The organism is Streptomyces sp. NPDC057697 (assembly GCF_042799335.1).
In the GTDB taxonomy this organism is placed as follows: domain Bacteria; phylum Actinomycetota; class Actinomycetes; order Streptomycetales; family Streptomycetaceae; genus Streptomyces.
The window spans coordinates 171,706-227,646 of record NZ_JBHVJA010000010.1 but is presented as its reverse complement, the minus strand read 5'-3'; the positions used below and the strand labels follow the sequence as shown (position 1 = coordinate 227,646).

Here is a 55,941-nt window from a genome sequence, read left to right as displayed (position 1 = left end):
GATCTCCTCGGCCGGTGCCGGGTTCGTCGCCGAGTACAGCTATCTCGCCGGGTTCCTCGGCGAGGCGGCGATGACGCTGTTCTGCGCCGTCGTCGTCTTCATGAAGGTGCCCGAGTCGCGGCCGGAGAGGCCGGAGAGGCCGGTGGTGTCCGGGCGCGCGGCCGCCGACGGTACGGACGAGGTCCGGCTCTCCACCGTGCTGCGCGACGGGCGGTTCATGAGCGTCGTCGGGCTCTCCTTCGTCATCGCCCTGATCTTCCAGCAGGGGTACGTGGGGCTGCCGGTGGCCATGGGGGCGGACGGGTTCTCCAGCTCCGACTTCGGCACGGCCGTCGCCGTCAACGGGGTGCTGATCGTGGTGCTCCAGATCCCCGTCACCCGCTTCATCCAGCACCGCGACCCGCGCCGGCTGCTCCTCGTGTCGTCGCTGCTGGCGGGGTACGGATTCGGGCTGACCGCGTTCGCCGGGTCGGTCGCGGTCTACGCGCTGACCATCTGCGTCTGGACGGTCGCCGAGATCGTCAACTCGCCGATCCAGAGCAGCCTGGTCGTCCGGCTGTCGCCCGTCCGGGGCCGGGGCCGGTACCAGGGCATGTACACGATGTCCTGGTCCGCGGCCGCGCTGATCGCGCCGCTGATGTCGGGCCTGGTGATCGACCGGTTCGGGGCGCAGTGGCTGTGGGGCGCGTGCGCCGTCCTGGGGACCGCGGCCGCGCTGGGGTACTGGCTGCTGATGCGCAACCTTCCGGGGGCGGTCGGCTCGGCGGCGTCCGAGGGCGGCCGGGTGGCGGAGAGCGGCGGGGGAGAGCCCGCTTCCGGGACCGCTCCCGGGGTCGCTTCCGGGGCCGTCTCCCAGCCCGTCCCCGGGGCCGGCGCCGAGCCCGCACCCGCTCCGGGGGCCGGTGCCGCTGCCGAGCCCGGGGCCGTTCCTGCCGTCGTGTCCGGGGCCGATGCCGGTCCCGGCGCCGGGACCGCTGTGGAGCGGGCGGTCTGAGGGGCGCGCGGCCGCACGGCGTCCGCACACGGTGGCGCCCGGCACGGCGTCCGCACACGGCGGCGCCCCGCGCGGAGGATCGTCTCCGCGCGGGGCGCACCGAGCATTCCGGCGCGGCCGGTCAGCCGCAGCAGCCACCGCACTGGCACGGGGCCCCGGACTGGCAGCCGCAGCCGCAGCCCGAGCCGCAGCCGCAGGCGCCGAGCAGGATCAGGCGCCCCACCTCGGCGGGCGCCTCCTGCTGGGGGTCGGTCGTGGGGGAATCGGCCATGGTTCCTCCTCAAGGCGTACGACAGAGCCGTACGCCACGGTGACGCGCGTACGACCGGGGCGTACGGACAAGGCGTGCCGCCCCACCCCATTGCATGCCCACCCCGGCGGGCGCATCAACGGCGCATGTGCGCAGAGACACATGTGCGACCCGATGCGCCCATGTGCGCCCGCGCGCCCCTCACCGGCGGGCGGCTACGCGCCCTCCACCGGAGTCTGCTGCTGGATCTCGTCGGCGTGCTCGCCCGTCACCAGGTAGACGACCCGCTTGGCGACCGACACCGCGTGGTCCGCGAAGCGCTCGTAGTACCGGCCGAGCAGGGTCACGTCGACGGCGGTCTCGATGCCGTGCTTCCAGCGGTCGTCCATCAGGTGCTGGAACAGCGTGCGGTGCAGCAAGTCCATCTCGTCGTCGTCCTGCTCCAGCTGGAGCGCCAGGTCGACGTCCTTGGTGATGATCACCTCGGCGGCCTTGGCCATCAGGCGCTGCGCCAGCTGCCCCATCTCCAGGATGGTGGCGTGCAGGTCGTGCGGGACCGCCGACTGCGGGAACCGCAGCCGGGTCAGCTTGGCGACGTGCTGGGCCAGGTCGCCCGAGCGCTCCAGGTCGGCGCTCATCCGCAGGGAGGTGACCACGATGCGCAGATCCGTCGCCACCGGCTGCTGACGCGCGAGCAGAGCGATGGCCCGCGCCTCCAGGTCGTGCTGAAGGTCGTCGACCTTCTGGTCCGCGGCGATCACGCTCTCCGCGAGCTTGAGATCGGCATCGAGCATGGACGTCGTCGCCCGGCCGATCGCCGACCCGACGAGACGGGCCATCTCGACCAGCCCCTCGCCGATCGAGTCGAGTTCCTCGTGGTACGCGTCACGCATGGAAGTCCCTCTCCAGTCCTCTGTGTAAGGCCGGGGCACGGTTCGAACCCCACGCTGCCACCCTGGGCGGCGTACGCGTCGGCTTCCGGCCGCCCAAGTGAACCAACCCTTGCTCCTCGGTGAACTCTGGGCGACGAGTGTTCGGATAGGCACTCGGATGGCTGGGAGACTCCTCCCGGACCCGCATAACCTTGACGTATGGACGTGAACGCGGCAGTCGCCGCAGCTGCGGCGATCGGCGGTGCGTGTACCGGCGTGATCGCCATGCTTGCGTTCCGCTGGAGCGAGCGCGACCAGAAGAAGCCGACGCGCACCTCCCTGCGGCCCGACAGCAACGCACCCCTGCCGCCCGGGGTGGACACGGTCCTGTCCGTGCTCAGCTCCTCGGCGGTCGTGCTCGACGAGAGCGACAGCGTGGTCAAGGCCAGCTCCGCCGCCTACGCCCTGGGACTGGTCAGGGGCGGACGGCTCGCCGTCGAGGCGATGCTGAACATGGCCAGGGACACCCGCCGGGACGGCGAGATACGCCAGGTCGAGCTGGACCTCCCCCGGCGCGGCACCGGCCGGGGCGAGGCCCTCGCGGTCTCCGCCCGGGTCGCCCCGCTCGGTTCCCGGCTGGTGCTCCTGCTGGTCGAGGACCTCACCGAGGCCCGCCGGATAGAGGCGGTGCGGCGTGACTTCGTCGCCAACGTCAGCCATGAGCTCAAGACCCCGGTCGGCGCGCTCTCGCTGCTCTCCGAGGCGGTGATGGACGCGTCCGACGACCCCGAGGCGGTGGAACGCTTCGCGGGCCGGATGCAGATAGAGGCGACCCGGCTGACCAACCTCGTACAGGAGATCATCGACCTCTCCCGGGTGCAGAACGACGACCCGCTGGAGGACGCCGAGCCGGTCCGGGTGGACGAGCTGGTGGCCGAGGCCATCGACCGCTGCCGCCAGCAGGCCGGCTCGAAGCAGATCACCATGGCCGCGGGCGGCACGGCGGAGCTCCGTATCTGGGGCAACCGCGGCCAGCTCGCCGCGGCGCTCGGCAATCTCGTCGAGAACGCCGTCAACTACAGCCCCGCCCGCACCCGAGTGGGCATCGCCGCCAGGCGACTGTCCGTGCCCGGCGGGGACCAGATCGAGATAGCGGTGACCGACCAGGGCATCGGCATCTCGGAGAAGGACCGCGAGCGGGTCTTCGAACGCTTCTACCGCGTCGACCCGGCCCGCTCACGGGCCACCGGTGGCACCGGCCTCGGCCTCGCCATCGTCAAGCACGTGGCCGCCTCGCACGGCGGGGAGGTCAGCGTCTGGAGCTCGGAGGGCCAGGGCTCCACCTTCACCCTGCGGCTGCCCGAAGCGGGCTCCGTACGGGACCGCGACCGCAGCTCGGGCGGACCGCCCGTCGTCAACGGCGACGAGGGCCCCGATGGATCCGCTCACCCCGACACCCTTGAACCATTCCCTGCCCCGGAGGTCCTTCCGTGACCCGAGTGCTCGTCGTCGAGGATGAGGAATCCTTCAGCGACGCCCTGTCCTACATGCTCCGCAAGGAGGGCTTCGAGGTCGCCATCGCGGCCACGGGCCCGGACGGGCTTGACGAGTTCGAGCGCAACGGCGCCGACCTCGTGCTGCTCGACCTGATGCTGCCGGGCCTGCCCGGCACGGAGGTCTGCCGTCAGCTGCGCAGCAAGTCCAATGTCCCCGTGATCATGGTCACGGCGAAGGACAGCGAGATCGACAAGGTCGTCGGCCTGGAAATAGGAGCCGACGACTACGTGACCAAGCCGTTCTCCTCGCGGGAGCTGGTCGCCCGCATCCGCGCGGTGCTGCGCCGCCGCGGCGAGCCGGAGGAGGTCACGCCGGCCGCCCTGGAGGCGGGCCCGGTCCGGATGGACGTGGACCGGCACGTCGTCACCGTCGCCGGTGGCAAGGTCGACCTCCCGCTCAAGGAGTTCGACCTGCTGGAGATGCTGCTGCGCAACGCGGGCCGGGTGCTGACCCGCATGCAGCTGATCGACCGGGTGTGGGGCGCGGACTACGTCGGCGACACCAAGACCCTGGACGTCCACGTCAAGCGGCTGCGCGCCAAGATCGAGCCCGACCCGGGCGCCCCCCGCTTCCTGGTGACGGTGCGGGGCCTGGGGTACAAGTTCGAGCCGTAGACCGCCAGGTACGCCGACGGCGGAGGGCGCTTCCCTTTCGGGAGGCGCCCTCCGCCGTCGGCGTGTCCGCGTGCTGCTGTCCGCCCGCGGCCGGCGGGTGCGTCAGCCGGTCTGCGTCGAGGCGGACGCGTCGTCGCCCGGGGTGGTGTCGCCGGAGGCGGTGTCGCCCGGCGCCCCGCCGGTGGAGGCCGTCTCGCTCGGGGAGGCGCCCGGCGTCTTCTTCGGCGCCACCGGCAGCGTGCTCGGGCCGAAGCCTGTGAAGTAGCTCCTCGCCGGTACGACGAACGCGCCGAGCGGGATCTCACCGGTCGAGCTGAACTTGAAGACGACGGGCTGGACGTTGCCCGCCCGAGCGGCCTCGCTGCTGTTCCCGATCACGGCGGAGGCGTTGCCCTTGCCGCCGAGGACGACCCGGCCGCCGGCCGGGACCACGACCGGTCCGGCGCCCTTGGCGGCGTGCAGCTGCACCGAGGCGCTCGAACCCGGCAGCGTCACGGCTTCCAGGGTCTGCGGCTTCGTGCCGCTGTTGAACAGCGTCGCGGAGACGACGGCCGGGCCCTCGGCGGAGTGCTCGGGCTGGGTGATGACGTTCGCGTTCTGGACGCTGATGTCACCGACGGTGGTGGCGGCGGTGTCCGGCCTGACCTTGAGCGTCGCTGCGTCATTGCCCGCACCGCACGCGGTGAGCGAGGCGATCGAGAACACGATGGCGGTGGCGGCGAGGGCGCCGTGTCGAAGGCTGCGGCTCACGGCGGCGGCAACTCCTTGAACGTGTCGGACTGCGGACGGATGGGGGCGACGTAAAGCCGCCCTAAGGGTGTGTCAGCGGCCTTAGGCTACCGAGCCGCCCCGCCCGCCCCGCACCCGACCCGCCCCTTGGGCATCTCGTTTGGATCGGGCCCGCCCTCCGGACGGGCAAAGGCATGCGGGTCCGCACGGGCCGAAACGGGTCGACACATGCCGTTCACATATCGCGGGTGATCAATTCATCGGGCCTGGCGCATTCCATGCGTATAAGCGCTCGCGCGGAGTTGTTGATCAATTTCATTGATCTGCGGCACTTACCTCCGTACGGATGATCGATCTCCGAACGGAGTACGGAAAGTTCGGCATCCAGAATCCGGCAAAACGGGACGTTCGACCCCTCCGGAGGGTGGTCCGGTTGTGTGTGACGTGTGTGTTTCGCCCAGCCCGCAGAACGGCTCCGACCTGCGAATACCGTCCCCCGCGAGCCTTCCGCAGCACGTGCGTGTTGCTGTTGTCAAGCCCCGAGATATGCCCTGACCTGCGAAAACGCCATTCAGGAGAAGCAGTTCTCGTGTTACTCTTGATAGCCACGGAAGGGGTACCTGTCACATGACGTTCAAGGTTGGCGACACCGTGGTCTATCCCCATCACGGGGCCGCGCTGATCGAGGCTATCGAAACTCGCCAGATCAAAGGCGTGGACAAGACCTACTTGGTGCTCAAGGTCGCCCAGGGCGACTTGACGGTTCGTGTGCCGGCGGACAATGCGGAGTTCGTGGGTGTGCGCGACGTGGTCGGGCAGGAGGGGCTGGACCGGGTCTTCGAGGTGCTTCGCGCACCGTACGCCGAAGAGCCGACGAACTGGTCCCGGCGCTACAAGGCAAATCTCGAGAAGCTCGCCTCCGGCGATGTCATCAAGGTCGCCGAAGTGGTTCGCGACCTGTGGCGTCGTGAGCGCGAGCGAGGACTCTCCGCAGGTGAGAAGCGCATGCTCGCCAAGGCTCGCCAGATCCTGGTGAGCGAGCTCGCTCTCGCGGAGAACACGAACGAAGACAAGGCCGAGGCTCTGCTCGACGAGGTTCTCGCGTCCTGAACCGGTTCGCGCCGGTCGTCATCAATGTGCCGCAGTGCCCGTTGACAGCCGTATTCACGGTGGGTCGTCGGGCGCTGCGGCATGTCTGTTTCACAGAGGGTGGTCGGGCGCCGCGGCATGTCTGTATGCCGCGGCATGCCTGTATCAGGCTGCGGCCTGTCTCGATTTCCACGCAGCCTGTCCGAAATGCGTCCCGACGCACCGATGCGTTGGCTTCATCGGTGATACCCCCGATACGTTGCTCGCGATCTTGTGCAGCCGACCCCGAGCGGCCGGTACGGCTTGTCCGACGTCGACCGGGTGTCACGGAAAGGGCCCGGTCGATTCGGGGCGTGGCGCCCGGCTCGCTTGTGGCCATACCCATGTCGGCCGTGGAAACAAACATGCCGAAGCTTCGGAGTGCAATCGATGTCTGATCAATCGCGCCCGCACCGCACCGCCGCCGTGATTCCGGCGGCCGGCCGCGGTGTACGGCTCGGTCCGGGCGCCCCCAAGGCGCTCCGCGCCCTGGGTGGGACGCCCATGCTCATCCATGCGGTCCGGGCCATGGCGGCGTCCCGTTCCGTCGGCCTGGTGGTCGTCGTCGCGCCGCCGGACGGCGCCCCCGAGGTGAAGAACCTGCTCGACGAGCACGCCCTTCCGGAGCGTACGGACTACCTCGTCGTGCCCGGCGGCGACACCCGCCAGGAGTCGGTGCGGCTCGGTCTCGACGCGCTGCCCGAGGACGTCTCCGTCGTCCTCGTCCATGACGCGGCCCGCCCGCTGGTGCCGGTCGACACCGTGGACGCCGTGATCGAGGCGGTACGGGACGGGGCGCCCGCCGTGGTCCCCGCGCTGCCGCTCGCGGACACCGTCAAGGAGGTCGAGCCCGGTGCGCCGGGGGAGCCGGAGCCGGTGCTCGGGACGCCCGCGCGGGCCAGGCTGCGCGCGGTGCAGACCCCGCAGGGCTTCGACCGCGAGACGCTCGTGCGCGCCCATGGCGCCGTCGCCGTGGACGGCGAGGGCGCGACGGACGACGCGGGCATGGTGGAGCAGCTCGGGGCGCCGGTGGTGGTCGTCCCGGGGCACGAAGAGGCGTTCAAGGTGACCCGGCCGCTGGATCTGGTGCTGGCCGAGGCGGTACTCGCGCGCAGGAGGGCCAACGATGGCTTCTGAGGAACGGACCGGACCGGTGGTCCCGCAGGTCGGGATCGGCACCGACATCCACGCCTTCGAGGAGGGCCGCGAGCTGTGGTGCGCGGGGCTGCTGTGGGAGGGCGAGGGGCCCGGCCTGGCCGGGCACTCGGACGCCGATGTCGTCGCGCACGCCGCGTGCAACGCGCTCTTCTCGGCCGCCGGGCTCGGTGACCTCGGGCAGCACTTCGGCACCGGGCGGCCCGAGTGGTCCGGCGCCGCCGGGGTGACCTTGCTGGCCGAGGCGGCGCGGATCGTGCGGGCCGAGGGCTTCGGGATTGGCAATGTCGCCGTCCAGGTCGTCGGCGTACGGCCGAAGATCGGCAAGCGGCGCGAGGAGGCGCAGAAGGTGCTTTCGGCCGCCGTGGGGGCGCCCGTCTCGCTCTCCGCCGCCACCTCCGACGGGCTCGGCTTCACCGGGCGCGGCGAGGGCATCGCCGGGATCGCGACCGCGCTGGTCTACCGCACCGGCTGACCCGGCACGGCCCTGACCTGCCGTTACTCCAGGGCCACGGCCTTGTTGCACATCGCTTGCACGTACGCTGGTGCGGCAAGCGATGTGTCGTACGAGGACGGTGGGCCCGCCCATGAGCACGATGACCCCGGCCGCGGTGGTGGCCGGAGGCGACCGGTACGTACTGCGCACCGCCACCCCCGCCGACCTCGGCGGTGCGCGGGCCGTGATGCTCGACACCGTCTACCGCGACCTGAAGTCCGGCTACGTACCGCGCTGGCACGCCGACATCATCGATCCCGACGCCGCCTATCTGCGCCCGGAGCGCTGCACCCTGCTGGTCGTCGAGTGCGACGGGGAGATCGTGGCCACCGGCGCGGTGCGCGACCGCGGGCCCCAGGCGCCGCCCAACCCGCAGTGGGTCGCGGACCGCTTCCCGTCCGGCACCACCGCCCAGCTCTGCCGGATCTACGTCGCCCCCGGGCACCGCAGGAACGGCCTGGCCCGGCGGCTGGTGCGCGAGCTGTGCGACTTCGTCGCGGCGGCCGGCGGGTACGAGTCGATCTACCTGCACACGGACCCGGCCGTGCCCGGTGCCGAGCCGTTCTGGCGGTCGCTGGCCGACGAGGTGTGCGACGAGCGCACATCGGCGGACGGCGGCCAGGGCATCGTCCACTTCGCGCTGCCGATGCCGGCGCCCGCCACCCCCGCCCATTAGATGACAATCGTTTTCATATAAGGTCGCTGTCATGTCCCTCCCCCGACGCCGTCGCCCCGTGCCGCCCCTGGCGCTCTGCGCGACCGCACTCCTGGTCCCGCTCGCCACCGCCTGCTCCTTTGGCGGTACGGGCGATTCCGCGGACGGGCAACGGCTCCGGGTCGTCATGGCCTTCCCGCCCGCCCAGGCCATGTCCCCCTACGGCGACGACGCCGTCACCCTCAGCCGCCTCGCCGTGATCGAGGGCCTCACCACCCTCGACGGGAACGGTGCGGCCAAGCCCGCGCTCGCCACCTCCTGGAAGCGCGACGACGACCGCACCTGGACCTTCACCCTGCGCGACGCCACCTTCCAGGACGGCGCGAAGCTCACCTCCGCCGACGCCGTGCGCTCGCTGCGCGCCGCCGAGACCGCCTCGCCCAAGCCGCGCGTCCTCAGCGACACCCGCCTCACCGCCACGGCGCCGGACGCGCGGACCGTACGGATATCCACCGCCGCCCCCGACCCGCTGCTTCCCCAGCGCCTGGCCAACCCGTCCCTCACCATCCTCTCGGAGGGCGCGTACAAGGGCGGCCGGGTGAACCCCGCCGGGCACGCCACCGGACCCTTCACCCTGAGCCGGGTCGACGGCGCCGTCAGCGCCACCCTCCGGCGCAACGACACCTACTGGGGCGCCAAGGCCAAGGCCCCCGGCGTCGACGTGAAGTTCGTCGCCGACGGCACCGCCCGCGCCAACGCGCTGCGCACCGGCTCCGTCGACGTCGCCGAGTACGTACCGATCTCGCAGGCCTCCCTCCTCGGCGAGAAGCTCGTCCACGCCTTCCCCTCCGCCCGCACCAACGGCCTCTCCCTCAACACCCGGCACGGGGTCTTCGCCGACCCCGCGATGCGCGCCGCCGCCCGCGAGGCCATCGACTCCGGCGCCCTGGTCAAGGGTGTCTACGAAGGCCGCGCCGACACCGCGAAGGGCCTCCTCGGCCCCGGCGTCCCCTGGGCCGCCGCCGACCGCACCGCCCCCACGGGCCGGGCGAAGGCGGCCGGCAAGGCCGAGGTGGCGAAGACGAAGCAGATCGTCCTCGCCACGTACACCAACCGGCCCGAGCTGCCCGAGGTCGCCACCGTCGTCCAGCAGCAGCTCACCGCGCGCGGATTCACCGTCAAGCAGGTCGTCCGCGACTACGCCCAGCTGGAGGCCGACGCGCTGGCCGGGAAGTTCGACGCGTTCATCCAGGCCCGCAACACCCTCCTGGACACCGCCGACCCGGTCTCCTACCTCGCGTCCGACTTCACCTGCGACGGCAGCTTCAACATCTCCCAGCTCTGCGACAAGCGCGTCGACTCCGCCGTGGACAAGGCCGCCGGACTCGCCGGCACCGAAGAGCGCCACCGCGCCGAGATGGCCGCCGAGGCCGACATCCTCGGCACCGACGCCCTCGTACCGCTGCTCCACGAACGCTTCGTCCAGGGCTACGACGACAGCCGCGTCCACGGCGTCTCGCTCGACCCGATGGAACGCACCCTGATCACCGCCGACACCCGCGTCGGGTGACCGCGTGAAGCACCTGGCGGGGCGGCTCGGCACGCTCCTCGCGGTCGTCGCCGTCATCGGGCTGCTGCCCCGGCTGACCCGGACCGACCCGGCGCTCACGATCCTGCACGCCCGGTACGCCGACCGGCCGCCCACCCCGGAGACCCTCGACGCGATCCGCGCCGAGACCGGGCTCGACGGCGGGGCCGTCCACGTCCTCGGCGGCTGGCTCGGCGGCCTCCTCCACGGCGACCTCGGCACCTCCTGGGTCTCCGGACAGCCCGTCGCCCCCGACGTGACGGCCGCGCTCGGCGTCTCGCTGACCCTGATGGGCGCCTCGCTCGCCGTCGCCCTGCTGCTGGCCGCCGCGCTCTGCGCGGGCACGCTCCGGCGCGGGGCCCGGCGGCGGATCGTCCGCGCACGGGCCGGAACGGGCGCCGCCGTCCTCGCCGCACTGCCGGAGTTCCTGCTCGCCGCCGTCCTGGCCACCGTCGTCGCCGTGCAGCTCGGCTGGCTCCCCGCGCTCGGCTGGGGCGCGCCCGAGCAGCTGGTACTGCCCGCACTCGCCATGGGCGTCCCGGCGGGCGCACTGCTCGGCCGGCTGCTGGACGACGCGCTGCCCGCCGCGTTCGCCGAACCCTGGGCGCGGGCCGCCGCCGCGGGCGGACTGCCCGGCCGCCGCATCGCACGGCACGCGCTGCGCCGCACCCTGCCCGGACTGCTGCCCCAGCTCGGCCTGGTCGTCGTCGGCCTCACCGGCGGCGCCGTCGCCGTCGAGACGCTGTACGCCATCCCCGGCCTCGGCGGTACGGCGCTGGCCGCGGCCCTCGCCCAGGACCTCCCGGTCCTCCAGGCCTGCGTCCTGCTCCTGCTGCTCCTGGGCTCGATCGCGGGCGCCGCGGCCCGCCTCGCCGCCCGCACCCTGCTCGGGCCCGCCCTGCGCGACGGGGCCCTCCCGGCGCTGGTCCCCCCGGCCCTGCCCGCCCGGCGGCTGCTCACCACCGGCGCGGTGGCGCTCGCCGTGCTCCTCGCCGCCACGACCCTCGCCGGGCTGCTGCGCGACCCGCTGCACGTCGACGCCGTGGCCCGCCTCGCCGGACCGTCCGCCGCACACCCCCTGGGCACCGACTCCCTCGGCCGCGACGTGCTGGCCCGGCTCGGCCACGGAGCGGCCCGTACGGTCCTGACCGCGCTCGCCGTCTGTGCCGTGACGCTCCTGCTCGGCCTGCTCCTCGGAGCGGTACGGGCCGGGGCGCTCACCGAGAGCGCCAACGCCCTGCCGGCCGTCCTCGGCGGCCTGGTCGTCGCGGGTGTCGCGGGCCCCGGCCCCTGGGGCGCCGCCGTCGCCGTCGCGGCCCTCGCCTGGGCGCCGCTCGCCGCCCACACCTCGGCCCTGTACGCACAGGAACGGGCCGCCCCGCACCTCGCGGCCGCCCGCGCGGCGGGCGCCGGACGGCTGCACCTGGCCCGGCGCCACCTGCTGCCCGCCGTGGTGCCCCCGGTGCTGCGCCACGCGGTCCTGCGCGTCCCGGCCGTCGCCCTGGCCCTCGCCTCCCTCGGCTTCCTCGGCCTGGGCACCCGCCCCCCGGCACCGGAGTGGGGCCGGATGCTGTCCGAGAACATGCCGTACGCGGAACGGGCCCCCTGGTCCGTCCTCGCCCCCGCCGCCGCGCTCGCCGCCCTGGGCGCGCTGGCCGTCCTCGCCGCGGCGGCGGTACGGGGGCGGGCCCGCACCAGGACAAGCACGGCATGAACGGACCTGCCAGAACGGCCTCGAACGGGCATACCGGGACGCAATCGCACACCGGGACGGAACCACGCACCAGAACGGAACCACGCACCGGGACGGAGCCACGCACCAGAACGGAATCACACACCGGGACGGGCTCCTTCGGGCATGGCCCCGGGCACGGCCCCGGGCACGGGGGCCCCACCACCCCCGTACGCCCGAGGACGCACGACGGCCCGGTCCGGGGCCGTGCAGGGGAGTCCCCGCAGGACGACGAACGGATACCCGGGTCCTCCCGCGTACCCGCGGAACGTTCGTCGTTCGAGGAGACGCCCCGGAGGGGCCCCGGACCACCCCGCCCGAAACCCGGCGACGGAGTGACCCCATGACCCCCGCCCCCGCCCTCCTGGCCGCGACCAGGACCACGCCCTACCTCCGCCTCCTCACCGCCACCCAGTTCGCCTTCAACACCGGCTTCTACGCCGTACTGCCCTACCTCGCCACCCACCTCGGCACCGGCCTCGGCATGGCCGGGTGGCTCGTCGGGCTCGTCCTCGGCCTGCGTACGTTCAGCCAGCAGGGGCTCTTCGTCGTCGGCGGCGCCCTCACCGACCGGTACGGGCCCCGGCCCGTCGTCCTGGCCGGCTGCGCCCTGCGGATCGCCGGATTCGGCTGGCTGGCCTTCGCCGGTTCCACCGCGACCGTCGTCGCGGCGGTGGTCCTCATCGGGTTCGCCGCCGCGCTGTTCTCGCCCGCCGTGGAGTCCGAGACCGCCCGCGAGTCCGTCCGGTACGAGCGGGACACCGGAACGCCGCGCGCCCAGGTGCTCGCCGGATTCTCCGCCGCCGGGCAGGCCGGGGCCTTCATCGGCCCGCTGCTCGGTTCGCTGCTCCTGCTGCTCGGCGGCGGATTCCGGGCGGCCTGCCTCGCCGGTGCCCTGGTCTTCGTCGGAGTCCTCGCCGGACACGCCCGGCTGATGCCGCGCCGGGCGCCCGTCACCCGGACGGCCGAGTCGCGCGGCTTTGTCCGCGAGGTGTTCGGCAACCGGCCCTTCCTCGTCCTCTGCCTCGCGTACAGCGCCTATCTGATCGCCTACAACCAGCTCTACCTCGCGCTGCCCGCCGAGGTGGAGCGGGCCACCGGCACGCAGACCGCACTCGGCTGGCTGTTCGCGCTCTCCTCGCTCCTGGTCGTCCTCGCCCAGCTGCCCCTGACCCGCTGGGCCGCCCACCGCCTCGCCCCGCGCACCGCGCTCGTCGCCGGGCTGGGGACCGTCGCGGCGGGGTTCGCCGCCGTGCCGCTCACCCCCGGCGGCCCCGCCGGACTGCTGCCCGGCGCCACGCTCGTCGTGCTGCTCACCCTCGGCCAGATGCTGCTGGTCCCGGCCGCGCGGGGACTCGTACCGGAACTCGTCGACGACCGGCGGCTCGGGCTGGCCACCGGGGCGCTCTCGTCCGTCTCCGGGCTCGCCGTGCTCGCGGGCAGCGCCGCCACCGGGGCGCTGCTCCAGGTGCCCGGCCCGGTCCGGTGGGCGGTGCTCGCCGCCGTGCCGTTCGCGGGCGCCGCGCTCGCGCTGCGCCTTCCGGCGGGCGCGGACGGGAAGCGGGAGCGGCGAGAAGAGGTTGGGGTAGAGGTGGAGGCACCACCGATCCCGCCAGGAGGACGTACGTCATGACCGCCGCACTCCCCGCCGAGCTCAAAGCGCTTCTCGACACCCCCGTCTTCGTCACCGTCGTCACCATCCAGCCCGACGGCAGCCCCCAGGCATCCCCGGTCTGGGCCAAGCGCGACGGCGACGACCTGCTGATCTCGACGTCGGTGGGCACCCGCAAGGAACGGAACCTGAGCCGCGACCCGCGGGTCTCCGTCGTCGTGCAGCCCTTCGACGCCCCGTACACCTACGCCGAGATCCGCGGCACCACCACCCTGTCCACCGAGGGCGCCGACGCGCTCGTGGACGAGCTGTCCGTGAAGTACACCGGCAAGAAGTTCGCGGAGTTCAACCCCGCGGCCGCCGCCGACGGCGGCGAGCGGGTGATCGTCCGGATCACCCCGCGCAAGGTCGTCGGACGCGTCTGAGACCTCCCGCGCCGCGAACTCGCCCCGCGATCCGCCAAGGGGTCGCGGGGCACTGGTGCGCGCCCACTACCCTTGAGGCGTGACTATTCGCCTGTACGACACCAGCGCCCGGCAGATCCGTGACTTCGTACCGCTCACAGCGGGCTGTGTCTCGATCTACCTCTGTGGCGCGACCGTCCAGGCCGCCCCGCACATCGGGCACATCCGGTCCGGGCTGAACTTCGACATCATGCGCCGCTGGTTCGCGTACCGCGGCTACGACGTCACGTTCATCCGCAACGTCACCGACATCGACGACAAGATCATCACGAAGTCCGCCGAGCAGGGCCGCCCCTGGTGGGCCATCGGGTACGAGAACGAGCGGGCGTTCAACGCCGGCTACGACGCGCTCGGCTGCCTCCCGGTCACCTACGAGCCCCGGGCCACCGGCCACGTCCCCGAGATGATCGAGATGATGCGCGGGCTGATCGAGCGCGGTCACGCCTACGCCGCCGACGGCAACGTCTACTTCGACGTGCGCTCGTTCCCCGGCTATCTGGAGCTCTCCAACCAGGACCTGGACGATCTGCGCCAGCCCTCCGGCGACGGCGAGACCGGCAAGCGCGACCAGCGCGACTTCGCGATGTGGAAGGCGACCAAGCCGGGCGAGCCCAGCTGGGAGACCCCCTGGGGCCGCGGCCGCCCCGGCTGGCACCTGGAGTGCTCCGCCATGGCGCACAAGTACCTCGGCACCGCCTTCGACATCCACGGCGGCGGCATCGACCTGATCTTCCCGCACCACGAGAACGAGATCGCCCAGGCCAAGGCGTACGGCGACGAGTTCGCGAAGTACTGGGTGCACAACGGCTGGGTCACCATGTCCGGCGAGAAGATGTCGAAGTCGCTGGGCAACTCCGTGCTGGTCAGCGAGATGGTCAAGACCTGGCGCCCGATCGTGCTGCGCTACTACCTCGGCACCCCGCACTACCGGTCGATGATCGAGTACAGCGAGGACGCCCTGCGCGAGGCCGAGTCCGCGTTCGCGCGGATCGAGGGCTTCGTCCAGCGCGTCACCGAGAAGGCGGGCGAGACGGTCGAGCCCGCCGCCGAGGTGCCGCCCGCCTTCGCCGAGGCGATGGACGACGACCTGGGCGTCCCGCAGGCGCTCGCGATCGTCCACACCACGGTCCGCCAGGGCAACTCCGCGCTGGCCGCCGACGACAAGGAGGCGGCGGTCGCCCGGCTCGCGGAGGTCCGCGCGATGCTCGGCGTCCTCGGCCTCGACCCGCTCGACGAGCACTGGGCGGGCGAGAGCGACCGCGGCGACGATCTGCACGGCGTCGTCGACACCCTCGTACGCCTCGTCCTCGACCAGCGCCAGTCGGCCCGCGAGCGCAAGGACTGGGCCGCCGCCGACGCCATCCGCGACCAGCTCAACCAGTCCGGACTCGTCATCGAGGACAGCCCCACCGGACCGCGGTGGACACTCGGCCCGCGCCAGTAGTCCCCACCGTGTGCCGCCCGGCGTTCCGGGCGGCACACTTCACTTACGTACGCATGTCTGAGAAGCAACGAAACAGGTAGGTCATGGCCGGGAACAGCCAGCGCAGGAACCGCCGCACGTCCAACAAGAAGGGCGCGCAGGTCGGCAGCGGTGGCCAGCGACGCCGTGGCCTCGAAGGAAAGGGCCCGACGCCGCCCGCCTCCGCCCGCAAGGGACACAAGAAGAACCGGCTCGCCAACGCCCAGGCCAAGCAGGCCGCGGCCCGCCGCCCCGCCCCCCGGCGCGGCGGAGTCAAGGGCACGTCCGAGATGGTCGTCGGCCGCAACCCGGTCTACGAGGCCCTGCGCGACGGCGTCCCCGCGACGACCCTGTACGTCCAGCAGTACATCGACAACGACGAGCGGGTCCGCGAGGCGCTCCAGCTCGCCGGCGCGCGCGGCAACATCAACCTGATGGAGGCCCCGCGCCCCGAGCTGGACCGGATGACCAACGGCCTGAACCACCAGGGCCTCGTCCTCCAGGTCCCGCCGTACGAGTACGCGCACCCCGAGGACCTCACCGCCGCCGCGTACGACAACGGCGAGGACCCCCTCATCGTCGCCCTCGACGGCGTCACCGACCCGCGCAACCTCGGCGCGATCGTCCGCTCCGTCTCCGCGTTCGGCGGCCACGGCGTGGTCGTGCCCGAGCGGCGCGCGGCCGGGATGACGGCGGGCGCCTGGAAGTCCTCGGCCGGCACGGCGGCCCGTACGCCGGTCTCCCGGGTCACCAACCTGACCCGCGCCCTGGAGGGCTACCAGAAGGCCGGTCTCACGGTCGTCGGCCTCGCCGCCGACGGCGAGCACACCGTCGAGGACCTGCCGGAGCTCGCGGGCCCCGTCGTCATCGTCATCGGCAGCGAGGGCAAGGGCCTCGGCCGCCTCGTCGGCGAGACCTGCGACTACCGGGTCCGCATCTCGATGCCGGGCGGCGCGGAGTCCCTGAACGCGGGCGTCGCGGCCGGGATCGTCCTGTACGAGGTCGCCCGGCGCCGGGCCTGAGGTCCACCCGGCCGGGGGGCGGCCGACCGGCGGCGCCCCCGGCCGGACACCATTGACGGGCCTCGGACACATCGGGCCCGTCAAGGCAGTGTCCTAACCACACATCACTCGGTTAGATGAGTGTGGACACCAGAACGCCTCGGTTCGACGAACAACCCGCCCTGAGCATGGCCAAGGTGGACTGCGACCCTGCGCAGGTCATCGTCAACCACGCCAGCTTCCGGGTGCAGCTCGCCCCCGGCCAGCGCCCGCGGCTGCGCGGTCTGGCCCCCGCCGGCGCGCCCAGGATTCCCGCCATGAGCGGTGCAGGAGCGGCCCGCGGCAGGCGCTCGCCCGTCGTGTGGAGCGGCAGGTCGGCCCCCGGCGACCCCGGAGCCACCGGGCTCCTCCAGGCCGTGCGGAACTCCACCGCGGGCCCCCCGGCCGCCGGGTACGACTCCTACGACCCCTACGCGGCCCCGGAGCTCGGCGGCGGGCACGGCACGGGCAGCACCCAGCTCATCGACCTCCTCGAAGAGACCCAGCCCAACCCCGTCATCAGCGCCCCCCACCAGCCGGGCCGCTACGGCAACGGGCCGCTGCTGCCGCCCATGCGCCGGGGAGACGGCGCCTACGACCCCGCGGACAGCGGGCCGTACCCCCGGGAGGAGTACGACGAGGACGGGTTCGACGAGGAGACCGAGGACCGCGGGCGCCAGAACAGCGACACCCTGCGCCATGCGTACTACCCCGGCCGCCGGATGAACCTCGGCGTGGTGCTGCTGCCCCTGCGCGTCTTCCTCGGCTTCATCTCCATCTACGCGGGCATGGGCAAGCTCTGCGACCCCGTCTTCTTCGACGGCGGCGAGCGCGGCTCCATGGTCAAGTGGCTGACCTCGCTGCACCCCTGGGCGCTGGCCGAGCCACTGCGCGACTTCGCGCTCTCCCACCCGGTCGGCGCCGGACTCAGCGTCGCCTTCCTCCAGGTCGTCGTCGGCGTGCTCACCGTCCTCGGCCTCTGGCAGCGGGTCGCCGCCTCGGTCGGCGCACTGCTCTCCGCCGCCCTGCTGGTCACCGTGAGCTGGCGCAGCGTCGCCGCCTACGACGCGCCCGACATCATCTACCTCGCCGCCTGGAGCCCGCTGATCATCGCGGGCGCTCCGGTCTACTCCCTCGACGGACGGCTCGCCGGTGAGGCCTGGCGCAGGCTCGGCCCGCGCTCGGCCATCTGGGACCTGCGCCGCCGGGTGCTGCGCCGGGGCGCCGTCGTCGCCGCCGTCGTCGTCGGTCTGACCCTGCTCGTGGGCTCGGTGCTCGGCGGCGCGGTGCGCTCCTCCGAGGTCGTCACCGTGCCCGGCCCGAACGGCGACCCGACCAACCAGCTCCCCGGCTCCCCGCTCCCGGAGGAGTCCCGCGGCGGCCGGGCCTCGCAGACGCCGGAGGGCCACCGCCCCGCGCCGTCCCGCAGCAGCGTCGCCACGACGCCCTCCACCGCACCGTCCACGCCGGCCGCGGGCACCGTCCGCGAGTCCGGCCAGGCGGCCGGTGCCGGACAGCCCAGCCAGACCCAGGGCACCGGCCAGCAGGTCCCGCAGCAGACGGCACCGCAGCAGCCCCCGTCCAGCAGCTCGGGCCCGTCGTCCTCCGGCACCACCGGCACGGGCGGCGGCTCCACCGGCGGCTCGGACGGCGACGACTCCACGGGCGGCACCTCCGGCGGCGGGCAGAACCCCATCGGCGGCCTGCTCGGCTAGCGCGTACACGCCCGAGGCCGCCGGGCGGCCTCCGGCCGACGACGCGGGGGCGGCCACCGGATCCGTACCGGTGGCCGCCCCCGCGTCATGTGTGGGGTCCCGCTACTGTCCGTCGAGTTCCTTGGCGGCCTCGGTGAGGTCCTTCGCGGTGTCGATGGCCCGCCAGTACGCGCCGTGCGGGAGCGGGTAACCGGCCAGCCTGCGCTCGCGCGCCAGCCGGGGGAACGTGGTGCGCTCGTGGTCGCCCCGGTCCGGCAGCAGCGTCGTGAAGGCCGGGGAGAAGACGTACACACCGGCGTTGATCAGATACGGCGACGGCGGCGACTCGATGAAGTCGGTGATGTGCCCGAACGCGTCCGTCTCCACGGCACCCCAGGGGATGCGGGGACGGGCCAGGGCCAGGGTGGCGGTCGCATCGCGTTCGGCGTGGAACGCGGCCATCTCGCGCAGGGAGAAGCGCGTCCAGATGTCGCCGTTGGTGGCGTACCAGGGCTGCTCGGGATCGGGCAGCCGGGTGGCGGCGTACTTCAGCCCGCCGCCGCGGCCCAGCGGCTCGGACTCCACGACGGTCGTCACGCGCAGCGGCAGCACCGCGGAGTCCAGCCATTCCTGGAGCACCTCGGCGAGATGACCGCACGACACCACGGCGTCGGTCACGCCTTCGGCGGCCAGCCAGGAAAGCTGATGGCCGATGATCGGAGTCCCGGTGCCCGGGATCTCGACCATCGGCTTGGGGCGGTCGTCGGTGTACGGCCGCAGCCGCGATCCCTGGCCACCCGCCAGGACCACGGCCTGCGTCGGATACGTATGCATACCGGGCACGATATGCGGTGCCCGGAACGGCCGGTCAGCTGAACCGGGCGACGCCCGAGGCGAAGGAGGTGTCGCAGACGGGGCGCGAGAACCGGTGGGCGTGCGTGGGCCCGTACTTCTCGACGGCCGCGCGGCCCAGGGCCCTGGCGATCGACATGCAGTGCCGGGCGAGCGAGGGGCGCCCCTCGACGGAGCGCTGGAGGTCGGTCAGCGCCACGGCCGGGTCCTTCTCCTGGAGCTCCACGAGCAGCCGGTCGCGGAGGGCGTCCTGCGGGGTGCGGGTCTTGGCCCGCTTCGAGATGTCGTGGGCCGAGGCGGTCAGTACCTGCGGCTCGGAGTTGTGCGCTGCCCACGGCACGCTGGTGACGGCGAGGGTCCCGGAGAGGACCATCACGACGGGCAGGACGAAGGCGAGGGATCGGCCGATGCGGCGCGCAGTGTGGGTCACGCAGCGAGCGTAGCGGGCGGTAATGATACGGCGACACTTCGTCACCCTTGAGGGGGATGGTTCGAGGATGCTTTTCGAATCGGGCGTTGACGTGCGGTGCCGACAGGCGTCGAAATGACCGGTGTGCCAGGGGAATCCGCCCCGGTGCGGTCTGCCGCGGTCCTGGGCGCGGCCTCGCGGTGCGCGCTTCGGCACGGGCTCGCGGAGGCGGCCTGCCGGGGGTCCAGCCCGCAGCGGTCCGGACCCCAGCAGGCCGGGCCGCCCGGCCGTGGCGCCGGGCCCGGCTTCAGGCCGGGCCTTCGGCGCCGCGCTCTTGGCCGCGTCGCTTCCGGCCGGGTCGCCTTCGGCGCCGCGCCTTCGAGCGCGCGAACGGCCCCGCACGCGGAACGTGCGGGGCCGTGGTGGTGCGTGTGCGGGCGTCAGTCGGTGAGACGGGCACCCGTGGAGGTCGAGAAGACGTGCAGCTCGTCCGGGCGCGGCACGACGTGCAGCTTGGTGCCCTTCTCCGGGACGGCGCGGCCGCCGACGCGGACGACCAGGTCCTTGTCCTCGCCGCCGACCCGCGCGGAGCCGTAGACGAAGCCGTCGGCGCCGAGCTCCTCGACGACGTTGACCGAGACGGCCAGACCGGCCGGGGCGTCGGCGCTGTCCTTCGAGAGGGACTTCGCGGCGGCGCCGCCGTGCTCGACGATGTCGAAGTGCTCCGGGCGGATGCCGACCGTGACGGTGGTGTCGCCCTTGTCCGCGGCGGCGGAGAGCGCCTCGCGGGAGACCGGGACGACGCTGTTGCCGAACTTCACGCCACCGTCGGTGATCGGGACCTCGATCAGGTTCATGGCCGGGGAGCCGATGAAGCCGGCCACGAAGAGGTTCGCGGGCTTGTCGTACATGTTGCGCGGCGAGTCGACCTGCTGGAGCAGACCGTCCTTGAGGACCGCGACCCGGTCGCCCATGGTGAGGGCCTCGACCTGGTCGTGGGTGACGTACACGGTCGTGATGCCGAGACGGCGCTGGAGCGAGGCGATCTGCGTACGGGTGGAGACACGGAGCTTGGCGTCGAGGTTCGACAGCGGCTCGTCCATGAGGAAGACCTGCGGCTCACGCACGATGGCACGGCCCATCGCGACACGCTGACGCTGACCACCGGAGAGCGCCTTCGGCTTGCGGTCCAGGTACTCGGTGAGGTCCAGCATCTTGGCGGCCTCTTCGACCTTCGCCCGGATCTCGGTCTTGTTGACCCCGGCGATCTTGAGCGCGAAGCCCATGTTGTCCGCGACGGTCATGTGCGGGTACAGCGCGTAGTTCTGGAACACCATGGCGATGTCCCGGTCCTTCGGGGGCAGGTGCGTGACGTCGCGGTCACCGATGCGGATCGCGCCGCCGTTGACGTCCTCAAGACCCGCGAGCATGCGCAGGGAGGTCGACTTGCCACAACCGGAAGGACCGACGAGGACGAGGAACTCACCGTCCGCGATGTCGATCTCAAGCTGGTCCACGGCCGGCTTCGTGGAGCCGGGGTAGACGCGGGACGCCTTGTCGAACGTGACACTGGCCATGCTGGATCTTCTCCTCCACCGGCAGGAACGTGCCGGACGATCCGAGTGCGGGAGTGGTCTGGTCCACTTGCGTGAACCTTCAGCGACGCTACCTGGCCATTTCGAATCTGTCAGTAGTTCGAAGGCCACGAAATTCCGGGACCGCGCAGGGTGCGGCGTTGGTTACACTGCTTCGGCATGCCTCCTTAGCTCAGTTGGCCAGAGCAACGCACTTGTAATGCGTAGGTCGTCGGTTCGAATCCGACAGGGGGCTCGGCGTGGACCCCAGGTCACGTAGCCCGTGACCTGGGGTTTTTCCCATTCCGTGACCTTGATTCTTTCGGCGCGTCAGCCTGGATGCCCCGCTGGGCGCCTTCCGGTGGCCGACCGGTGGCCTGCTGTCTGCGGCGCGCACCTCGGTCACGACCGGCTCCGCCCGGCGCCATCGCGGTGATGGCGGTAGTCGGGGTGGACCGACTTGTGGACGCCACCCAGTGGGACGGACTCAGGCCGATGGCCCGCAGCCGACCGGCGGGAACGGGCTGCTTCGGCAGCTGACCAGGTGGCTGTAGCAGCCGCATGGCGAGAGGCGCCCAGGGGCACTAGCGACCGGTCTGCTCGTGGGCCCGGGAATCCCGGGGCGGCTCTCGGAAGATCGCCCAGGTCTTCGGGGTCTCGGAGATCCACACTGCCGCCAACTCGGGGTACTTCTCCGACCATTGGCTGTAGATCCACAAGGCCATGTTCTCGGCCGAAGGCGAGATGCCCTTCATGGCGTCGTTGAGGTGGCGGTGGTCGAGGGTGTCGTCGAGCCACCTCTTGAATGTGTCGAGATCGCCGTAGTCACGGACGAATCCGGCTTCGGTGAGGTCTTCGGGGCGGGCCGACAACTCCATCATGACGATGTAGTTGTGGCCGTGCATGCGGGCGCACTTGTGCCAGGACGGCAGTTTGTCGAGGACGTGACTGGCGGAGAAGTGGAATTCCTTGGTGATGGTCAGCATCCCGGCCACACCGAACCCCAGGTGTCCGAGCGGCTTTCCGTTCTCAAGAGGCATGTAAGGCATGGCGGGCTATTCATCCTCCAGTTCACCGTGGACGACGGCTCGGTTGAGCGAGACTGCCTCAAGGAAGGAGCGGCGCAGGCTGGGTTCGTCGAGGCTGTCGGCCTTCTGCGCCACCTTGCTGCGGGCCTGTTGCAGTATGTGCTGGGCCTCGTCCTGGGCGCCGGTGGCATGCAGGGTGCGGGCCGCGTGGTAGAGGACTTCCTCGCTGCGCAGCGCGGGCATGTCGCCGGTCCGGGCCAAGAGCTGTACGGCCTCACGGGCGTAGTGTGAGGCCGAGGCCGTCTCGCCCTGCTTGAACCGGACCCGCCCGCACAAGGACAGTGCGGCGATCTCGCTACGAACCATGCCGGTACGCCGTGTTTCCACGATGGTGTCCGTGGCGAGACGATGGGCGGCTTCCAGCTGCTCGGTGGAGTCGATGGTGGTCTCCAGCAGCACTTGGGCGTAGAGGTTGCGCACGATCGGTACGAGGTTGATCAGCCAGGTGCGCTCGGTCTCCAGCCAGGCGTCCTCGGCCAGGGTCAGGCTCTCCCCGCGGCGTCGCGGATCCCGGGCGAGCAGCAGGGCGAGCAGCGCGGTGTTGTAGGCGTGCCAGCCGCTGTCCCCACCCCGGGCCGCCTCGTGGTCACGGGCCTCGTTCAGTACCTGCTCGGCCTGTTCATATTGACCGAGCCCTGTCCGGACCTGCGCCAAGTAGTTCAGTGCTATGGGGAGTTCGGCCTTGAGTGGTTCGTCGCGCAGTCGGTCGGTGCAGCGGAGCAGCCGGGTCAGGGCGTGCCCGAGCCGCCCGTGGTCGAAGAGCGTGATGCCCAACTGCATCTCGTTGAGGTTGCGGGCGTGTTGGAGCACCGGATCATGGCCGCCGCCGAGCCGCGGCTCGGCGGCGTACAGCTCCTCCGCCTCCCGCAGCTGCTCCAGCCCGTCCTCCAGTTTCCGCTTGGAGGCTTGGCGCCCGTATTCGACCTTGGCGACGAACAAGGCGACCGGGTCGTTCTGCGCCTCCGCGATCTCGACCGCGTCACGCAGCTTGTCCAAGCCGGGCACCAGCCCCTGTGTGGCCATGAGTGTCTTGCCACGCAGCAGCGTCGTACGGGAGACGAGCTCGGGGTCGCCGACACGGGAGGCCGCCCGCTCGGCCTCGGCGGCGAGCGTGTCGATGTGCGGCCCACCGCTGGAGTCGTGCTGGCCACGCCAGCGCACCTCGGTGAGGGACAGCAGTAGCTCGATCGACTGGACGAGTCGACGGTCCCGCCCGGTCCCGTCCTGAGGGAGGGCACGTGCCGCCTGTATGGCCTTCTCGCAGTGCCGTTCGGCCTCCGCGAAGGACAGTCCGTCGATGGCCGCTGAACGTGCCAGGGCATAGTGGGCCGCGGCCGAGTCGGCCAGACACTCCGGTCCGCCCGCCTCCAGATGGCGGGCGATCTCCAGACGCCGTTCCAGGGAAGCCGACGACCCGTTGTCTCCGGAGGCGAGCGAGCGGGCGATCCGTGCGTGCCGGGACCGGGTCTGCTGGGTGCTCTGCTGGTCGTACAGCACCTTCCACAGGGCCTGGTGCTGGAAGGTGTAGCAGTCCGACGGGTCATGTCGGGCCCAGGCGGGCGGTTCTGCCACGGGGGTGATCAGTCGCTGGGAGCGGGCGATCCGCCGCAGCCGTTCCATGACCTCGTCGTGAGCGGCGCCGACGGCGTCGGCCACGGTACGGGACAGGAACGTCGAACCCTGGGTGGCAGCCGTGACCAGCAGTGTCTGGTCCTCCGGGGAGAGCCGTCGCATCCGGTCTTCCACGACCCGCGACAGACTCTCCGGCAACGGAACACGCTCTCCGTCCCCAGGGCGCCACTCGTCGAGGCAGAGCTGTACGAAGATGGGGTGCCCGGCAGTCAGCCGGCTCAGGCTGTCCGGAAGTGTGGAAGGCGCGGTCGGGTGGCGGAACTCGACGAGCTCCGCCACGGCCTCGTCCGGAAGCCCGCTCAGCGAGTGCGACCGGATGAGCGTCTCGCTCTCCCATCGCCTCAGCAGCTGCTCCACGCTGTCGGACGCGCTGTCGTGGGTCTCGCCGATGGCATGGCTGAGCACCAGGCTGATCGGAGAGGAGGGCAGCACCCGCAGCAGGCGGTCCAGAACGAGCAGGCTGCTGGGGTCGATGTTCTGGACATCGTCGATGGCCAGGACCGTGGGCGGGCCCGAACTCGCGAGTTTCAGCAGGGCGTCGACGATCTGTGCGGCGACACCCTGCTGGAACGGCAACAGCGAGTCGAACGGCATGGAGCCGGAAGTGAGCGCTGCCTCGGTCACCTCCCGCCCGATCGTCAGAACGGTGCCGAGCCCGGGGACGAGCGCGGAGAGCAATTCCGGCAAGGAACGCGCGGCGCTCCGGCCGGTCGCACCCAACACGCGTCGCAGGAAGCCGGGCTGCTGCGACTGCGCGTCGAGCTGCATCAGGATGTCGATGACCGGCCCGTACATCAGCCCGGGGCCGATACCGGGGTGGCATCGCGTGGTGACCACGCGGCACGCCCCTGTCATGCCGTCAGCCCGACCGGTGCGCCGGACGAACTCGCCGAGCAGTGACGTCTTCCCCATTCCGGAGACGCCCTCCACCAGCAGAGCGCCGCCGCGTCCCCGGCTGAGGGACTGCAACATGGAGCGGAGCTCTTCCATGGGTTCGACACGGTCGACAAACACGTTCTGCACGCCAGTCCCCGTACGTTCTCTCGCCCTCGCGGCCAGTTGGCAACGCTTGTCACTCGTTGCGCTGAGTCGTCCACAGTAGAACACCCTCACCCGGGGCGGCGAGAGGGTGATCCCGCCATCTGGTGCTGACCTGGCCATCTGTCGCTCCCCACTGCGGAACCACCGTCCCGGTTCACGCCGGAATCCGGCCTGGGCGACGCCGAAGACCCCCTCCGGCGGACTCGCCCCGATCCGTTCAGCGGGTGGGGCGGCGGGTCAGTTCCTGGCCGAGTGGGGTCAGGGCGTGCAGCATCGTGCAGCCCCTGCGGGTGCTCGTGACGAGGCCCGCTCTGCGCAGGACCGAGGCGTGCTTGCTCGCGGTGCCGATGGACACGTGGGTGCGGAGGGCCAGTTCGCCCGTCGAGCAGGGCGGGGTCAGGGCGTGGAGGATCTGGGCGCGGGTCCGGCCCAGCAGGTCGGTCAGGCCCTCGGGGGTCGGTTCCGGCAGGGGGCGGCGGGCCACGGGGTAGACCAGCACCGGGGGGAGGCCCGGGTTGATGAGCGTCACCGGGGTCCTCGTACAGAAGAACGAAGGGACCAGGGTGATGCCCCGGCCGTGCAGATGCAGGTCGCGGTCGTGCGGGTAGTCGGCGGTCAGTGTCGGGGACGTCCAGCGGATCGACGGCGGCAGGGTGCGCAGGAGTTGTTCGACGCCGCCTTCCAGGACGTCCCGGCTGTGCTGGGCGCGTTCGTGGTGGAACGTCTCGGCGATCAGTGGGAGCTGGGGTGCGAGCAGTTCGTGGAAGCAGGTGCTGAGGGCGTCCCGCAGCTCCTGTCGGGCCGTGTGGTCGCCCTCGGCGAGCCGGCGGGCCCATGGCGGTGGGGTGCGGCGCCGGAAGTGGAGGGCGAGTTCGGCGCGGAGCCGGGTGGCCGGGGTGGCGTGGATGAGGTCGAGCGAGGTGCTGAAACTGTCCGCGCCCGAGGGGGTGAGGAAGTCGGGGAAGTCGCCCCGGCGGGGGACGAGAGCGGTCACATGGCGGACGCGGGCCCTGAGGTCCCGTCCCGCGCACCGGCGGCGGACGTGGCGGAGCCAGGGGCCGTACTGGGCGGGTGGGCGTGGGCACTGCAGGATGTGCAGGCTGTTGACCAGTTCCCACATGTCGTCCGGGCGGGCGGCGACCGTGGTCCGGGCCAAATCGTCCGCGGTGAAGTGGATGCGCAGTTTCATCGTTCCCCCGATTGATGAACTGGATGTTTGATGAACTGGATGTTTTCCCTGTGCTGCAAACTGTTGGCCCCCCGGCCGTCCTCGCTTCCATGATGTGAGCCGCTCATAAATGAGCGGTAAACGCAGAGGAGCCGCGGCCCGGACCAAGGCCGCGGTACCGGAATCAAGGGGGAAACACACATGCGCAGGATTCGGAACAGTGTCGTCACGACGGTCGCGGCGGCCGCACTGGTCGCGGGCGGATCGGTGCTGTCGTTCGGCGGGAGCGCCGCGGCGGCGGGGGCCGCGGCGTCGATCCACGGCTGCCCGTCCGGGGCGGTCTGCCTCTACCCGAACGGCAGCTGGGCCAACGACAACCCCACGTACATCTTCTACTCCTACGGTGCCCACAAGATCTACAACCAGATCGGCACCAAGAGGATCTACAACCACCAGACCGGCGGCGCCACCGCCCGTAACTGCTACGACGCCGACGGGAAGAACTGCGACGGGTACCAGCAGGCCAATACGTACGCCGACTACAACTACACCCCGTACAACTCGATCCGGCTCGTGAAGTGAGGGATTCCCGTCGAATCGGTCGGTGAGTTGGTGATTCGCTGATTCGGCGCTTGCGGGAATCGAAAAGGCTTGCGGGGAATCGGGGTTCGGAAATGACTCGTTCCCCGCAAGCTCTTTCCGGTCGTCAGCGGAACCGGCCGAAGCGTTCCGTGACGACCGGCAGTCGGTCCGCGGCCAGGGTGTGGGCGGCGGACCGGGGGGTGGTGTCCTCGGCCTCGGCGCGGGCCAGGACGAGGTCGACCAGGGCACGCATGGAGCGGCGGGTGTACGTGAACGCTTCGTCGGCGTCGGCGCCGATGTCGCCGAAGAGGGTCCACCACCACCAGGCGTTCGTACCGGAGTTGACGACGACGTCCGGGAGCACGGTGATGCCGCGGGCGGCCAGCAGGGCCTCCGCCTCGGGCAGCACCGGCATGTTGGCGGCCTCGACGATCCAACGGGCTGTGATGCCCGCCTGGTTGGTGGCGTCCACGGCGTACGAGACGGCGGCCGGTACCAGTACCTCGGCGTCGGTGGTCAGCCAGGCGTCGGCCGGGAGTTCGCGGTCCTCGGGGCGGAGCGCGGCGCGATCCACGGTGCCGTGGCCGTCGCGGGCGGCGAGCAGGGCCTCGACGTCCAGGCCGTCGGGGTTGGCGACGGTGCCCTTGATGTCGGCGACCGCGACGACGCGCAGTCCGGCGCGGGCCAGGAAGCGGGCGGTGGCGCCGCCCATGGTGCCGAGGCCCTGCACGGCGACGCGGGTGCCCCGGTGGGCGACGCCGGCCCGGTCCAGCGCGGTGAGCACCGACTCGGCGACTCCGCAGCCGCCCACCAGCTCGTCCAGACCGATGCCGTCCACCTCGATGGCGAACGCGTCCGCGAGGCGCCTCCGGGCCGCCTCCTCGTCGTCCAGGAGCGGGTAGACCGCCTGGATGGAGGAGACCAGGCCCGCTTCGGCGGCGGCCCGGTCGACCAGGTCCTGGGTGAGGCCGAGGTCCTCGCCGGTGGTCCAGAAGTGCTCGATGTACGGGCGCACGGCGCGCAGGTAGCGGACGAGGACGCCGTAGGCGGCGGGGTCGCGCGGGTCGCAGTCGATGCCGCCCTTGGCGCCGCCCAGCGGTATGTAGCGGCGCTCCGGGTCGTAGTGCAGCACCTCCTTCATCGTCATGCCGCGGGCCAGCCCGGCGACTTCCTCCAGGGTGCAGCCGGCGCGCATCCGCAGTCCGCCGCTGGAGACGCCGCGCACCAGGCGGTCGATGACCAGGTGTCCCTGGTGCCCGGTCTCCTGGTCGGTCCAGGTGAGGGTGATCAGGGGGGCGGTGGGCGCGGTGGTGGCGGGAGAGGTGGTCATCGGGGGAGCTCCTGGGGGACGGTGATGAGGGTGGGGCCGGGGGTGTCCAGCGCCCGGCGCAGTGCTTCGGCGAGCGCCTCGGGCGAGTCGGCGCGTACGCCGTGGCCGCCGTAGGCGCGGGCCAGGGCGGGCAGGTCGACCGGGGGAAGGTCGACGGCGGTGGGGCGGTCGCCGCGGGAGACCATCTCGTCGCGGATCTCGCCGTAGCCGCCGTTGTCGAAGACCACGACGGGCAGCGGGAGCCGCAGCTGTACGGCGGTGGCCAGCTCCTGCACGGAGAACTGGAGGCCGCCGTCGCCGCTCAGCGCCACGACCGGCCGGGCCGGGTCCGCGGTCTTGGCGCCGATGGCTGCGGGCAGCGCGTAGCCGAGCGTGCCGAAGCCCGTCGGGTGCAGATAGCGGCCCTCCGGGGCGACGGGCAGATGCGGGAGCGCGCCGTAGTAGCAGCACTGGGCGCTGTCGGAGGTGAGCACCGTGTCCGCGGGGAGCGCCGACCTGATCGCCGCCAGGTACGGCAGCAGTCGCGCGTCCTCGCTCCGCGTCCCGGCGTCCCGCTCGGCGCGCAGCGCGGCGACGGCCCGGTGCGTGTCGGAGTGTGCGTCGAGGTGCGTGTCGGGGTGTGCCTCGGTTCCGTCGGGGCGGGCGGCGAGGAGCGAGCGCAGGGTGGACCGGGCGTCGCCGACCAGCGGGATGTCGGCGGGCGGTCCCGCGTACATCTGGGCGGGGTCGATGTCGGCCCGGATCAGGGTGCCGCCGAGTGCGGGCAGGGGCTCCCAGAGGTCGGACTCGGCGAGTTCGGTGCCGATGGCCAGCACCACGTCGCGCCCGGCCAGCCAGTCCCGGACCGCCGGGCTGTGCAGCGAGACGCCGAGCGACAGCGGGTGGGTCTCCGCGACGATCCCCTTGCCGTTGGCCGAGGTCACCACGGGGGCGCCCAGTTCCTCCGCCAGGCGCAGGCATTCGGCGGCGGCCGCGCGCGCCCCGCCGCCGAGCACGAGCGCGGGCCGGGCGGCCGAGCGCAGCGCCCCGGCGGCGGCCGAGAGCGCCGCCGGGTCCGCCGTGGCGGGCGCCGCAGGCGGGGCGATCCGTACCGGACCGGCCGGTTCCGCGGCGGTGAGCAGGTCCAGGGGGATCTCGATGTGGACGGGGCGGGGGCGCCTTGTACGGAAGAGGGTGAAGGCGCGGGCGACCGCCACGCCGATCTCCTCGACCGAGGAGACCCGGTGGCTGACGGCCGCGACGCCCCGCAGCGCCTCGGTCTGGCTGCGCATCTCGTGCAGCAGGCCGGTCGACTGCCGGGGGTGGCGCAGCGGCATGCCGGGCGAGACGACGAGCAGCGGGACGCTGTCGGAGTACGCCTGGCCCACGGCGGCGGCGATGTTCAGCAGGGCCGGGCCGGTGGTGGTGAGCGTGACGCCGGGCCGTCCGCTGACCCGGGCGTAGGCGTCGGCGGCGTAGCCCGCGCCCTGTTCGTGGCGGGGGTTGAGGTGGTCGATGCGGTAGTCGGCCAGGTGCCGGTAGATCTCCAGGTTGTGGGTGCCGGGGATGCCGAAGGCCCGGGTCACGCCATGTGCGGCGAGCCCCCGCACCAGGGCCTCACCGCCGGTGATCGGGGTGGTGGCGGCGGGGGGTTCCGGCATGGGGTGTCCAGGCACTGCACAGGCTCCTTACTGAATGAGTAGTCAGTATTCGGAGTGGGGATCGCCCATGTCAATGCGTGCGGGTGCTGAACGTTTGTTCAGTTATCGGGTGGTCGTGGTCGTGGCCTTGGCCTTGGCCGCAGGTGTTGTGGTGGTGGGAGTCGGGGCGCGGCCGCCCATCGGGGCCGGGACGCGCGTGAGGCCGGTGCCCCGCGGGGCACCGGCCTCGTCGTACGGCGGTCGCTCAGTGCCGGCCGGCCAGCCGGTCCGCGACCTTCGCCACCGGGTCCGTACCGGCCCGCGGCGAGGTCAGTTCGCGGCGGTCCGCCGCGCGGTAGGCGGCGTACATGCCGTGCACGCCGAGCCAGCGGAAGGGCTCCGGCTCCCAGCGGCGGACCTTGTGGCCGACCCAGGGGAGCGCGGTCAGCTCGGTGGGGCCCGACTGGCCGGAGTCCTGCTGGATCAGGTCGCGCAGGGTGCGGGCGGCGAGATTGGTGGTGGCGACGCCCGAGCCGACGTACCCGCCCGCCCAGCCGAGCCCGGTGGAACGGTCCAGGGTGACCGTGGCGCACCAGTCGCGGGGGACGCCGAGGACCCCGGACCAGGCGTGGTCGATACGGGCGCCCGCGGTGGCCGGGAAGAAGCGGACGAGGAGGTCGCGCAGGGCCTCGACGGTGGCGGGCCGGGTGCGGCCGTCGTTGTCCGTGCCGGAGCCGAAGCGGTACGGAACGCCCCGGCCGCCGAGCGCGATGCGGTCGTCGGCGGTGCGCTGGGCGTACATGTAGGCGTGGGCCATGTCGCCGAGGGTTTCGCGGCCGTCCCAGCCGATGGTGTCCCAGACCGACCGGGGGAGCGGCTCGGTGGCGATCATCGAGGAGTTCATGGGGAGCCAGGTGCGCCGCTGGCCCTTGAGGTTCGCGGTGAAGCCCTCGGTGCAGCGCAGGACGTACGGCGCGCGGACGGTGCCGTACGGGGTGTGCGCGTGCTTGGGCTTGATCTCGGTGACGGGGGTCGACTCGTGGATGGTGACGCCGAGCGCCTCGACGGTCGCGGCGAGCCCCTGGACGAGCTTGACCGGGTGCAGCCGGGCGCCGTGCGGGGTCCAGGTGGAGCCGACGGCGCCGGTGACATTGACGCGTTCGCAGGTCTCCCGGGCGCCGCGCAGCACCCGGTCCGTCTCGCCGAAGGCGATCTCCACGGAGTGGAAGTCCTTCAGCCGGGCCAGCTGGGCGGGGGTGTGGGCGACTTCGAGCACCCCGCCCCGGTGGATGTCGGCGTCGATGTTCTCCTCGGCGGCCACCCGTACGACCTCGTCGACCGTCTCGTTCATGGCCTGCTGGAGCCGGACGGCGGCTTCGTGGCCGTGGAGCTTCGCATAGCGGTCGCGGCCCGCGATCCCGTTGTACAGCCAGCCGCCGTTGCGTCCGGAGGCGCCGTAGCCGCAGAACTTGGCTTCGAGGACGGTGATGTTCAGGAAGGGAACGGCCTTCTTGAGGTAGTAGGCGGTCCACAGCCCGGTGTATCCGCCGCCGACGATGCAGATGTCGGCGGTCGTGTCGCCGGGCAGGGGTTCCCGGGCGAGGGGGGTGCCCCGGTCCGCGTACCAGAACGATATGCCGCCGTTGACGGTGCTGACGGTGCTCATGTTGCCCCTGCTTTGTCCGGTGTGAAGCCCTGTGTGAGGTCTGGGTGACGTGCGCTGCGGGCCCCGTGCGGGGCCCTGGTTTCTCTCTGGGGCGGGACGTTACTGCGCCACGGGCGTTCCCGTCCTGTGCCGGGACGGGGGCCGGGGTCCCGACCGGGTCCGGGGCCCGGACTGGGAGCGGGGCCGGGTCAGCGGATAGCAGGCGAGGCCGATGAGCACGGCGGTGAAGTGGCCGACGTCGGTGAAGGTGTGGCCGGCCACGAGGGGGATGCCGTAGAAGACGAGGACGGCGAAGAGGTACACGTACTGCCAGGGCGCCGGGATGCGGTACGTGAGGACGGCGACGACCCCCGCGAGGGCGTAACTGACGCCGACGTCCAGGGTGTTGGCGGCCGACGGCGCCATGTGCCCGTACCGGATGGCCCAGGCCAGGACGCCCTCGCTCGCGAGGGAGGCGAGGACGTGCGCCAGGACGACGACGGCGAGCCAGCGCAGGGTGCCGAGCCAGCGCTCGGCGGGGGCGTGGAAGACGGTGTACAGGACGGCGTACGGGAACCAGAGGCCGCCGTCGATCCAGAAGGCGCTGGCGATCAGGACGCGTACGGGGTCCTGGGAGAGTTCATGGATGTTGGTGGAGCGCTGGCGCAGGAAGTCCTCTTCGAAGCCCGGTGACATCTGGTGGACGATGACCGTGGTGACGAAGAGCGCGGACAGCCAGAGGTAGGTGCCGGGTGCGCTGCGGATCCAGTAGCCGGCGCTGCGGAGCCACGAGCCGGCGGTGGTGCGGCGCCGGGTGGGCGGTGCGGGGCTGCTCGGAGTCATAACCGATTGACGCACGGCCCTACGATCGTCGGCGTGATCGACATTCCGGAGGGGCTCATCGCCACCCAGTCCAAGTACAACGGCGCCGCCGGGCGGGCATTCCTGGCGGCGCTGCCGGGACGGGCCGCCGAGTTGCTGGACCGGTGGGGGCTGCGGCGGGACGGCGGCGCGTTCCACGGGGTGTGCGCGCTGGTGCTTCCGGTGGTGCGGGTGGCGGACGGCCGCCGGGCGGCGCTGAAGCTCCAGCCGGTGGACGAGGAGACGGCGGGCGAGCCGGTCGCGCTGCGGGTGTGGGGCGGGGCGGACGCGGGGGCCGTGGGCCTGCTGGACCACGATGCCGCGACGGGGACGCTGCTGCTGGAGCGGCTGGAAGGGCACCGTTCGCTGGAGACGGTGGCGGACGTGCGCGAGGCGACGCGGATCCTGGGCGGGCTGCTCGCCCGGCTGACCTCCGTGCCCGCCCCGCCGGACGGCGGACTGCGGGGGCTGGGGGACCTGGCGGAACGGATGCTGGCGGCGGCACCGGGGGCGGTGGCGGAGCTGGCCGACGCGGCGGAGGCACGGCTGCTCGCCGACTGCGCGGCCGCGGTGCGGGAGGTCGCGGGGGAGCCGGGGGACCGGCTGCTGCACTGGGACCTGCACTACGGCAATGTGCTGGCCGACGCGGCGGGGCGGTGGGTGGCCATCGACCCGAAGCCACTGGCCGGGGACCCGGGTTTCGAGCTGCTGCCGGCCCTGGCCAACCGGTTCGATCCGGCGGAGGTCCGGTGGCGGTTCGACCTGCTGGCGGGTGCGGCGGGCCTGGACCGGGAGCGGGCGCTGGCCTGGACGCTGGGGAGGGTGTTGCAGAACGCGCTGTGGGACGTGGCGGACGGCGGGCGGCGACTGGACCCGAACCAGGCGGAGATCGCGCGGCGGTTGCTCGGGCGGGACTGACCCGGGGGCGGTCCTGACGCGCGCGGCGGGGGCGTGCCGGGCGGTTCGGCTGGTGTCGTGTCGTGGGCGGTGCGGTGCGGTGCTGGGCGGTTCGGTGCTGGGCGGTGCGGTGCTGGGCGGTTCGGCTGGTGTCGTGTCGTGGGCGGTGCGGTGCGGTGCTGGGCGGTGCGGCGGACGCCTTGTCGTGGGCGGGGCTGGGTGGCGTTGTGGACGTTGTGCCGTGGGCGGTGTTGTGGGTGCCGTGTTGCGGCCCGTGGTGGTCGGTCCCGCCGAATTCGCCTTGCGGTCCGCTCTGTCGGCGTGGATGCTGGCCCGCCGAGGGGAGCCCGAAGGGGAGCCCGAGGGGGATGACGATGGCCGGTGTGGTGCTGGAACTGTCCGTACGCGATCTGGTGCCCGCGGACCTCGCGTCCTGCGGGTGGTCCGGGTCCGCGCATCATCTGGCGGGTGTCGCCCGGCAGTTGGAACGCGCCCGGCTCGGCGAGGTGGACTACCTCGCGGTCTGCTCCGTGACGGACATTCCCGTGGCGAAGGGCGGCATCGACTACCGGGTCAAGGAGGGCGTCGGCACCCTGTGGCAGCTGGCGGTCCACCCCGCCCTCCAGTCCTGCGGGATCGGCACCCTCCTGGTCGAAGCGGCGGAACTCCGGATCAGGGGGCGCGGTCTGCGACAGGCCGAACTCGGTGTGGAGGAGTCCAACCCCCGGGCGCGGGCGCTGTACGAACGGCTGGGCTACACCGCCTACGACCGAAAGCCCGACGCATGGGACGAGCAGGCGCCGGACGGTTCGCTGCGCCGCCACGAGACGATGTGCACGCTGATGCGCAAGGAACTCACGGGCCCGGGACGTCCTTGAAGGGGCGGTGCCGGTGGCATCGGGGGCGTTGTCAGTGGCATGGGTCACGATGGGGGCATGGCGCGCAGCAACAGCAGGAAGACGGACACCATCGCGGCGGCTCGGCGGCCGGAGGTGCGGCTCCCGCACCTCGTTCCGTACGACGGCGAGGGCCTGGAGCCGGACGGGGACTACGACGGAGTGCGGTTCGAGGGCGCGGATCTGGCGGACGAGTCGGGTCCGGGCGCCCGGTTCATGGACTGCGCCCTGGACCACTGCGCGCTGGACCGCGCGGAGCTGGTCAGGGCCCGCTTCATCGACTCGGTGCTGACGGGCGTACGGGGCGTGGGCACCGATCTCGCGGGGGCCTCGCTGCGCGACGTGGAGGTGGTGGACGCCCGGCTGGGCGGGGTGCAGCTGCACGGCGCGGTGCTGGAGCGGGTGCTCGTGCGCGGCGGCAAGATCGACTACCTGAATCTGCGCAAGGCGCGGCTCAAGGACGTGGTGTTCGAGGGCTGCGTGCTGTCCGAGCCGGATTTCGGTGGCGCGCAGCTGGTGCGGGTGGAGTTCCGTGACTGTGTGCTGAAGCGGGCCGACTTCAGCTCCGTGCGGATGGAGTCGGTGGACCTGCGCTCGGTCGCGGAGCTGGACATCGCTCGGGGGGTGGAGCGGCTGTCCGGTGCGGTGATCAGCCCGGCGCAGCTGATGGAGCTGGCGCCGGCGTTCGCGGCGCAGATCGGGGTGCGGGTGGAGGCGTAGGCCCCGGGCGCCAGGCCCCGGGCGGCGGGACGGGGGAGGGGCAGGGGCGTGGACGGGGCGGGCGGGGACGGAGGTCGGCCCGGACCCGGACTCGGACCTGTGCCCCGGCCCCGGCCCCGGACCTGTGCCCCGGGCCTGGTCCCCGGCCCCGGACCTGGGACCCCGACCCGTCCTGCGGACCCGACGCCCGGACCCGACACCCGTCCCCCGGACCCCGACCCGGGCGGGGCGGGGTCAGACGCGGGGGAAGCGGGCCTGGAGGTCCCAGATCACGGGGTTGTCGGCGAGGCCCTCGTGCAGGTCGGCGAGGTCGGCGATCAGATCGTGCAGGAAGTCGCGGGCCTCGCGGCGCAGCAGCGAGTGGCTGAAGGTGAGCGGGGGCTCCTCGCCGGGCATCCAGTCCGCCTCGACGTCGACCCAGCCGAAGCGGCGCTCGAAGAGCATCCGGTCGGACGATTCGGTGAAGTCCAGTTCGGCGAACTGCCTGCGGTGCGAGCGGTTGCCGCGCGGGTCCTGGTCGATCTGCTCGACGATGTCGCACAGCGCCCACGCGAAGTCGAGCACCGGCACCCATCCCCAGGCCGTGGACACCTCGCGGTCCTCCTTGGTGTCCGCGAGGTAGACGTCCCCGGAGAACAGATCGTGCCGCAGGGCGTGGACGTCCGCGCGGCGGTAGTCGGTCTGCGGGGGATCGGGGAAGCGTCGGGAGAGGGAGTAGCCGATGTCGAGCACGCTTCGATGGTGTCATGCCCGCCGAGGCCCCGGCGCCGGGGCGGCCGCAGGGGCCGGGACACCCCGGGACGGCCGGGGACGCCCCGGGACGGCCGGGGCCCCAGGGGCTGTCCGGCGAAGCCGGGCCTGGCAGGCGGCGGTGCCGCGCCCGGTGCTTCGTACGATGCCTTGCGCCGTGTGCTTTGCACCATGTCTTGCGCAGTGCTTCGCGTGATGCCTTGCGTGATGTCTTGCCCGGTGCTTCGAGCGATGCGCCCCGGCCGGGCGCTACGGCAGCAGCCGCTGTTCCTTGGCGACGGCGACGGCGCCCGCGCGGGTGTCGACGCCGAGCTTGTCGTAGATCCGCCCGAGGTGGGTCTTGACCGTGGCCTCGCTGATGAACAGGGCGCGGGCGATGTCGCGGTTGCCCAGGCCCTGGGAGAGCTGGGCCAGGATGTCGAGCTCGCGGTCGGTGAGGGTGGGCAGGGGCTTCCGCATCCGGGCCATGACGCGGCTGGCCACCGGCGGGGAGAGCGTCGTACGGCCCTGGGCGGCCGAGCGGATCGCGGCGAAGAGCTCCTCGGGGCGCTCCGCCTTCAGCAGATAGCCGGTGGCGCCCGCCTCGATGGCCCGGGTGATGTCGGCGTCCGTGTCGTACGTGGTGAGGACCAGCACATGGACCCCGGTGGCGGCGATCCGGCGGGTGGCCTCGACGCCGTCGATGCCCTTGCCGAGCTGGAGGTCCATCAGGACGACGTCCGGGGTGAGCTTGGCGGCCAGGGCGACGGCCTCCTCCCCGCTGCCGGCCTCGCCGACCACCTCGATGTCCGGTTCGCTGCCGAGGAGGGCGAGCAGACCGGCGCGTACGACGACGTGGTCGTCGCAGAGCAGGATGCGTACGGGCGGCGTCGCGGTCATGCGAGGTCCTCCGGGACGGGCGGCGGGGCGGCGGCGGGGGTGAGGGGAACGGCGGCGGACAGCACCGTACCCTCGCCCGGTGCGGACTCGATCGTCAGCGTGCCGCCGAGCTGTCGCAGCCGGGCGCGGATCGCGGGCAGCCCGTGACCGCGCACACTGCCGGTGGTCCGGGCGCTCCCGGCGGGGGTGAAGCCCCGCCCGTCGTCGGCGATGTCCAGGACGACCCGGTCGTCGAGATGGGTCAGGGTCAGCGCCGCCTCCGTCGCGTGCGCGTGCTCCTTCACATTGGCCAGGGCGCCCTGGGCGATGCGCAGAAGTGCGGACTGCACCCGGTCGGGCAGCGCGGTCTGTCCCTCTCCCTCCACATGGCAGCGGACGGTGAGCCGCCCCTGTCCCTGCGCCGTCTCGCGGGCGGCCAGCGCGTGCAGGGCCGCCTCCAGACCGCCGCCCTTCGCGAGGTCGGCCGGTGCCAGGTCGTGGACGAAGCGGCGGGCCTCGGCGAGATTCCGCTCCGCGATGCCGGTGGCGGTACGGACGTGGCGGCGGGCGGTCGCCGGGTCGGCGTCCCAGGTGCGGTCGGCGGCCTGGAGCAGCATCTGTTGGCTGGACAGGCCCTGGGCGAGGGTGTCGTGGATCTCCATCGAGAGCCGCTGGCGTTCGGCGAGGGTGCCTTCGCGGCGTTCGGTGGCGGCCAGTTCGCGGCGGGTGCGCAGCAGGTCGTCGATGAGTTCGCGCTGCCGCTCGGACAGCTCGCGCTGGCGCTCGGCCTGGCGCTGCATATGGACGAAGACCGCCGTCGCGACCGCAGCCACGGCGGGCGGGGCGAGTACCAGATTCGGGTCGAAGCCCTCGGCCAGCCGCAGTTGAGCGGCGACGACGAACAGCGTGAGCAGGGCGACGAGCGCGAGCGCGGCGCGTGGCGGGAGGATGCGCAGCCCGGTGAAGAAGAGCGGCACCGCGCACCACGCGAAGCTCGGCGCGAGGACGACCAGCACCATCCACACGGCGACCAGCACCCCCAGCCACACCAGCGAACGCGGTGTCGGACGCGAACCGAGCACCGGCCCGACCACGTACAGCACGGCGAGGGCGACGGAGAGCGCGATGATCCACGGGGTGCGGGCCTCGCCGGGGTGGCGCAGCAGGAAGCGGGTGAGCGAGGCGCCGAGCAGCAGGAAGAACGCGGCGTGCATCAGCAGCGTGAGCCACCGCGCGTCCGGGTCACCGGGCGCGCCCTTCGCACCGGGGGAGGACCCGCCCGTGCCGGGACCGGACGTACCTCCGGCGCTGGGCGAAGTCCCTCCCGTGCCGGGACCGGACGTACCTCCGGCGCTGGGCGAAGTCCCTCCCGTACCGGGTCCGGACGTATCTCCGACCCCGGGTCCGGACGCCCCTCCCGTACCGGGCGCACCCCCTCCCGTACCGGGGCCGGAGGCAGACGGGGGTCGGTGCTTCACCTCGTACCTCGCTCCTCACCGTCAGCGGCGCCGCTGACCTGCACGGACTGGTCCATGGTCGCCCCGGACGACCGCACCCGCATCAACCGATCGGCTGATGGGGGCGTCGACCGTCCCGCGTCCGGTGTCGAGCCGGTCCGTCGACCGTACGGTGCCGGATGCGGCCGGAGGATCGATGACAGAGCCGAACACGCTCGTCCACCCCGCTGAGGAGTTCACACCATGAAGAAGCTGTCGCTGCGCACCCGCGTCCTGACCGGTTCCGTCGTCGTCGCCGCCCTCGGCGCCGGGACCTTCGGCGCGATGTCCGCCAGCGCCTCGACCCCGGCCGCCGCGCCCGCGGCCGCCGTCAAGGCCGACACCGCGAACCGCAACCTCCAGCAGACCACCCACCTGACGCTGGCCGCCGCCACCAAGGCCGCCCAGGCCGCCCTCGACGCCGCGAAGAAGGAGAACCAGCGGGTCTCCGTCGCCGTCGTCGACCGCAACGGCAACACCGTCCTCACCCTGCGCGGCGACGGCGCCGGCCCGCAGGCCTACGAGGCCGCCGCGAAGAAGGCGTACACCGCCGTCTCCTGGAACGCCCCCACCTCCGAGCTGGCCCAGCGCCTGACGAACGCCCCCACCCTGAAGGACATCCCCGGCACCCTGTTCCTCGCGGGCGGCGCCCCGGTGCAGGTCAAGGGCGCCCCGATCGCGGGCATCGGCGTGGCCGGCGCCCCGAGCGGCGACCTCGACGAGAAGTTCGCCCGCGCCGGCGTCGCCTCCCTCGCCAAGTAACGACCCCGCCCGGCACCTGCCGGGCCGAGCAACAGGAGTACGGCATGAACGCCCTCGATCGACAACTGCTCGACGCCGCACGCACCGGCGACACCGACCGGGTGCGGACCGCGATCGAGGGCGGCGCCCGGCCGGACTGCCGTGACGAGGAGCTGCGCACCCCGCTGCTCCTCGCCGTCCACGGCGACCATGTCGAGGCCGCCCGGCTGCTGGTCGCGGCGGGTGCCGACCCCGACGCGCAGGACAGCCGCGAGGAGAGCCCCTGGCTGGCGACCGGGGTCACCGGCAGCGTTCCGATGCTGCACGTCCTGCTGCCCGCGGGCCCCGATCTGACGCTCCGCAACCGTTTCGGCGGCATCGCGCTGATCCCGGCGAGCGAGCGCGGCCACGCCGCCTACGTACGGGAGCTGCTGAGGGCCACCGACATCGACGTCGACCACGTCAACCGGCTCGGCTGGACGGCCCTGCTGGAGGCCGTGATCCTCGGCGACGGCGGCCGGGCCCACCAGGAGGTCGTCGAGCTCCTGCTGGCGGCCGGCGCGCGTGCGGATCTGCCGGACGGCGACGGGACGACGGCGCTGGAGCACGCGGAGCGGCGCGGCTTCGCCCGGATCGCGGCGCTGCTGAGGAACGCCCGGTGAGCGCGCGCCGCGCCGTGTCGGCGCTCGCCGCGGCGCTGCTCCTCGCGGGCTGCGCGGCCGGTGCGCCCGCCGGTCCGGCGGCGTCCCGCACGCCGGGCGGCGCCCCCGCGGCCCCCGCCCCGGCCCCCTCGGCGGGCGGGGCCGCCACCCCGCCCGGCACCCTGCTCGTCGCGGACTTCGGCGGCGACACCGTGACGTTCGTCGACCCGGCCCCCGGCCACGGCCGGCCCACCCTCGGCTCCGTCGAGGTCGGCACCGCCCCCTACGGCCTCGTCGTCGACGGCGAGGGGCTGGCCTGGGTGGCGACCGCCGAGGGGGTCGCGGTCGTCGACACGGCGAAGCGCACCCGGGTCGCCCGGATTGCGTACCGGACACGGACCGGGCCGGTCACGACGGGCGAGTACCGGGGTGGCGGCATGGGGATCGCCCTGGCTCCGGACGGCCGGCACGTCTACGTCGGCGTCAATGTGCCCGGCCGCGAGGGCGTCCTGGAGATCGTCGACACCGCGCGGCGCGAGGTGACCGGCACGGTGCCGGTCGGCCGCCGCCCCTTCGACGTGGACGTCTCGCCGGACGGCACCGAGGTGTACGCCACCGGCCACGACTCCTTCGACGTCACGGCGGTGGATCCGGCGACGCGCGCGACCCGGCGCTTCGAGGTCGCCCCGTACGGCACCGAGGGCGGCCTCGGCTCCTGGCTGAAGCCGCACTACGCCGTCGTACGCCCCCAGGACGGCAAGCTGCTGCTGCCGTTCGAGGGCGAACGGCTCGTCGTCCTCGATCCGCGCACCGGCCGGAGCACCGTCGAGCCGATGACCGCCGACACCCACCAGCACGGCGCGGCGCTCGCCCCCGACGGCACCCTGCTCGTCGTCGGCACCGGACCGATCCTCGCCGAGGACGAGGGCCCCTCCCTGACCATCCGGACCCCCGGGGGTGCCGAGCGCGTCGTACCGCTGGACGGGCCGCACGAGGACGTCGCGGTGTCCGGTGACGGCCGTACCGCGTACGTCACCGAGGGCTTCACCCGCGACGGGTACGGCAACGGCATCACCGTCGTCGACCTCACGGGCGCGAAGCCGCCGTACGAGGTGGCCGCGGGCACCCGCCCGCTGGGGATCGCCGTCCTGTGAGCCGATATCCCGCCAACCGGGCATTCCACCCCTAGGATCGCCGGTGTGGATCAGCGAACACCTGTACGCCGCACGGCCCATGTCGCCGCTCTCGTCATGCTGGTGCTGACGGCGTCCACCGGCTGCACCGGCGGTGTCGAGGGCAGCCCCGGTGCCGCAGGTCTGCGCGACCCGTACTTCCCCAAGATCGGCAACGGCGGCTACGACGTCACGCACTACGACCTCGCGCTCGACGTCGGCCCGGCCGCCCGCCGGCTGCGCGGCACCGCCACGATCACCGCGCGCGCCACCCAGGACCTGAGCGCCTTCGATCTGGACCTGGCCGGACTCACCGTGGACTCCGCGACCGTGGACGGCCGCCCGGCCGCGGTCAACCGGGCGGGGCACGAGCTGACGCTACGTCCCGACGCCGGGGTCCGGCTGCGCAGGGGCAAGACCTTCCGCACGGTGGTCCACTACTCGGGCACCCCGGTGACGCTCACCGATCCCGACGGGTCGAAGGAGGGCTGGCTGAGGACCGCGGACGGCGCCGTCGCGCTCGGCGAGCCGACCGGTTCGATGGCCTGGTTCCCCGGCAACAACCACCCGAGCGACAAGGCGTCGTACGACATCGTGGTCACCGTCCCCGAGGGGCTGACGGCGGTGTCCAACGGCGAGCTGGCCTCCCGGCGCACCGCGGGCGCCACCACCACGTACCACTGGCATGTCGCCGAACCGATGGCGAGCTATCTCGCGACCGTGGCCATCGGCCGCTTCGACACGAAGGAGTCGACGATGGCGGGCGGGACCAAGGTGTTCACCGCCGCGGACACGACGGTGGCGGCGGACAGCGCGCGGATCCTCGCCCGGGTGCCCGAGATCGTGAAGTGGGAGACGGAGCGGTTCGGCCCCTACCCGTTCTCCGCCACGGGCGCGATCGTCGAGCGCTCCGGTGACGCGGGGTACGCCCTGGAGACCCAGAACCGGCCCTTCTTCGCCGGGCCGCCGGACGCCCGGCTGCTCGTCCACGAGATGGCCCACCAGTGGTTCGGGGACTCCGTCACGCCCGCGAGCTGGCGCGACATGTGGCTCAACGAGGGCTTCGCGACCTACGCGGACTGGCTGTGGGGCGACGACAAGGAGGGCAAGCCGATCCAGGGCCGGTTCGACGCCGCCTTCGACAACGACGCCAACTGGGCCTTCCCGCCGGCCGATCCGCCGACCGCCGCGGACATCTCGCAGGCGCCGGTGTACGGGCGCGGGGCGATGGTCATCCACAGGATCCGGCAGGCTGTGGACGACGACCGGCGCTTCTTCGCGCTCATCCGGGGCTGGACCAAGGCCCACCGGCACGGCAACGCGTCGACGGCCGACTTCACCGCCTATGTGGAGAAGACGACCGGCAAGGACCTGACGGGGCTGTGGAAGACCTGGCTGTACGGCAGGAGCCGGCCCGCCTCGAAGGGCTGACCGGCTCCCGTCGGAGTACCGCCGCGCGGGCTACTTCACGTTGACGCCGTTCCAGGCGGCGTCGACGGAGGCGAGCTCCTCGCTGTCCGCCCCGTACAGGTCGGTCGCCGCCTTCTCGGTCGCCGTACGGGCGTCCGCGTAGTCGGTGGACGACGTCATGTACTCGGAGAGGGCCTTGTACCAGATCTGGACGGCCTTGTCCCGGCCGATGCCGGTGACGGTCGAGCCGTCGGCGGTCGGGGAGTCGTAGTCGACCCCGTTGATGGTCTTCGCGCCGCTGCCCTCGGACAGCAGGTAGAAGAAGTGGTTGGCGACACCGGAGGAGTAGTGCACGTCGAGGTCGCCGACGCTGCTGTCCCAGTAGTCGGCCGAGCCGCCGTCCTTGCTCGGCTGGTCCATGTAGCGCAGCGGGGAGCCGTCGCCGTTGATGTCGATCTTCTCGCCGATGAGGTAGTCGCCGACGTCGGTGCTGTTGTTCGCGGCGAACTCGACCGAGGTGCCGAGGATGTCGCTGGTCGCCTCGTTCAGGCCGCCGGACTCGCCGTAGTAGTCGAGGTTGGCGGTGGACGAGGTCAGGCCGTGGCTCATCTCGTGGCCCGCGACGTCCAGGGCGGTCAGCGCGCTCTTGTTGTCGGCGCCGTCGCCGTACGTCATGCAGAAGCAGCTGTCGTCCCAGAAGGCGTTGACGTACGCGTCGCCGTAGTGGACCCGCGAGTACGCGGCCTTGCCGTCACCGGCGATGCCGTCGCGGCCGAACGCCGACTTGTAGAAGTCCCAGGTCTGCGCGGCGCCGTAGGCGGCGTCGACCGCGGCGGTCTGGCGGTCGTTGCCGGTGCCGTCGCCCCAGGTGTCGTCGTCGTCGGTGACGAGGTCACCGGTGCCGCTCTCGCCCTGGTTGAGGTCGTACGTCTTGTGGCCGCCGCGGTCGCCGTCGGTCAGCTCGAAGCCGGAGCCGGACGCGGTGGTCGAGAGCTGGACCTCGCCGCTGTACTGGCTGTTGCCGATGCCGGTCTCGACCGCCTCGTAGCTCTGGAGCTTCTTGCCGGTGATCGCGTCGGTGATGGTGTGCACCCGGCTCGGCGTGCCGTCCTTCTGCACCCCGGTCTTCACGGTCTCCAGGGCGAGGACGGGCTTGCCGGAGTTCGCCCAGATGACCTTGCGGGCGGCGGCCGCGGTCTTGATCTTCGGAGTCGTGGACGGCACGGATATCCGGGCCTCGGTCGCCTTGGTGACGCCCTTGAGCTTTCCGCCGGGGGCGGTGTGGGTGACGAGGTCGCCGCCGAGCACGGGCAGACCGTCGTAGGTGCGCTCGTACCGGGTGTGGACGGTGCCGTCGGCGTCCTTGATCACGTCACGGACGATCAGCTTCTCCTTGCCGCCGAGTCCGAGCGAGTCGGCGGTCGAGGAGACCTCGCTCTGCGCGGCCTTGATGGCGGCGCCGCGCTGCGAGGCCTTGTTCGCGCTGAAGGGGACGACGCTGTGAGTGGCGGAGGGGCCGTCATTGCCGTTGCCGGGCACGGCGCTCGCCGCACCGCTCTGGAGGCCGACGACGACCATCGCGGCCACGGCGGCCAGGGCTGCGGCGCGACGGGTGTTCATGTGGGGGGTCATGCGCTCTCCGTTGCTCGTTCCGTGGGGGGTTACGAGCCGAGAGCGTGCCACCGAATGAGCGAGATTGACGGTGCGCTAACAAATACCTCACATTTATTTGACCACTTCTTGTCCGAATGGAATACACAACTGTTCGTTAATCGGCGGGAGTTGGGGGCAAATGCCCGATAACTTCGTGTGCGGGGCGGTCTGCGCAGGCGCGGACCGTGCACGCGGGTAGCCTCCCGGCCCGGCGCGCACGCAAAAGCCCACGGCCTCGAAGCACATGCGAAGGCCCCGGCCCACGGCGGGCGGACGAGAGCCCCCGGCCTGCGGGGCGTACGCGAGAGTTCCCACTCCGGCCATCGCGACAAGACGCCGGACTGCCCCGGCCCCGACGCGCATGCGAGAGCCCCCGGCCTGGCGGCCGGGGGCTCTCGTGGCTGTGCCCGTGCGTCAGAGGTTGACGCCGAAGTCCTGGGCGATGCCGCGCAGGCCGGAGGCGTAACCCTGGCCGACCGCGCGGAACTTCCACTCCGCGCCGTTGCGGTACAGCTCGCCGAAGACCATGGCGGTCTCGGTGGCGGCGTCCTCGCTCAGGTCGTAGCGGGCGATCTCGACGCCGCCGGCCTGGTTGATGATGCGGATGAACGCGTTGCGCACCTGGCCGAAGTTCTGGCTGCGGGTCTCGGCGTCGTAGATCGAGACCGGGAAGACGATCTTGTCGACCTCGGCCGGCAGGCCCGCCAGGTTGACGTTGATCTGCTCGTCGTCGCCCTCGCCCTGGCCCGTGACGTTGTCACCGGTGTGGACGATGGTCTGGTCGGGCGTCGACTTGTTGTTGAAGAAGACGAAGTGGCCGTCGGAGACGACCTTCCCGGCCTGGTCGACCGCGATCGCCGAGGCGTCCAGGTCGAAGTCGGTGCCGGTGGTGGTGCGGACGTCCCAGCCGAGGCCGACCGTGACGGCGGTCAGGCCCGGGGCCTCCTTGGTGAGGGAGACGTTGCCGCCCTTGGACAGGCTTACAGCCATGGGAAGTCCCTTTCGTCGTCGATCGCGGGCTCCGTGCCTTCACGAAGCTACCGTCACAGGCCATAACGCGGACAAGGGACCGGGAGGTTCCTGATCCCTTTGCTTTCTTTACCGAACCCCCGCCGGATGCCGGTACGACAAAAGAAGGTGACGAACCCCCTGCGAAACGGGGAACATGGGTGTCATGTCCGGGCCCTATGTCATCCGCGGTTCGGTCTCCCTGCCGGAGGCCGAGCTCATGTGGCGTTTCTCGCGGTCCTCCGGACCCGGCGGCCAGCACGTCAACACCAGCGACTCCCAGGTGGAGCTCCGCTTCGACCTCGCGGCGACCGAGTCGCTCCCCGAGGTGTGGAAGGAGCGGGCGCTCCAGCGTCTGGAGAGCAGGCTGGTGGGCGGGGTGATCGCGGTACGGTCCTCCGAGCACCGCTCCCAGTGGCGCAACCGCGAGACCGCGCTCGTCAGGCTCGCCTCCCTGCTCGCCGAGGCGACGGCGCCGCCCCCGAGGCCGCGCCGCAAGACGCGGATCCCCCGGGGCATCAACGAACGCCGGCTGCGCGAGAAGAAGCAGCGCGGCGAGACCAAGCGCGGCCGCTCCGGCCGCGACTGGTGACGCACCGCGCGCCCGAAGAGACACCCGCCCCGCAGGGGCCCGGCTTCCCGCAGCCCCCCGCTTCCCGCAGGCCCCCCGAAGCGCCCCGGAGCGGCCCCCGGCGGCCTCAGCCCAACTGCCGGTACTGCCCCCGGAAGTACGTCAGCGGCGCGCCCTCCGCGCTGGGCAGGGACGCGCCCAGCACCCGGCCGATCACCAGCGTGTGGTCGCCCGCCACGACCCGCTGCTCGGTGCGGCACTCCAGCGTCGCCAGCGCACCGTCGATCAGCGGGGCGGCGGTGACCTCGCCCCGGGTGTGGGGGATGTCCGCGAAGAGCAGCCGGTCGCTGATCCGGCCCTTCATCGCGAACCGTCCGGCGACCTGCCGCTGGCTCTCGGCCAGCACGGAGACCGCCCACAGCGGCTGCTCCGCCAGCAGGTCGTCCATCCGTGAGCCGTTGCGCAGGCTGACCATCACCAGCGGCGGGTCCAGCGACACCGACATGAAGGCGGTCGCCGTCATCCCGACGTCCTCGCCGCGGCCGTGCTCGTCCAGCGGCGGCTCCTGGGCGGTGATCAATACGACACCGGCGGCCAGCCGGGCGAGGGCGCCTCGGAACTCATCGTTGCTCACCCCCTCAGCATGGGGGACGGGCCGGGGACGCGGGGCGGGGGTCGTCGTCTGCAACACACCGGCACGCTAACCGCGCGGCCCGCGCCCCCGCATCGGGCCAGGGGACCAGTCGGGTCCTAGGACCCCTGCCCGACGGGCGGCCGCGGACCCCGCCACCACGCCCGGATTTGCGTTCAAGAAATGGCCTGGGGCGAGAGAGCGCGCGGGCACACGGCACGCACACCTCTTTACCATCTGTTGTGACTTGAGTCACAGAGCGCAATATTTGTTGACCCTGTGTACCGACGGCACAGCTCACTGTGATTCAGTTGCGGTGACACTGCAGTAAGTACGTCGATATGAAACCTGGAGTGCTGTCGAGGACTCGGGGAGTGCGAGCAATGGAGGCCGAGTCGGAGCCGTACGTCCGCCTTGCGACGATGCGGCAGCTGCACCAGGCCGTGGCCGATCTCAATACGGCGCGGAGCCTGGCCGACACGCTGCAGACCGTGGCCGACGGAATCGTCACCGGTCTCGGCTACGAGCTTGCCTGCGTGAACCTGGTCCGTCAGGACGGCGATCTCGTCGTCGCCGCCTTCGCCGGCAACAGCGCCGCCGAGGCCCTGATCACCGGCCGGGTCGGCTCGCGCGCCTCCTGGGAACGCCGGCTGACGATGGGGCAGGCCTGGGACGAGCTCCGTTTCATACCGCACACCGACGGCTGGGTCCTCCTCGACGACGACGTACCGCAGTGGCACACCGACGGGCCCGATCCCCGCTTCGAGGACGAGTGGCACCCCCAGGACCGCCTCTACGCCCCGATGTACGCCTCCGGCGGCGGAGCCGACCTCCTCGGCGTCATCTCCGTGGACCGCCCGCGCAACGGCCGCCGCCCCGGCGCCTGGGGCCGCGAGGCCCTCCAGATGTACGCCTCGCAGGCGGCCATTGCGATCAGCAACGCCCGGCTCAGAGCAAACATGCAACGGGCGCTGGTCCGCCTCGAACGGGAACAGCAGGCGCTGCGGGCCAGCGAGGAGTCCTTCCGCCAGGCGTTCGAGTACGCGCCCAGCGGCATGGCCATCGCCGAGATGGGCGGCGACCAGCACGGCCGGCTGCTGCGCACCAACGACGCCCTGTGCCGACTGCTCGGCCGCCCCGCGTCCGTGCTGCGCCGCTACTCCTTCGCCGACCTCGTCCACCCCGAGGACATCGGCACCCTGCTGCGCACCTCCGCCGAGGGCGGCCGCGCCGAACTGCGGCTCGGGCGCCGGGACGGCACCTACCTCTGGGTCTCGCTGCGCAACAGCGTCGTCGCGGACACCACGGACGGCCCCCGCTTCCTGCTCACCCACGTCGAGGACATAGAGGAACGCAAGCGCCACGAACTGCACCTCGCGCACCGCGCCTCGCACGACGCCCTCACCGGCCTGCCCAACAGCGCCGAGCTGCGCTCCCGGCTCGGCGCCCGGCTCTGCGAGCGCCCGAACGCGGCGGCGGGCTCCCCGGTGGAGGCGCTGGACGCGGCCTACGGCGACGGCGACGACCCGGACGCCCGGACCCACGGCTACGAGGTCGACCCCGCCCCCGGCGGCCCGTACGACCACCATGTGCACGCCGTCGCGCCCGACACCGAGCACGACGACGGGGCGAAGGGGCTCGCGGTCCTCTTCTGCGACCTCGACGGCTTCAAGTCGATCAACGACCGTTTCGGCCACCACACCGGCGACGCGGTGCTGATCGAGGTCGCCCGCCGGCTCACCACCTGCGTCCGCGACGGTGACACCGTGGCCCGGCTCGGGGGTGACGAATTCGTCGTCCTGGCCGACGGACTCGGTGACGCGGACGCCGCCGACCTGGCCGTACGCCTGCGCAACGCCATCATCCCGCCGATCCGGGTCGACGGCCGGGCGGTGCGGGTGGGGGCGAGCTTCGGCATCGGCTGGGCCGCCTGCGGCATGACCGCCGAAGAGGTGCTGCGCTCCGCCGACCAGCGGATGTACGTGGAGAAGCGGTCCCGCTCGAAGGTTCACCGCAGGGCCGGGTGACGTTCACGGCGGCGCCGCCCGGGGGCTCCGCCGCCGTTCCGCCGCGGGCGACGGCAATTCTTGGTGTGGTCCGTTCGGGGTAGGCTCGGCCGGTCGGCCACGGCTGGCGATATTCGGCGACGGCTGGCGACATGGTGAGGAGTGACCCAGGGATGACGGCCGGGAACAACGGCGCAAACAAGCCCGAGGACGACGATCCGTTCGGCTACCTGTACGAGGACGGACAGGCCTCGGGTGCCCAGCCGCCGCGGCAGGGCGGCTACGGCTACCCGCCGGCGGCCCCGCAGCCCGGCGTGCCCCGTACCTCGTACAACCAGGTGCGCACCGTCGGTGAGCGCCAGTACGGCCAGCAGGCACCGCAGCAGGCGTACGGCCAGCAGCAGGGGTACGGCCAGCCGAACGCCCAGTACGCGGCCCCGGAGACCTACCCCGGTGGCGCCGCGCAGGTTCCGCAGCAGGGCGGTCGCGGCAGGTCCGGCGGCCCCTCCGGCGGCCCGAACACCAAGGGCCTGCTGATCGCCGCGGTCGCGGTGGTCCTGGTCGTGCTCATCGGCATCGGCGCCGCGCTGCTCACGGACAACGACAAGGACAAGAAGAAGGCCGAGGCCACCACCTCCGCCGGTCCCGGCTCCCAGGTCGAGGAGTCCCCGAAGCCCGAGCAGTCCGCCAGCTCCGAGGCCCCGGCCGAGCTGCCCAAGCAGGACGCGGCGACGCTCAAGCTCGGCGGCACGGCCCAGCTGGACAACACCACCAAGGGCGCCAAGAGCGCCAACGGCCAGTACATCAACCTCAACGAGGTCGGCCGGTCCGCGACCTGGTCGGTCGAGGTGCCGAAGGCCGGCGAGTACACGCTGTTCGTGACCTACGGGGTGCCGGGCAAGGACGCCAAGACGTCCCTCACGGTCAACTCCGAGGCCCCCCGCGGCATCAACATGGACAACTACGCGCACGCCCCCGAGGGCGACCTGGAGAAGGGGTGGACGACGACCTACGCCTACGTCAACCTCAACAAGGGCGCGAACACCCTGATGATCTCCTGCAACGACGGCGACCAGTGCGACGCCAACCTCGACCAGCTCTCGCTGAAGGCCGGTCACCGGAAGCGCTGAGCCGCAGATGAGAACGGTCCGGCCCCCACACCCTCGGGTGCGGGGGCCGGACCGTTTCCGGACGCGGGCCGTCAGCCCATCAGGGCCAGGAAGCCCGCCACCGTCGCGGCCATCGCCTCGCGGCCCGGGGCGATGTACTTGCGCGGGTCCACGCCCGTGGTGTGCTCGGCCAGGTGGGCCCGGACCGCACCGGTGAACGCGGTGTTCAGGGCCGTGCCCACATTGATCTTCACCATGCCGGAGGCGGCGACGGCCTGGCGGATCTCCTCGTCCGGGACGCCGCTGGAGCCGTGCAGCACCAGCGGGACCGGGACGGCGTCGCGCAGCCGCCCGATCAGCGAGTGGTCCAGGGCGGCGGTGCGCTCGGTCATCGCGTGCGAGGAGCCCACCGCGACGGCCAGCGCGTCCACCCCGGTGTCGCGGACGTACGCGGCGGCCTCGGCCGGGTCCGTACGGACGCCGGGGGCGTGGGCGTCGAGCGGCGCCTCGCCCTCCTTGCCGCCGACCTTGCCGAGTTCGGCCTCGATCCAGATGCCGCGCTCATGGCCCCAGGCCACCGCCTCGGCCGTGGTCCGCACGTTCTCCTCGTACGACAGCTTGGACGCGTCGAACATGACGGAGCCGAAGCCCTCGTCGTGCGCCTGGTGGAGCAGGTCCACGGACTCGACGTGGTCGAGGTGGAGGGCGAGCGGGGCGGTGGACGCGCGGGCGACGGCGGCGGCCGCGGCGGCGATGGCGGAGAGCCGTCCGCCGTGGAACTTCACGGCGTTCTCGGAGATCTGGAGGATGGCGGGCGCTCCGGCGCGCTCCGCGCCGGACGCGATGGCCTCCGCGTGCTCCAGCGTGATGACGTTGAAGGCGGCGATCCCGCGTCCCCCGGCCTGGGCGGCGGAGACGAGTTCACCGGTGCTGACGAGCGGCATGCTGACCTCTTGCTACTTCTTTCGGACCCGCGCGATCGGGCGGGTCCGGTACGGGCGCGGCCTCTCAGGCCGCCGGTGCGTGTTCCTCGATGCCGATGCGCGGCAGCAGCTCCTCGTACGCCGCGCGGTCGAAGTCGCCGGCCGTCGGGGAGAGCACGGTCGCCGTCGACAGTGCCACCGCCCGCCGCAGCCGGTCCGGCCAGCTCAGCCCCTCGACGAGGCCGGACAGCAGCCCGGCCACCGCGGAGTCGCCCGCGCCGGTCGGATTGCCCAGGACCTTGGCGGGCGGCGCTGCCTGCCAGATTCCGTCGGGGGTGACCGCCAGCACGCCGTCCGGTCCCAGCGAGGCGATGACGCCGTGCGCGCCGCGCCGACGGGCGTCGCGGGTGGCGCGCACCGGCTCGCGGGAGCCGGTGAGCTGGGCCAGCTCGTCGGCGTTCGGCTTGATCAGGTCCGGGCGGGCGGCGATGCCGCGGCGGAGCGGTTCACCGCTGGTGTCCAGGAGTACCGGGACCCCGGCGGCGCGGGCCGCGCGGACCAGTTCGGCGTAGGCGCCGACGTGGATGCCGGGCGGCAGGCTGCCGCAGAGCGCGACGGCGTCGGCCCCGGCGAGGAGCTCCTCGCACTGGCCGAGGAGGGCGGTCCACTCGTCGGCGGTGACGAGCGGGCCGGGCTCGTTGAGCTGGGTGGTGTCGCCGGTGGCCCGGTCGACGACGGCGATGGTGCGGCGGGTGTTCCCGGCGACCGTGACGAGCGCGTCGGTGAGCGGCGCGGGGGCCGTCCCGGGCGCGCGGACGTCCGCGGGCGGACCGGCCAGCAGCTCGCGGAGCACTGCTCCGGTGGAGCCCCCGGCGAATCCGGTGACCACCGTCTCGTGGCCGAGCGCGGAGAGCACCCGGGCCACGTTGAGTCCCTTGCCACCGGGGCGCTCGGACATGTCGCTGACGCGGTGGCTGGCGTGCGGGACGAGTTCCGGGACGCCGTACGTCAGGTCGAGTGCCGTATTCAGTGTGACCGTGAGGATCACCGCGGCCGCTCCCTCGATCCCTGCTCGGAAGCGCGAAGCCCAGGGGGGAATGCGCTTTCTCCTGCTGTTTTCCAGGCGATCATGCCAAAGAGGTGGCGGTCGGCCCAGACCCCGGGACCAACCGCCGTCTCTTCGTTACGTATTCGACTCGATGTCAACAATCGGACGGATCAGCCGATCAGGGGCTCTTTGATCCATGCGCCCCGGCGCATGACGCCCTTGACCGCGAAGTCCTCGTCCAGGACCACCAGGTCCGCGTCCTTGCCCGGCTCCAGCGAGCCGACCCGGTCGTAGACGCCGAGCAGCCGGGCCGGGTTGGCGGAGATGGACTGCACGACGTCGCCGACCGGGATGCGGTCGATGGTCACGGCCCGGTGGAACGCGGTGTCCAGGGTGAGCGTGGAGCCCGCGATCGAGTTGCCCTCGACCAGCCGCGCGACGCCGTCCTTGACCTCGACCGCGAGCGGGCCGAGCTGGTACAGCCCGTCGCCGAAGCCCGCCGCGTCCATGGCGTCGGTGATCAGCGCGACGCGGTGGGCGCCCGCGTGGTGGTAGGCCAGCTCCAGCGCCGCGGGGTGCAGATGCGTGCCGTCGTTGATCAGCTCGACGGTGATCCGCTCGTCCTCCAGCAGCGCCGCGATCGGTCCGGGCTCGCGGTGGGCGAGCGGCGGCATCGCGTTGAAGAGGTGGGTGGCGACGGTGGCGCCCGCGTCGATCGCCTCGACGGTCTGTTCGTACGTGGCGTCGGTGTGGCCGATCGCGGCGATGACGCCGTGCTCGGCGAGCAGCCGTACGGAGTCGATGCCGCCGGGCAGTTCGGTGGCGAGCGTGAACATCTTCGCGGTGCCGCGCGCCGCGTCCATCAGCTTGCGGACCTCGGCAGGGTCCGGGTGGCGCAGCAGTTCCTCGCTGTGCGCGCCCTTGCGGCACGGCGAGATGAACGGTCCCTCGAAGTGGATGCCGGCCAGATCGCCCTGTTCCACCAGCTCGGACAGGACCCCGGCCCGGTGGGCGAGGAAGTCCATCTCGCCGGTGACCGTGGAGGCGACGAGTGTGGTCGTGCCGTGCTCGCGGTGGGTCCGGATGCCGGTGAGGACCTCGTCCACGGTGCCGGAGGTGAAGGAGGCGCCGCCGCCGCCGTGGTTGTGCATGTCGACGAATCCGGGGACCACCCAGTGGCCGCTCAGGTCGACGGTCGGGGCGCCCTCCGCCGCGGCACCGGCGATCCTGGTGCCCTCGACGATCACCCGGCCGTTCTCGACGGTTCCGGTGGGAAGGACCACCCGGGCACCTGCGAGAACTGTGCTGTCTGCGCGTCCGGCCATCAGGCGGATACCTCCGTGGAGAGAAGATCCCAGGCGAGCAGCCCTGCGCCCAGGCATCCGGCGGTGTCCCCGAGGGCCGCCGGGACGATGTGGGGCAGCTTCTGGAACGTGACGCGTTCCTCGACGGCCGCACGGAGTGGTGTGAACAAGGTTTCCCCGGCCTCGGCGAGACCGCCACCGATGATCAGCGTGCGCGGGTCGAGCAGGGTCAGGGCGGTGACCAGCCCGGCGGCGAGCGCGTCCACCGCGTCCCGCCAGACCTCCACGGCTGCCGGGTCGCCCGACTCGACGGCCTTCGCGCAGTCCGCCGCGTCCGCCTCCGGGTCGCCGGAAGCGGCGGCCCAGGCCCGGGTCACCGCGGACGCGGACGCCAGGGTCTCCAGGCAGCCGCGCTGGCCGCAGCCGCAGTCGGGGCCGTCCGGCCGGACCACGATGTGCCCGATCTCGCCCGCGTACCCGTGCGCGCCCGCCTCGATCGCGCCCGCGATGCCGATGGCCCCGGCGATGCCGGTGCCCAGCGGTACGAAGAGGAAGCGGTCGGCGCCCTTGCCCGCGCCGATCCGGCCCTCGGCCAGCCCGCCGGTGCGTACGTCGTGGCCGAGCGCGACGGGGACGCCGCCGAGCCGTTCGCCGAGCAGTCGCCGCATGGGTACGTCGCGCCAGCCGAGGTTCGCCGCGTAGACCGCGATCCCGTTCTCGGCGTCGACGATGCCGGGCACGGCGACGCCGGCCGCGACCGCGCTCTCGCCGAAGTGCTCCTCGCCGTACGCCCGCAGATCGGCGGCGAAGGCGAGGATCGACTCCACGACCGCTTCGGCGCCGCGTTCCCTGCCGGTGGCCCGCCGCGCCTCGTACAGCAGGGTGCCGTCGGCCCCGACCAGTGCGGCCTTCATTCCGGTGCCGCCCACATCGAGGGCGATGACGTGTTTCACGGGGAACAGTTTCGCCCGAGGAGGCAAAAAGGTCTAGTCCACTACCCTATTTTGTTGCGGATCCATACAAAATCCCGGTCATGAATCCGCGGCCCGGTCACGGGCCCCGGACCCGGGTCGCGCCGGTACGCCTTCGCCGGGTACGGGCCCGGTTACGTTGCGAAAGCGAGACCCGTTCTGGTGTAGACCATCGGCAATGGCCTGGGAGAGGATCACAGCCCGTTCGGAGCCCACGACGGCGTGGCCGGCTCGGACGACGCGATGGATGAGGACGGTCTGGGCTGTGCATCTGCGCCACCGGGTACTGACCGCGGTCGTGACCGCGCTGGGCATGACCGCGACACTGGCGGGCTGCGGCGGTGGCGCCGACGGCGGTTCGGGGGAGGTCACCCTCAAGCTCGTCGCCGCCGACTACGGCACCGGCCCGGCCAACAGCTCCCGCAAGTACTGGGAAGGGCTCGTCAAGGGATTCGAGTCGAGCCACCCCGGCATCAAGGTCGACATCACGATCCATTCGTGGAAGGACATCGACCGCGAGGTCGCCGCGATGGTGAAGAAGGGGCAGGCCCCCGACATCGCCCAGATCGGTTCCTACGCCGACTACGCCAAGGCCGGCAAGCTCTACCGGGCCGACGAGATGCTCTCCATCCGCAGCCAGGCCAACTTCCTGCCCTCCCTCGCCGAGGCGGGCAGCGTGGACCGCACCCAGTACGGACTGCCGTTCGTCGCCAGCACCCGGCTGCTCTTCTACAACAAGAAGTTCTTCGCGCAGGCGGGCCTCGACGCCCCGCGGACCTGGGACGACATCCGGAACGACGCGGCGGTGCTCGCGCAGCGCGGTGTCACCTATCCGTTCGCGCTGCCGCTCGGCCCGGAGGAGGCCCAGGCCGAGGCCGTGATGTGGCTGCTCGGCGGGGGCGGCGGCTACATCGACGACAGCGGCTCGTACGAGATCGACTCGGCCGAGAACGTCCGGACCTTCGACTGGCTGAAGACCAACCTGGTCGACAAGGGCCTCGTCGGCCCCACCGCCCCCGGGAAGCTCGACCGCCAGAAGGCGTTCGACGCGTTCACCGACGGCCGGGTCGGCATGCTGAACGGCCACCCGACGCTGATGCAGGAGGCCGAGCGCAAGGGCGTCTCCGTGGGCATGGTGCCGATGCCCGGCGTCAAGGGCCCCGGCAAGAGCTCGCTCGGCGTGGCCGACTGGATCATGGGCTTCAAGCAGAACGGCCACCGCGTACAGCTGGGCAAGTTCTTCGACTATCTGTTCACCGACAAGAACGTCATCGACTTCGCCGACGAGTACGACCTGCTCCCGGTGACCGACAGCGCCTCCGCGGCCATGGAGTCCGACACCAGGTACAAGCAGCTGTGGAAGTTCCTGGACGCGCTGCCGGACTCGCAGTTCTACCCGTACAACAAGACGTCCTGGGCCCGGTCCAGCGAGTCGATCAAGGAGAACATCGGCAAGGCGGTCGAACCGGGCGGCAGCCCCGCGAGCGTGCTGGGGCGGATCGCCCGCGACGCGGCCGCGGCGGCGAGAGAGGACTAGGGCCGGTCGTCGCAGTGCCGTCGTCCGGTCGGCGGCCGGGCCGTGCGGTGTCCGGTGCGTGCGGGCGCGGGGCGCGGGACCGTCCCCGTACCGGGTGCACGGGGACGACTGCGCCGACAACGCGGCGGGCGTGCCTGCCGGGCACCGCACGGCAGGCGGCACTCCGACGACAGGCCCCGGGGCCCGTCGGCCGGACCACGCCGGGCTCGCCTGCCCCCGGCGCCGGCGGTCCGTCCGGCAGGTGGCGGTCGTCCGGGCGGGCGATAGGTTGGCTGATATGACCGCCCCCACCCACGGCCCCGACGACCCGGACGGCCTCTCCGACAGGGACCGCGCCGTGCTCGCCGTCGAACGCCAGTCGTGGTCCGGCCCCGGGGCGAAGGAACGGGCGATCCGCGAACGGCTGGGCATCTCGCCCACGCGCTACTACCAGCTCCTCAACGCGCTCCTGGACGACCGCCGCGCGCTGGAGGAGGACCCGGTGACGGTGAACCGCCTGCGCCGGGTGCGGGACGCCAGACGCGAACGCCGCTGAGGACGGGCCGACGGGGCCGCACCCCACCGGCGGAACGGGACCGGCTCCCTCCGCGGGACCCGGCCCGCCCGGGAGAACCAGCCCCCGGCGAAACCGGGGAGCGCAGGCCCGTACGGGGCGGTCCGGGGGCCGCGCACACCTGCCCCGACCCCGTGTCCCGGCTATAGGCTCCCCCCATGGGCAGCAACCCCGAAGCACCCACACCGAGCGGAACCCCGTCCGAGCTCCCGACTCCCACCACCCCGGCCGGCCGAGAGGCCCTCGACGCGATCCTCGCGCGCCCCGACCGTGCCGTGATCGCACTCGACTTCGACGGCACCCTCGCCGACATCGTCCCGGACCCGGAACAGGCCCGTGCCCACCCCGGCGCCGTGGCGGCCCTGGTCGCGCTCGCCCCGAAGGTGGCCTCCGTCGCCGTGATCACCGGCCGCCCGGCCGGTGTCGCGGTGCGGCACGGCGGCTTCGCGGGAGTGCCGGGCCTCGACCACCTCGTCGTCCTCGGCCACTACGGCGCCGAGCGCTGGGACGCCGTGTCCGGCACCGTCCACGCCCCCGCCCCGCACCCCGGCATCGCCGCGGTCCGCGCCGAGCTCCCGGGCGTACTGGACCGCTCCGGCTCCTGGCACGGCACCTGGGTCGAGGAGAAGGGCCGGGCGATCGCCGTCCACACCCGCCGGGCCGCCGACCCCCAGGCCGCGTTCGAGGCGCTGAGCGCCCCCCTCGGCGAGCTCGCCGCCCGGCACGGACTGATCGTCGAACCGGGCCGACTGGTCCTGGAGCTGCGCCCGCCGGGCATGGACAAGGGCGTGGCGCTCGCCCGGTACCTGCGCGAGACGGACGCCGAGTCCGTGCTCTACGCGGGCGACGACCTCGGGGACCTCGCCGCGTACGCCGCGGTGGAGAAGCTCCGCTCCACGGGCGCCGACGGCATCCCCGGACTGCTGGTGTGCAGCGGCAGCGCGGAGGTGCCCGAGCTGGCCGAACGGGCGGATCTGCTGCTGGCCGGACCGGGCGAGGTCGTCGCCTTCCTGGCGGAGCTGGCCCGGCGGGCCTGAGGGCTGTCCTCGCGCTGCCACCCGCCGCGCGATGCCCGGCACGCACGCTCGCTCGCCGCGTGGTCGGAGCCCGTGGTCGGTGCCGTCCCCGTACGTCCGGTACGGGGACGCACCTGCGCCTTGCGACCGGCCCGCAACCGGACGCCGCACGGCCCGGACGCCGTAC

51 protein-coding genes and 1 tRNA gene (1 of these 52 only partly in view) are annotated in these 55,941 nt (G+C 72.4%); 29 read left to right on the top strand and 23 right to left on the bottom strand.

What is annotated here, in order from left to right:
- A protein-coding gene (locus ACFVFH_RS25040; protein ID WP_383772497.1) for an MDR family MFS transporter crosses the window boundary here: on the top strand, positions 1-994 show its 3' portion. The gene continues 470 nt to the left of window position 1, outside the view; 994 of the gene's 1,464 nt are visible here — the last part of the coding sequence; the start codon falls outside the window, past its left edge; the stop codon is at positions 992-994.
- Positions 995-1,115: 121 nt separating this feature from the next.
- On the opposite strand, the gene ACFVFH_RS25035 is transcribed toward ACFVFH_RS25040, so the two are convergent.
- On the bottom strand, positions 1,116-1,265 hold the full coding sequence (locus ACFVFH_RS25035) for a hypothetical protein (RefSeq protein ID WP_383772495.1): 150 nt from the start codon (positions 1,263-1,265) through the stop codon (positions 1,116-1,118).
- A gap of 194 nt (positions 1,266-1,459) precedes the next feature.
- Positions 1,460-2,137 carry a phosphate signaling complex protein PhoU gene (gene phoU / locus ACFVFH_RS25030; RefSeq protein ID WP_383772493.1) on the bottom strand — a complete coding sequence of 226 codons (678 nt, stop codon included), beginning with the start codon at positions 2,135-2,137 and terminating at the stop codon, positions 1,460-1,462.
- Between the two features lie 198 nt (positions 2,138-2,335).
- Between phoU and ACFVFH_RS25025 the strand changes: the two genes are divergently transcribed.
- On the top strand, positions 2,336-3,610 hold the full coding sequence (locus ACFVFH_RS25025; RefSeq protein ID WP_383772491.1) for a sensor histidine kinase: 1,275 nt from the start codon (positions 2,336-2,338) through the stop codon (positions 3,608-3,610).
- Positions 3,607-4,287, top strand: coding sequence for a response regulator transcription factor (locus ACFVFH_RS25020; RefSeq protein WP_093540271.1), 681 nt, complete (start codon positions 3,607-3,609; stop codon positions 4,285-4,287). The genes ACFVFH_RS25025 and ACFVFH_RS25020 overlap by 4 nt, the downstream gene beginning before the upstream one ends.
- A gap of 102 nt (positions 4,288-4,389) precedes the next feature.
- Here the strand turns inward: ACFVFH_RS25020 and ACFVFH_RS25015 are convergent, their stop codons facing one another.
- A complete protein-coding gene (locus ACFVFH_RS25015; protein WP_383772489.1) occupies positions 4,390-5,037 on the bottom strand; it encodes a DUF461 domain-containing protein in 648 nt (215 codons plus the stop codon).
- 606 nt (positions 5,038-5,643) lie between these two features.
- Here ACFVFH_RS25015 and ACFVFH_RS25010 point away from each other — a divergent pair.
- The 11 genes from ACFVFH_RS25010 to ACFVFH_RS24960 all read left to right on the top strand — a co-directional run bounded on the left by ACFVFH_RS25010 (position 5,644) and on the right by ACFVFH_RS24960 (position 18,063).
- Positions 5,644-6,126, top strand: a complete 483-nt coding sequence (locus ACFVFH_RS25010) for a CarD family transcriptional regulator (RefSeq protein WP_006380568.1) — start codon at positions 5,644-5,646, stop codon at positions 6,124-6,126.
- A 408-nt stretch (positions 6,127-6,534) separates the two neighbouring features.
- Positions 6,535-7,281, top strand: coding sequence for a 2-C-methyl-D-erythritol 4-phosphate cytidylyltransferase (gene ispD / locus ACFVFH_RS25005; RefSeq protein ID WP_383772487.1), 747 nt, complete (start codon positions 6,535-6,537; stop codon positions 7,279-7,281).
- Positions 7,271-7,774, top strand: a complete 504-nt coding sequence (gene ispF, locus ACFVFH_RS25000; RefSeq protein WP_383772485.1) for a 2-C-methyl-D-erythritol 2,4-cyclodiphosphate synthase — start codon at positions 7,271-7,273, stop codon at positions 7,772-7,774. Before ispD ends, ispF begins: the two co-directional genes overlap by 11 nt.
- Before the next feature lie 112 nt (positions 7,775-7,886).
- Positions 7,887-8,471 carry a GNAT family N-acetyltransferase gene (locus tag ACFVFH_RS24995; RefSeq protein ID WP_383772483.1) on the top strand — a complete coding sequence of 195 codons (585 nt, stop codon included), beginning with the start codon at positions 7,887-7,889 and terminating at the stop codon, positions 8,469-8,471.
- Between the two features lie 31 nt (positions 8,472-8,502).
- Positions 8,503-10,020 (top strand): ABC transporter substrate-binding protein, encoded by a 1,518-nt coding sequence (locus tag ACFVFH_RS24990; protein ID WP_383772481.1) that lies wholly within the window; start codon positions 8,503-8,505, stop codon positions 10,018-10,020.
- A 4-nt stretch (positions 10,021-10,024) separates the two neighbouring features.
- Positions 10,025-11,752 carry an ABC transporter permease subunit gene (locus ACFVFH_RS24985; protein ID WP_383772479.1) on the top strand — a complete coding sequence of 576 codons (1,728 nt, stop codon included), beginning with the start codon at positions 10,025-10,027 and terminating at the stop codon, positions 11,750-11,752.
- Between the two features lie 361 nt (positions 11,753-12,113).
- On the top strand, positions 12,114-13,403 hold the full coding sequence (locus ACFVFH_RS24980) for an MFS transporter (protein WP_383772477.1): 1,290 nt from the start codon (positions 12,114-12,116) through the stop codon (positions 13,401-13,403).
- Positions 13,400-13,807: a PPOX class F420-dependent oxidoreductase gene (locus tag ACFVFH_RS24975; protein ID WP_383772475.1), complete on the top strand. Its 408-nt coding sequence runs from the start codon at positions 13,400-13,402 to the stop codon at positions 13,805-13,807. The genes ACFVFH_RS24980 and ACFVFH_RS24975 overlap by 4 nt, the downstream gene beginning before the upstream one ends.
- 79 nt (positions 13,808-13,886) lie before the next feature.
- Positions 13,887-15,290, top strand: a complete 1,404-nt coding sequence (gene cysS / locus ACFVFH_RS24970) for a cysteine--tRNA ligase (protein ID WP_383772473.1) — start codon at positions 13,887-13,889, stop codon at positions 15,288-15,290.
- 83 nt (positions 15,291-15,373) lie between these two features.
- A complete protein-coding gene (gene rlmB / locus ACFVFH_RS24965; protein ID WP_383772471.1) occupies positions 15,374-16,330 on the top strand; it encodes a 23S rRNA (guanosine(2251)-2'-O)-methyltransferase RlmB in 957 nt (318 codons plus the stop codon).
- Positions 16,331-16,446: 116 nt separating this feature from the next.
- Positions 16,447-18,063, top strand: a complete 1,617-nt coding sequence (locus ACFVFH_RS24960) for a DoxX family membrane protein (protein WP_383772469.1) — start codon at positions 16,447-16,449, stop codon at positions 18,061-18,063.
- Positions 18,064-18,165: 102 nt separating this feature from the next.
- Here ACFVFH_RS24960 and ACFVFH_RS24955 read toward each other — a convergent pair whose 3' ends face one another.
- From ACFVFH_RS24955 to ACFVFH_RS24945, 3 genes are all read right to left on the bottom strand, one after another.
- Positions 18,166-18,876, bottom strand: a complete 711-nt coding sequence (locus ACFVFH_RS24955) for an NDP-sugar synthase (RefSeq protein WP_383772467.1) — start codon at positions 18,874-18,876, stop codon at positions 18,166-18,168.
- 34 nt (positions 18,877-18,910) lie between these two features.
- Positions 18,911-19,324 carry a hypothetical protein gene (locus ACFVFH_RS24950; RefSeq protein WP_383772465.1) on the bottom strand — a complete coding sequence of 138 codons (414 nt, stop codon included), beginning with the start codon at positions 19,322-19,324 and terminating at the stop codon, positions 18,911-18,913.
- 419 nt (positions 19,325-19,743) lie between these two features.
- A complete protein-coding gene (locus tag ACFVFH_RS24945; protein ID WP_093540284.1) occupies positions 19,744-20,880 on the bottom strand; it encodes an ABC transporter ATP-binding protein in 1,137 nt (378 codons plus the stop codon).
- A 179-nt stretch (positions 20,881-21,059) separates the two neighbouring features.
- On the opposite strand from ACFVFH_RS24945, the gene ACFVFH_RS24940 reads away from it, so the two are divergent.
- A tRNA-Thr gene (locus tag ACFVFH_RS24940) sits at positions 21,060-21,133 on the top strand.
- Between the two features lie 328 nt (positions 21,134-21,461).
- Here the strand turns inward: ACFVFH_RS24940 and ACFVFH_RS24935 are convergent.
- The 3 genes from ACFVFH_RS24935 to ACFVFH_RS24925 form a co-directional block, all read right to left on the bottom strand.
- Positions 21,462-21,863, bottom strand: coding sequence for a 6-pyruvoyl tetrahydropterin synthase family protein (locus ACFVFH_RS24935; protein WP_383772725.1), 402 nt, complete (start codon positions 21,861-21,863; stop codon positions 21,462-21,464).
- 69 nt (positions 21,864-21,932) lie between these two features.
- Positions 21,933-24,620 carry an ATP-binding protein gene (locus ACFVFH_RS24930; RefSeq protein ID WP_383772464.1) on the bottom strand — a complete coding sequence of 896 codons (2,688 nt, stop codon included), beginning with the start codon at positions 24,618-24,620 and terminating at the stop codon, positions 21,933-21,935.
- A 235-nt stretch (positions 24,621-24,855) separates the two neighbouring features.
- A complete protein-coding gene (locus tag ACFVFH_RS24925; protein WP_383772463.1) occupies positions 24,856-25,827 on the bottom strand; it encodes an ArsR/SmtB family transcription factor in 972 nt (323 codons plus the stop codon).
- 180 nt (positions 25,828-26,007) lie between these two features.
- Between ACFVFH_RS24925 and ACFVFH_RS24920 the strand changes: the two genes are divergently transcribed.
- Positions 26,008-26,388 carry a hypothetical protein gene (locus ACFVFH_RS24920; protein ID WP_383772461.1) on the top strand — a complete coding sequence of 127 codons (381 nt, stop codon included), beginning with the start codon at positions 26,008-26,010 and terminating at the stop codon, positions 26,386-26,388.
- Positions 26,389-26,512: 124 nt separating this feature from the next.
- Here the strand turns inward: ACFVFH_RS24920 and ACFVFH_RS24915 are convergent, their stop codons facing one another.
- The 4 genes from ACFVFH_RS24915 to ACFVFH_RS24900 form a co-directional block, all read right to left on the bottom strand.
- Positions 26,513-27,718 carry a Glu/Leu/Phe/Val dehydrogenase dimerization domain-containing protein gene (locus ACFVFH_RS24915; RefSeq protein ID WP_383772458.1) on the bottom strand — a complete coding sequence of 402 codons (1,206 nt, stop codon included), beginning with the start codon at positions 27,716-27,718 and terminating at the stop codon, positions 26,513-26,515.
- On the bottom strand, positions 27,715-29,358 hold the full coding sequence (locus tag ACFVFH_RS24910; RefSeq protein ID WP_383772456.1) for a 5-guanidino-2-oxopentanoate decarboxylase: 1,644 nt from the start codon (positions 29,356-29,358) through the stop codon (positions 27,715-27,717). Before ACFVFH_RS24910 ends, ACFVFH_RS24915 begins: the two co-directional genes overlap by 4 nt.
- Before the next feature lie 244 nt (positions 29,359-29,602).
- Positions 29,603-31,003: an NAD(P)/FAD-dependent oxidoreductase gene (locus ACFVFH_RS24905; protein ID WP_383772454.1), complete on the bottom strand. Its 1,401-nt coding sequence runs from the start codon at positions 31,001-31,003 to the stop codon at positions 29,603-29,605.
- A gap of 99 nt (positions 31,004-31,102) precedes the next feature.
- Positions 31,103-31,825, bottom strand: coding sequence for a rhomboid-like protein (locus tag ACFVFH_RS24900; RefSeq protein ID WP_383772453.1), 723 nt, complete (start codon positions 31,823-31,825; stop codon positions 31,103-31,105).
- Between the two features lie 24 nt (positions 31,826-31,849).
- On the opposite strand from ACFVFH_RS24900, the gene ACFVFH_RS24895 reads away from it, so the two are divergent.
- The 3 genes from ACFVFH_RS24895 to ACFVFH_RS24885 all read left to right on the top strand — a co-directional run bounded on the left by ACFVFH_RS24895 (position 31,850) and on the right by ACFVFH_RS24885 (position 34,356).
- On the top strand, positions 31,850-32,761 hold the full coding sequence (locus ACFVFH_RS24895; protein ID WP_383772724.1) for an aminoglycoside phosphotransferase family protein: 912 nt from the start codon (positions 31,850-31,852) through the stop codon (positions 32,759-32,761).
- A gap of 353 nt (positions 32,762-33,114) precedes the next feature.
- Positions 33,115-33,618, top strand: coding sequence for a GNAT family N-acetyltransferase (locus ACFVFH_RS24890; RefSeq protein WP_383772722.1), 504 nt, complete (start codon positions 33,115-33,117; stop codon positions 33,616-33,618).
- Between the two features lie 57 nt (positions 33,619-33,675).
- Positions 33,676-34,356, top strand: coding sequence for a pentapeptide repeat-containing protein (locus ACFVFH_RS24885; RefSeq protein ID WP_383772451.1), 681 nt, complete (start codon positions 33,676-33,678; stop codon positions 34,354-34,356).
- A gap of 234 nt (positions 34,357-34,590) precedes the next feature.
- On the opposite strand, the gene ACFVFH_RS24880 is transcribed toward ACFVFH_RS24885, so the two are convergent.
- The 3 genes from ACFVFH_RS24880 to ACFVFH_RS24870 all read right to left on the bottom strand — a co-directional run bounded on the left by ACFVFH_RS24880 (position 34,591) and on the right by ACFVFH_RS24870 (position 37,442).
- Positions 34,591-35,088 carry a hypothetical protein gene (locus ACFVFH_RS24880; protein ID WP_383772449.1) on the bottom strand — a complete coding sequence of 166 codons (498 nt, stop codon included), beginning with the start codon at positions 35,086-35,088 and terminating at the stop codon, positions 34,591-34,593.
- A 267-nt stretch (positions 35,089-35,355) separates the two neighbouring features.
- Entirely contained in the window at positions 35,356-35,985 is a 630-nt protein-coding gene (locus ACFVFH_RS24875; RefSeq protein ID WP_383772447.1) for a response regulator, read from the bottom strand.
- Positions 35,982-37,442 (bottom strand): sensor histidine kinase, encoded by a 1,461-nt coding sequence (locus ACFVFH_RS24870; RefSeq protein ID WP_383772445.1) that lies wholly within the window; start codon positions 37,440-37,442, stop codon positions 35,982-35,984. Before ACFVFH_RS24870 ends, ACFVFH_RS24875 begins: the two co-directional genes overlap by 4 nt.
- A 222-nt stretch (positions 37,443-37,664) precedes the next feature.
- Between ACFVFH_RS24870 and ACFVFH_RS24865 the strand changes: the two genes are divergently transcribed.
- The 4 genes from ACFVFH_RS24865 to ACFVFH_RS24850 are packed head-to-tail and all read left to right on the top strand — an operon-like array spanning position 37,665 to position 41,445.
- Positions 37,665-38,222 (top strand): heme-binding protein, encoded by a 558-nt coding sequence (locus ACFVFH_RS24865; RefSeq protein WP_383772443.1) that lies wholly within the window; start codon positions 37,665-37,667, stop codon positions 38,220-38,222.
- 44 nt (positions 38,223-38,266) lie between these two features.
- The gene (locus ACFVFH_RS24860) at positions 38,267-38,863 is read left to right on the top strand and encodes an ankyrin repeat domain-containing protein (RefSeq protein ID WP_383772441.1); all 597 of its coding nucleotides are present in this window, start codon (positions 38,267-38,269) and stop codon (positions 38,861-38,863) included.
- Positions 38,860-39,996 (top strand): hypothetical protein, encoded by a 1,137-nt coding sequence (locus ACFVFH_RS24855; RefSeq protein WP_383772439.1) that lies wholly within the window; start codon positions 38,860-38,862, stop codon positions 39,994-39,996. Before ACFVFH_RS24860 ends, ACFVFH_RS24855 begins: the two co-directional genes overlap by 4 nt.
- A 45-nt stretch (positions 39,997-40,041) precedes the next feature.
- Positions 40,042-41,445, top strand: coding sequence for a M1 family metallopeptidase (locus ACFVFH_RS24850; protein WP_383772437.1), 1,404 nt, complete (start codon positions 40,042-40,044; stop codon positions 41,443-41,445).
- A gap of 30 nt (positions 41,446-41,475) precedes the next feature.
- Here ACFVFH_RS24850 and ACFVFH_RS24845 read toward each other — a convergent pair whose 3' ends face one another.
- Both ACFVFH_RS24845 and ACFVFH_RS24840 read right to left on the bottom strand, forming a co-directional pair.
- Complete coding sequence (locus ACFVFH_RS24845) at positions 41,476-43,056, bottom strand: M4 family metallopeptidase (RefSeq protein WP_383772435.1); 1,581 nt, start codon at positions 43,054-43,056, stop codon at positions 41,476-41,478.
- A gap of 435 nt (positions 43,057-43,491) precedes the next feature.
- On the bottom strand, positions 43,492-44,067 hold the full coding sequence (locus ACFVFH_RS24840) for a TerD family protein (RefSeq protein ID WP_383772433.1): 576 nt from the start codon (positions 44,065-44,067) through the stop codon (positions 43,492-43,494).
- A 175-nt stretch (positions 44,068-44,242) separates the two neighbouring features.
- On the opposite strand from ACFVFH_RS24840, the gene arfB reads away from it, so the two are divergent.
- Positions 44,243-44,677: an alternative ribosome rescue aminoacyl-tRNA hydrolase ArfB gene (arfB, locus tag ACFVFH_RS24835; protein WP_383772431.1), complete on the top strand. Its 435-nt coding sequence runs from the start codon at positions 44,243-44,245 to the stop codon at positions 44,675-44,677.
- A 106-nt stretch (positions 44,678-44,783) separates the two neighbouring features.
- Here arfB and ACFVFH_RS24830 read toward each other — a convergent pair whose 3' ends face one another.
- The gene (locus ACFVFH_RS24830; RefSeq protein WP_383772429.1) at positions 44,784-45,290 is read right to left on the bottom strand and encodes a flavin reductase family protein; all 507 of its coding nucleotides are present in this window, start codon (positions 45,288-45,290) and stop codon (positions 44,784-44,786) included.
- A 380-nt stretch (positions 45,291-45,670) separates the two neighbouring features.
- Here ACFVFH_RS24830 and cdgB point away from each other — a divergent pair, with 380 nt between their 5' ends.
- Together cdgB and ACFVFH_RS24820 are read left to right on the top strand one after the other, a co-directional pair.
- Positions 45,671-47,314 carry a diguanylate cyclase CdgB gene (gene cdgB, locus ACFVFH_RS24825; RefSeq protein ID WP_383772427.1) on the top strand — a complete coding sequence of 548 codons (1,644 nt, stop codon included), beginning with the start codon at positions 45,671-45,673 and terminating at the stop codon, positions 47,312-47,314.
- A gap of 152 nt (positions 47,315-47,466) precedes the next feature.
- Complete coding sequence (locus ACFVFH_RS24820) at positions 47,467-48,423, top strand: carbohydrate-binding protein (protein WP_383772425.1); 957 nt, start codon at positions 47,467-47,469, stop codon at positions 48,421-48,423.
- Positions 48,424-48,494: 71 nt separating this feature from the next.
- On the opposite strand, the gene ACFVFH_RS24815 is transcribed toward ACFVFH_RS24820, so the two are convergent.
- The 4 genes from ACFVFH_RS24815 to ACFVFH_RS24800 form a co-directional block, all read right to left on the bottom strand.
- Positions 48,495-49,346 carry a ketose-bisphosphate aldolase gene (locus ACFVFH_RS24815; protein ID WP_383772423.1) on the bottom strand — a complete coding sequence of 284 codons (852 nt, stop codon included), beginning with the start codon at positions 49,344-49,346 and terminating at the stop codon, positions 48,495-48,497.
- A 64-nt stretch (positions 49,347-49,410) separates the two neighbouring features.
- A complete protein-coding gene (locus ACFVFH_RS24810; RefSeq protein WP_383772421.1) occupies positions 49,411-50,373 on the bottom strand; it encodes a 1-phosphofructokinase family hexose kinase in 963 nt (320 codons plus the stop codon).
- A 170-nt stretch (positions 50,374-50,543) separates the two neighbouring features.
- Positions 50,544-51,698, bottom strand: a complete 1,155-nt coding sequence (nagA, locus tag ACFVFH_RS24805; RefSeq protein WP_383772419.1) for an N-acetylglucosamine-6-phosphate deacetylase — start codon at positions 51,696-51,698, stop codon at positions 50,544-50,546.
- Positions 51,698-52,630: an ROK family protein gene (locus tag ACFVFH_RS24800; protein WP_383772417.1), complete on the bottom strand. Its 933-nt coding sequence runs from the start codon at positions 52,628-52,630 to the stop codon at positions 51,698-51,700. Before ACFVFH_RS24800 ends, nagA begins: the two co-directional genes overlap by 1 nt.
- Positions 52,631-52,961: 331 nt before the next feature.
- Between ACFVFH_RS24800 and ACFVFH_RS24795 the strand changes: the two genes are divergently transcribed.
- The 3 genes from ACFVFH_RS24795 to otsB all read left to right on the top strand — a co-directional run bounded on the left by ACFVFH_RS24795 (position 52,962) and on the right by otsB (position 55,775).
- Complete coding sequence (locus ACFVFH_RS24795) at positions 52,962-54,185, top strand: extracellular solute-binding protein (protein ID WP_383772720.1); 1,224 nt, start codon at positions 52,962-52,964, stop codon at positions 54,183-54,185.
- A 277-nt stretch (positions 54,186-54,462) separates the two neighbouring features.
- A complete protein-coding gene (locus ACFVFH_RS24790; RefSeq protein WP_383772415.1) occupies positions 54,463-54,720 on the top strand; it encodes a DUF3263 domain-containing protein in 258 nt (85 codons plus the stop codon).
- Between the two features lie 176 nt (positions 54,721-54,896).
- Positions 54,897-55,775 (top strand): trehalose-phosphatase, encoded by an 879-nt coding sequence (gene otsB, locus ACFVFH_RS24785; protein WP_383772413.1) that lies wholly within the window; start codon positions 54,897-54,899, stop codon positions 55,773-55,775.
- The last annotated feature ends 166 nt before the right edge of the window (positions 55,776-55,941 follow it).

Excerpts from the sequence above, each read along its gene's own strand:
- ACFVFH_RS25035 (WP_383772495.1), bottom strand. The coding sequence starts at position 1,265 with ATGGCCGATTCCCCCACGACCGACCCCCAGCAGGAGGCGCCCGCCGAG.
- phoU (WP_383772493.1), bottom strand. The coding sequence starts at position 2,137 with ATGCGTGACGCGTACCACGAGGAACTCGACTCGATCGGCGAGGGGCTG.
- ACFVFH_RS25025 (WP_383772491.1), top strand. The coding sequence starts at position 2,336 with ATGGACGTGAACGCGGCAGTCGCCGCAGCTGCGGCGATCGGCGGTGCG.
- ACFVFH_RS25010 (WP_006380568.1), top strand. The coding sequence starts at position 5,644 with ATGACGTTCAAGGTTGGCGACACCGTGGTCTATCCCCATCACGGGGCC.
- ispD (WP_383772487.1), top strand. The coding sequence starts at position 6,535 with ATGTCTGATCAATCGCGCCCGCACCGCACCGCCGCCGTGATTCCGGCG.
- ispF (WP_383772485.1), top strand. The coding sequence starts at position 7,271 with ATGGCTTCTGAGGAACGGACCGGACCGGTGGTCCCGCAGGTCGGGATC.
- ACFVFH_RS24995 (WP_383772483.1), top strand. The coding sequence starts at position 7,887 with ATGAGCACGATGACCCCGGCCGCGGTGGTGGCCGGAGGCGACCGGTAC.
- ACFVFH_RS24990 (WP_383772481.1), top strand. The coding sequence starts at position 8,503 with ATGTCCCTCCCCCGACGCCGTCGCCCCGTGCCGCCCCTGGCGCTCTGC.
- ACFVFH_RS24980 (WP_383772477.1), top strand. The coding sequence starts at position 12,114 with ATGACCCCCGCCCCCGCCCTCCTGGCCGCGACCAGGACCACGCCCTAC.
- ACFVFH_RS24975 (WP_383772475.1), top strand. The coding sequence starts at position 13,400 with ATGACCGCCGCACTCCCCGCCGAGCTCAAAGCGCTTCTCGACACCCCC.
- rlmB (WP_383772471.1), top strand. The coding sequence starts at position 15,374 with ATGGCCGGGAACAGCCAGCGCAGGAACCGCCGCACGTCCAACAAGAAG.
- ACFVFH_RS24960 (WP_383772469.1), top strand. The coding sequence starts at position 16,447 with ATGAGTGTGGACACCAGAACGCCTCGGTTCGACGAACAACCCGCCCTG.
- ACFVFH_RS24955 (WP_383772467.1), bottom strand. The coding sequence starts at position 18,876 with ATGCATACGTATCCGACGCAGGCCGTGGTCCTGGCGGGTGGCCAGGGA.
- ACFVFH_RS24945 (WP_093540284.1), bottom strand. The coding sequence starts at position 20,880 with ATGGCCAGTGTCACGTTCGACAAGGCGTCCCGCGTCTACCCCGGCTCC.
- ACFVFH_RS24935 (WP_383772725.1), bottom strand. The coding sequence starts at position 21,863 with ATGCTGACCATCACCAAGGAATTCCACTTCTCCGCCAGTCACGTCCTC.
- ACFVFH_RS24925 (WP_383772463.1), bottom strand. The coding sequence starts at position 25,827 with ATGAAACTGCGCATCCACTTCACCGCGGACGATTTGGCCCGGACCACG.
- ACFVFH_RS24920 (WP_383772461.1), top strand. The coding sequence starts at position 26,008 with ATGCGCAGGATTCGGAACAGTGTCGTCACGACGGTCGCGGCGGCCGCA.
- ACFVFH_RS24915 (WP_383772458.1), bottom strand. The coding sequence starts at position 27,718 with ATGACCACCTCTCCCGCCACCACCGCGCCCACCGCCCCCCTGATCACC.
- ACFVFH_RS24910 (WP_383772456.1), bottom strand. The coding sequence starts at position 29,358 with ATGCCGGAACCCCCCGCCGCCACCACCCCGATCACCGGCGGTGAGGCC.
- ACFVFH_RS24905 (WP_383772454.1), bottom strand. The coding sequence starts at position 31,003 with ATGAGCACCGTCAGCACCGTCAACGGCGGCATATCGTTCTGGTACGCG.
- ACFVFH_RS24900 (WP_383772453.1), bottom strand. The coding sequence starts at position 31,825 with ATGACTCCGAGCAGCCCCGCACCGCCCACCCGGCGCCGCACCACCGCC.
- ACFVFH_RS24890 (WP_383772722.1), top strand. The coding sequence starts at position 33,115 with ATGGCCGGTGTGGTGCTGGAACTGTCCGTACGCGATCTGGTGCCCGCG.
- ACFVFH_RS24885 (WP_383772451.1), top strand. The coding sequence starts at position 33,676 with ATGGCGCGCAGCAACAGCAGGAAGACGGACACCATCGCGGCGGCTCGG.
- ACFVFH_RS24875 (WP_383772447.1), bottom strand. The coding sequence starts at position 35,985 with ATGACCGCGACGCCGCCCGTACGCATCCTGCTCTGCGACGACCACGTC.
- ACFVFH_RS24865 (WP_383772443.1), top strand. The coding sequence starts at position 37,665 with ATGAAGAAGCTGTCGCTGCGCACCCGCGTCCTGACCGGTTCCGTCGTC.
- ACFVFH_RS24860 (WP_383772441.1), top strand. The coding sequence starts at position 38,267 with ATGAACGCCCTCGATCGACAACTGCTCGACGCCGCACGCACCGGCGAC.
- ACFVFH_RS24845 (WP_383772435.1), bottom strand. The coding sequence starts at position 43,056 with ATGACCCCCCACATGAACACCCGTCGCGCCGCAGCCCTGGCCGCCGTG.
- ACFVFH_RS24840 (WP_383772433.1), bottom strand. The coding sequence starts at position 44,067 with ATGGCTGTAAGCCTGTCCAAGGGCGGCAACGTCTCCCTCACCAAGGAG.
- arfB (WP_383772431.1), top strand. The coding sequence starts at position 44,243 with ATGGGTGTCATGTCCGGGCCCTATGTCATCCGCGGTTCGGTCTCCCTG.
- cdgB (WP_383772427.1), top strand. The coding sequence starts at position 45,671 with ATGGAGGCCGAGTCGGAGCCGTACGTCCGCCTTGCGACGATGCGGCAG.
- ACFVFH_RS24820 (WP_383772425.1), top strand. The coding sequence starts at position 47,467 with ATGACGGCCGGGAACAACGGCGCAAACAAGCCCGAGGACGACGATCCG.
- ACFVFH_RS24815 (WP_383772423.1), bottom strand. The coding sequence starts at position 49,346 with ATGCCGCTCGTCAGCACCGGTGAACTCGTCTCCGCCGCCCAGGCCGGG.
- nagA (WP_383772419.1), bottom strand. The coding sequence starts at position 51,698 with ATGGCCGGACGCGCAGACAGCACAGTTCTCGCAGGTGCCCGGGTGGTC.
- ACFVFH_RS24795 (WP_383772720.1), top strand. The coding sequence starts at position 52,962 with ATGACCGCGACACTGGCGGGCTGCGGCGGTGGCGCCGACGGCGGTTCG.
- ACFVFH_RS24790 (WP_383772415.1), top strand. The coding sequence starts at position 54,463 with ATGACCGCCCCCACCCACGGCCCCGACGACCCGGACGGCCTCTCCGAC.
- otsB (WP_383772413.1), top strand. The coding sequence starts at position 54,897 with ATGGGCAGCAACCCCGAAGCACCCACACCGAGCGGAACCCCGTCCGAG.